Raw genomic sequence first — 57,671 nt, 5'->3', positions numbered from 1 at the left:
GTCGGGGTTCTTGTCCGCCACGAGGATGGTCATGCCGTATCCCATGCGGCGGGCGATGGCCATGCCGATCTGCCCGGCGCCGACCAGGATCATGATGTCGCGGGTGGAATGGGGTGATGCCATATGCGGTCCTTTCGCTGTGTTGTCGGATGGGATGACAGCAACGATAGGAGGGGTGAGAATGAATAACAAATACGGCTGATTAATGAAATTATATAACTATAATGCATATAGTTTCAATTGGTGTGCCTTAAATTGGCGTGAGGACGGTGAAGTGAACATGGAACTGCGGATATTGCGGAATTTCCTGACGGTGGTGGAGGAGGGCGGCGTGACCGCGGCGGCCGACGTCCTCCGCCTCAGTCAGCCGGCGTTGTCGCGGCAGATCAAGGAACTGGAGGAGGAGCTGGGCTAGTCCCTGTTCGTGAGGGGCAACAGGGCGAGGGAACTCGAACTGACGGACGCCGGACGGCTGATGTATCGCCGCGCACAGGAAATCGTCGACCTTTCGGACCGTGCCAAAGCGGAGATCCTCGCCGGTCGTGTCATAGTCGGCGATGTGCGCATCGCCGCGGCCCAGAGCGCGGTGATGCGCACATCGCCCGCGCGGCGGTGCTGATGCGTGAACGTCATCCGCGAGTCACCGTGTGCCTGCATGACGACTCCGGCGCCAACATCGTGGAACGGCTCGACAGCGGACTTGCCGATTTCGGCGTGCTTGTACAGCCGGTGGACATGGGCCGGTATGGGTCACTGCCATTGCCGGGAGGTGATCCGATGGGATTGCTCATGCGACATGACCATCCGTTCGCCTCCCGGACGGCGGTCACCGCGAAAGACCTCGAGGAGGTGCCGCTGATCATGCCGAAAGGAGTGCTCGGTCGGGGCGATCTGTCCGGTTGGCTCGGACGGTACGCCAAGCGCATCAATGTGGTCGGCACCATGAATCTGATGTACAACGCCAGCTGCTTCGTGCGGGAGGGTTTCGCATGCGCCGTGGGGCCACGGGATATGGTCGATACTTCACCGGACAGCGGGCTATGCTTCAGACCATTTGAGCCGGCAGTATCCACGCGTCTCGCGATCGCATGGAAGAACGGCCAGCCGCTGTCTCCCGCCGCAGAGGCGTTCCTTGAGGCTTTGCAGGACGCGCTGAAACCGAGACGGATGAGCTGACTATCCACGCACCCATATCATCACGGCATCGAGCCGGTTCAATGCCTTGATGGCTGATATCCCTCATCCGCCGTGCGTACGACCGGTTGTTTCTCGGCTATCTGTCATGGATGTTCACTGATGGCCCTTGCGGCGGCGAGGCGTCAGGGCCGCGGGCCCGTGCTTGCCGATCGCGAAGCACAGCGCGCGCAATCCGCCGATCCTCGGATCGGGACGTAGCCCGCGTCCGATGCGGTTCATCTGCAGCTCGAACCAGCTGATGACGAGGATGCCGCCGAACGCACGGTCGAGCGCCTTGACTCCGGTCGTCACCCACGGCAGGTCCACGCTGCCGTCCCAACGGTCACGGATGATCCGCTTCGGCAGGTCGGGCACGAGGGCCAACGGACGCGCGATGCCGATCATCTGCGTGATTCCCTCGTCGAGCGCGCGCTCCATGTCCCGCGCGTTGCGGAACCCGCCGGTCAGCGCCACCGGCACGGTGAGCTCGCCCTTGACGCGTCTGGCGAATTCGGTGAAGTACACGCCGCGCCTGCGGTCCTCGAGTGCGCCGCTGTTGGTTTGGATGACCGGCTTCTCGAGTGTGCCGCCGGAGATGTCGATCAGGTCGACGCCGCGCTTCTCGAGCTGCTTCATGACCCAGATGGATTCCTCCTCATCGAAGCCTGCGAACGACCCGCCGCGATCGTCGATCTTTGCGGCGATCGGCACGTCGCTGGAGTTGAGTTTCACCGCGACCGGGAACTTCGGCCCCACCGCCGCGCGCACCGCGTCGAACACCTCGAACAGGAAGCGTGCTCGATGCTCGATGTCGCCGCCGTATTCGTCGGTTCGCCGGTTGTCCTCGGGCGAGAGGAACTGGTTGATGAGGTAGCCGTGCGCCGCGTGGATCTCCACGCCGGTGAACCCGGCCTTCTTCGCGATCCGCGCCGTCGTGGCGAATCGGTGCACGATGTCGTGGATCTGCTCGACGGTGAGCGCGGTCGGTTCGGCGAAGAACCGTCCGTAGTCCCCTTCCAGTTTGCCGTCGCTGGGCGCGTACGGATGCTGGTTGATGGTGATGGGGGATTGGCGTCCTGGGTGGTTGATCTGCATCCAGCAATGGGCCCCGTTGCGGGTTCCTGCGGCGGCCCAACGGCGCAGCATGTTCAGATCGCGTTCGTCCTCGACCGCGACGTTGCCGGGTTCGCCGAGCTGCGTGCGGTCGACCATCACATTGCCGGTGACGAGCACGCCGGCGCCACCCTCTGCCCATGTGCGGTAGAGGCGGACGTGCCGTTCGGTTGGCGCGCAGTCGCGCCCGGCCATCGCCTTGTTCATGGCCGACTTGTAGAAGCGGTTCTTCACCGTGACCCCGCAGGGCAGAGTGAGGGGCGTTGCGATTCCCGAGATGGTCCCCGAGGTGGTTCCGGAGTTGATTTCCGGGGTGCGGTCTGCGTTCATGATGTTCCTTTCCTATGTATGAACGTCCAAGTTTTTACACTTGTCTAACTTCATCTGATCTGTACGATAATCCATTTTTGGACATTTGCAAAATTCTGGACGATAGGTTAGGGTAAAGCCGTTGGCATCACTGGCAACACGCCGGCGTCCCCATGCTGTTGCCGAATAGCCCCGAATGAACGAGCGAAAAAACGAAATGGACGTGACATGAAAAAGGATCTGAATGCAAAACTCTCCCGCGGCGCGCTGCGCACGCTCGACGCCTTCTCCGGCGCGATGATGGACCTGCTGCGCGCCAAGCCGCTCGCGTCGATCAGCGTCAACGAGCTGTGCGAACGCAGCTCGTATCCGCGCGCCACGTTCTACAACTACTTCGACGACCGCGATGATCTGCTGACCTATTGCTGGACCGCCCTGTCCGGAAAATCAAGGATCGGCGATCTCGAGGCGGCCGAGCCGGAGCGCCGTATGGACCTGGCACTCGACATGATGGCCGACATGCTCGAGGACAATGCCGTCCTGCTGAAGGAGGTACTCGAGCACAATCCGGTCGACGGGCCGATGTTCACCAGCCTGCGAGCCTTCATCACCGAACGCTCGCGAGACCTCATGTGCACGTGCGTCGACCGGGAGCGCCATGCGCTACCGGTCGAACTAATCGCCGATCACTATGCCAACACCTTGATGCTCGTGCTCGATTGGTCCTACCTGCGTGGGCATACGCTCACGCGCCCCGAACTGCACGACTACGTCCACGCTCTGCTCGCAGGCGCCACGGAGTATGGGCGGACCGTCGCGATTGCATAACGGATGTCCATAACGGATGTCCGCATCGGTCCGCACCGGCGCGGCTTATCAGGAAAACCATGTAAAATCAACTCTTGACTTTTTCGCCAATTCGGTATATGGACAGCGAAACGTGAACGATACACCGCAACGCTACGCTGTCAACAGCAATAAGCCCAAGAGTCGCGTCTCAACACGCGCCCGCTAATAATTGAGGTGATTTCGGTGACACTTAAAGCCCCGCTTGATCTCACGGTCCATGCTCCGGATGGCATGTACGACCCCTCCAACGAGCATGACGCCTGTGGTGTGGGTATGGTCACCACCCTTAACAAGCGCCCTGAGCACAAGATCGTCAAGGACGCCATTGAGGTGCTGGTCAATCTCGACCACCGCGGCGCCGTGGGCGCCGAGGAGAACACGGGCGACGGCGCCGGCATCCTCATGAGCATGCCGGACGAGTTCATGCGCGCCACCGTGCCCGCCGAACTGCCCGAAGCCGGCCACTACGCGGCGGGCATCGCGTTCCTCGACCGCGACATCGAAACCTCCGGCCAGCAGGAGCAGGCCATCGCCAGGATCGTGCGTGAGGAGGGCCTCGAGGTCCTCGCATGGCGCGTCGTGCCGACCAACCCCGACGGACTCGGCCTGCAGGCGCTCGCCGCCATGCCGAGCTTCAAGACGCTGGTCATCGCCGATCCGCAGGGCGGTCTCGCCGGCATCGAACTGGATCGCAGGACCTTCCGCATCCGCAAGCGCGTCGAGCACGAGGTGGGCGTCTACTTCGCCTCCCTGTCCGCGCGCACCATCACCTACAAGGGCATGCTGACCACCATGCAGCTGACCCACTTCTTCCCGGATCTGGTGGACGAGCGCATGAAGGCAGTCATCGCCATCGTGCACTCCCGCTTCTCCACGAATACGTTCCCGAGCTGGCCGCTCGCCCAGCCGTTCCGCCTGCTGGCGCACAACGGCGAGATCAACACCATCCAGGGCAACCGCAACTGGCTGTCCGCCCGCGAGGGACGCCTGAGCTCCGAGCTGCTCGGCGAGTTCGAGCCGCTGCTGCCGATCGCCACGCCCGGCTACTCCGACTCCGGCACCTTCGACGAATGCCTCGAGCTGCTGCACCTCGCCGGCCGCTCCCTGCCGCACGCGATCAGCATGATGCTGCCGCCGGCGTGGGAGAAGAACGACCAGCTCGACCCGGATCTCAAGGCCTTCTACGAGTACAACAACACGCTGATCGAGCCGTGGGACGGCCCGGCCGACATCGTCTTCACCGATGGCACCCAGGTCGGCGCCCTGCTCGACCGCAACGGCTTCCGCCCCGGCCGCTGGCAGCTCACCGACGACGGCTACCTCGTGCTCGCCTCCGAGGCTGGCGTCCTGCCCGAGACCGAGCAGGAGCACATCGTCTCCAAGGGCCGTCTCGAGCCCGGCAAGATGTTCCTCGTCGACACGGCCGAGGGCCGTATCATCCCGGACGAGGAGATCAAGAGGACCCTCGCCTCCCAGCACCCGTACCGCAAGTGGGTCGAGGGCAACTCCGTGGAGATGAGCGACCTGCCCGCCCGTGAGCACGTCAACCACTCCGGCCAGTCCGTCCAGCGCCGCCAGCGCGCCTTCGGCTACACCGAGGAGGATCTCAAGATCGTCCTGACGCCGATGGCCAACACCGGCAAGGAGCCGCTCGGCTCCATGGGCAACGACACCCCGCTGCCGGTGCTCTCCAAGCGCTCGCGCATGCTGTTCGACTACTTCCACCAGAAGTTCGCGCAGGTCACCAACCCGCCGCTCGACTGGGAGCGCGAGGAGGTCGTCACCTGCCTCGAATCAGCGATCGGTCCGGAGCCGAACCTGCTGTCCGACACCGAGCTGCACGCCAAGAAGATCCTCATCCCGCTGCCGGTCATCAACTCCGACGAGATGGCGCAGCTCAAGCGTCTCGACAAGGCGCGCATCCTCGGCGGCTACTACCGCCCGTACGTCGTCAAGGGTCTCTATCAGGTGGCCGGCGGCGGCGAGGCCCTGCAGCAGCGTCTCGACGAGATCTTCGCCGAGATCGACGAGGCGATCGACAACGGCAAGAACTTCATCGTGCTGTCCGACCGCGACTCCAACCACACGTGGGGCCCGATCCCGTCCCTGCTGCTCACCTCCGCCGTGCAGCACCACCTGCTGCGCCGCCACACCCGCACGCAGATCTCCATGGCCGTCGAGGCCGGTGACGTGCGCGAGATCCACCACGTCGCGCTGCTCATCGCCTACGGCGCTGCCTGCGTGAACCCGTACCTCGCGTTCGAATCGGTCGAGAACCTCTCGCGCGAAGGCTACGTGAAGGTCGATCCGGCCACCGCCGTGAAGAACCTCACCAAGGCACTGTCCACCGGCGTGCTCAAGATCATGGCCAAGATGGGTGTCTCCACGATCATGAGCTACCGCGGCTCCCAGCTGTTCGAGGCCGTGGGCCTGAGCCAGGAGGTCGTCGACGAGTACTTCACCGGCACCACCACCCGCGTGGGCGGCGTCGGCCTCGACGAGATCGCCGAGGAGGTCGCCTCCCGCCACCGCGTCGCCTACCCGAACCAGTGGACCGCCTCCCCGCACAGGAACCTGAGGACCGGCGGCATCTACAAGTGGCGTCGCACCGGCGAGGACCACCTGAACGACCCCGAGGCCATCTTCCTGCTGCAGCAGTCCACCCAGCGCGGCGACTACAACATGTTCAAGAAGTACTCGGCGCACATCAACGACACCTCCAACAGGATCATGACGCTGCGCGGCCTGATGAAGTTCAACAACAGCCGCAAGCCGATCGACATCTCCGAGGTCGAACCGGCCTCCGAGATCGTCAAGCGCTTCTCCACCGGCGCGATGAGCTACGGCTCCATCTCGCAGGAGGCGCACGAGACGCTCGCCATCGCCATGAACCAGATCGGCGCCCGCTCCAACTCCGGCGAGGGCGGTGAATCCGACGACCGCATCGAGGATCCGCGCCGCTACAGCCGCATCAAGCAGATTGCATCCGCGCGCTTCGGCGTCACCTCCGACTACCTCGTGCACGCCACCGACCTGCAGATCAAGCTCGCCCAGGGTGCCAAGCCGGGCGAGGGCGGCCACCTGCCGGGCGCCAAGGTCCCGCCGTGGATCGCCAAGGTCCGCCACGCCACCCCGGGCGTCGAGCTCATCTCCCCGCCGCCTCACCACGACATCTACTCCATCGAGGATCTCAAGCAGCTGATCTACGATGCGAAGATGGCCAACCCGAAGGCCCGCGTCCACGTCAAGCTCGTCTCCGAGTTCGGCGTCGGCACCATCGCGGCAGGCGTGGCCAAGTGCCATGCCGACGTGGTGCTGATCTCCGGCTACGACGGCGGCACCGGCGCGGCACCGCTCAACGCGATCCGCCATGCCGGCACCCCGTGGGAGATCGGCCTGTCCGAAACGCAGCAGACGCTGATCTTGAACGGCCTGCGCTCGCGCATCGTCGTCCAGTGCGACGGCGAGCTCAAGACCGGCCGCGACGTGGTCATCGCCGCGCTGCTGGGAGCCGAGGAGTTCGGCTTCGCGACGGCCGCGCTGATCGTCGAGGGATGCGTCATGATGCGCGCCTGCCAGAAGAACACCTGCCCGCAGGGCATCGCCACCCAGGATCCGGAGCTGCGCGCCCGCTTCCGCGGCAAGCCCGAAAGCGTCGTGAACTTCTTCATGTTCATCGCCGAGGAGGTGCGCGAGATCCTCGCCCAGCTCGGCTTCCGCACGCTCGAGGAGGCCGTCGGCCACGTCGAGTGCCTGGATCAAGACGAGGCGATCAAGCGCTGGAAGTCCGACGGCGTCGACCTGACCAACGTGCTCAAGCAGTCCGGCCCGGTCCCCGGCACCATCCTGCACAACACCGAGCCGCAGAACCACGAGCTGGAGAAGGCGCTCGACAACAAGCTCATCGAGCTTGCCGAGCCCGCGCTCGACCACAAGGAGCCGGTGCGCATCGAGATGCCGATCCGCAACGTCAACCGCACCGTCGGCACGATGGTCGGCTACGAGATCACCCGCCGCTACGGCGCCGAGGGTCTGCCCGACGACACCATCGACATGACCCTGCATGGCTCCGGAGGCCAGTCGATCGGCGCGTTCATCCCGCGCGGCGAGACCATCCGCGTCTACGGCGAGGTCAACGACTACGCCGGCAAGGGCCTGTCCGGCGGACGTCTCATCGTGCGTCCGGAAGACGGCATCACCTTCGACCCGCATGAGGACGTCATCGCGGGCAACGTCACCGGCTTCGGCGCCACCTCCGGCGAGATGTTCGTCGCCGGCAAGGCGGGCGAGCGATTCGCCGTGCGCAACTCCGGCGCGACCTTCGTCGTGGAGGGCGTCGGCGACCACGGCTGCGAGTACATGACCGGCGGCACGGTCGTCGTGCTCGGCCCCACCGGCCGCAACTTCGGCGCCGGCTTCTCCGGAGGCAACACGTACGTGCTCGACCTCGACATGAAACAGGTCAACCCCGAGGCCGTCGAATCCGGCGCGCTGCTCTTCGAGCCGCTCGACGCCGAGACCTCCGACCTCGTGCGCGGCCTCGTCAAGCGTCACGCCGAGGAGACCGGATCCGCGTTCGCCGCGGGCCTGCTCGAGGACTGGGACGCGACCGCGAAGCGCATCACGCACGTCGTGCCGAAGCACTTCCTCGCCATGACCAAGGCCATGGCCGAGGCCGAAGCGGAACACATCGATTTCAATACGCCCGGTGCCTGGGAGCAGGTGTACGAGCACGTTATGGAAGGAGCGCACTGAGATGGGCGACCCGAGAGGATTCCTGAAAGTCCGCACCCGTAGGGAGCTGGCGGAGCGTCCCGTCGCCGAGCGCATCAAGGACTGGTTCGACGTCCACGCCGAGTCCGGTCTGCAGCCGTGGACCACCGAACAGGCGGCCCGCTGCATGGACTGCGGCACCCCGTTCTGCATGACCGGATGCCCGCTGGGCAACCTCATCCCGGAGTTCAACGATCTGGTCCGTCAGGAGCAGTGGGAGGACGCCTACCAGCGTCTGAGCCTGACCAACAACTTCCCCGAGGTCACGGGCCGCATCTGCCCGGCCCTGTGCGAGCAGGCCTGCGTGCTGGGCATCCACCAGCCGCCGACGATGATCAAGAACGACGAGTGCACGATCATCGACCAGGCATGGGATCTCGACTACGTCAAGCCGATGCCTCCGCAGCGTCTGACCGACCAGACCGTCGCGGTCGTCGGCTCCGGCCCCGCGGGCCTCGCCGCCGCGCAGCAGCTCACGCGAGCCGGCCATACCGTCGTCGTCTACGAGAAGGACGATGCACTGGGCGGCCTCATGCGCTACGGCATCCCGAACTTCAAGCTCGAGAAGACGCTCATCGACCGCCGCATCGAGCAGATGGAGGCCGAGGGCACCCGCTTCGAGACCAACGTGGAGATCGGCAAGGACATCGCGTGGGACGACCTGCGCGACCGGTACGATGCGGTCGTCGTGGCCATCGGCTCCCGCGTGCCGCGCGACATGAAGATCCCGGGCCGCGAGCTCAAGGGCATCCACTTCGCCCTCGACTTCCTGCCCGACGCGACCCGTCGCATCTACGGCGTCAAGCCGGTCAACGACATCACCGCCAAGGACAAGCACGTCATCGTCATCGGCGGCGGCGACACCGGCTCCGACTGCCTCGGCACCTCGATCCGTCAGGGCGCGAAGGACGTCACCGTCCTGCAGATCATGCCGAAGGAACCGGCCACCCGACCCGACAACCAGCCGTGGCCGACCTTCGCCCGCACCTACCAGAAGACCACGTCGATGGCCGAAGGCGGCGAATACCTGTACTCCACCGATTCGGTGAACTTCATCGGCTCGGACGAAGAGCAGGAGCGCGTCCACGTCGAGAACTCCGCTACCGCCGAAGGCTTCATCGCCGACGAGACCGGTCACGTCACGGGCCTGAAGATCGTCTCCGTCGCCCCCGGCGAGAACGGTCCGTTCACCCGCCAGCCGGGCACCGAGCGCGTGCTGCCCGCCGACCTGGTGCTCATCTCCGTCGGCTTCCTGCACCCGGACACCACCACGATGCTCGACCAACTGCCCGTCGAACTTGACAAGCGCGGCAACATCGCCCGCAACGACAAGTTCGCCACCTCCCAGGACGGCGTCTTCGTGTGCGGCGACGCCGGCCGCGGCCAGAGCCTCGTCGTGTGGGCCATCGCGGAGGGCCGCTCCTGCGCCGCCGCCGTTGACGAGTACCTCTCCAGCGAGCACGTCAGCGAGCTTCCGGCCCCGATCACGGCCTCTCAGCGCCCGATGATGCTGCCGCGCTGAGCCGGTTTGAGGGAATATAGAACGAACATAGTGAAATCCTGCGGTACTATCTACCGCAGGATTCTTTTTTACCAAAGGAGTGGTTTGAATGCCGAATCGTGCGGAACGTCGCGCCAAGGCGAAGGCCGATCGTAGGGGAGTGCCGTCGCAGTACGACTCCACCCGCGGCCGCGGCCGGTCAGGAATGATCGATGAGTATCAGCTGCAGGAGCGTTCCCGCAGACTGCAGGAGGGCGAGTCTGTCGGTCCGTGGAAGCCGACCGGCGGCACGATCGAGACCGACGCCGAGAACGCGACGCTCACCACCAACCCCAACTACCGGGATCCGCAGGCGTTCCGCGCCCCGCATTCGACCCGCCAGTGGTTCCGCGTGGGCAGCTGGACGCTGATCACGCTCGCCGTCATCGCGTTCTTCGTGGTCATGTGGCTGCCGAGCGCCGCCCGCCCGATGTGGCTCGTCGCCACCGTCGCCGGCGTGTTCATCGTCGGCGTGGTGAGCCTGTTCTTCACCGCCGGCGACTCGAAGCACAATCCGAATCTCGATCAGAACGGTACCGCCGTCTGATCAGTCCGACCGCCGTCCGGAATCCGTTGACGGAATCGCAGGACCTGCAAATGACGCGAATATGAGAAAAGCGCACGATATGATGTCGTGCGCTTTTCTCATGTAGTTCGTCTACTTCGTGCCGCCGTTCATATAGTCGATGTCGAAGCCGGCGGCCGTATTGTACGTGATCACATGCTCGTCGATCGAGCCGTCGGACGTGCGGATGTCCACGTCCACCGTGCGGGGGAGTAGCTCGTCGCCCGTATACCGCGGGGTCGCCATGTACTCGATCGTGCCGTTCCTGTGCGAGCGGAGCCAGTCACGTGCCCGGGACTCCGTGTAGGCCATGCCGCCCGGCGTCGCGTCGTTGTCACCCACGTTCTGCGTTCGGGTGCCGGTGACCATGTTGCGCTCGGCATCCTCGCCGCCGAGGCTCTTGGCGATGAGGTGCGAACGGTTGAACAGATATCCGTGGTACTTGTCGCCGTCGGAGAAGACAATCTCGACCTTCGGATTGTGCTCCGGCCATCCGGCGATGGTGTCCGGCATGTCACGCTCCCTGTCGGAGCCGGATTGCATGAGCTGGTATGTGACGACGCCGACCGCCATGCCGGCCCGACCCAGCGAGTCAAGCTCCGAGTAGCGGATCTCGCCGGTTGAAGGCATGGTCCCGGCTGCGGAGAAATCGGCCTTGCCAGTCACCTTGTAGTAGTTGGGCGCATCCGTCTCGGACCAGGTGCCGTCACTGCCGGATGATGTCGAAGAACTCGACTGCGATGCACTCGACTGCGAACTGTTCGCATAGTTGCGCGCCTCGTCGATCAGCGACTGCGCGTCGGACGCCGAGCATCCGCCGGCCGTGATCGTCAATAGACCGGCAAGCAGTCCGGCAATGACCTTGTTGAACAATGCATGCTTGTGCGACACGATGGTATTCCTCTCTGACGTCGTGATGCATAGATTCGTCATCCTACAACCTGATTGCCAAAACCGGGTGCCTGACTCACGAGACGTTCACGATCACGTTCACGTTCACAGCCAGGAGGCGGACGGGTAAGTAGTCGAATGCAATGCGGGGATACTGTATCGCGGAATCAGGAAACGCAGGATGCAAGGTTGTGCGTTTTTCCGTATGTCGTGCCGTAGAGTGGGAACTGCTGGATTCTCTAATCGTCAAAGAGAGGTAGGAACCAATGAAGGTCGACATTCTCACCCGTGAATACCCGCCGCACGTCTACGGTGGAGCCGGCGTGCATGCCGAGGAGCTGTCCAAGGTGCTGGCCGAGCGCGTCGACGTGACCGTGCGCGCGTTCGACGGCCCACGCACCGAGGCCGATGTGCCGGCCATCCCCAACGCCGCCGAGGCGAAGGGATCGCTCAAGGTCGTCGGATACGGCACCCCCGACGAGCTGGCTGACGCGAACCCGGCGCTGAAGACCTTCGGCGTGGACCTGCAGATCGCCAACGACGTGGACGCGGACATCTCCCACGCCCACACGTGGTACGCCTGCCTAGCCGGCTACCTCGCCAAGATGCTGCACGGCACGCCGCTGGTCATCACCGCGCACAGCCTCGAACCGTTCCGTCCGTGGAAGCGCGAGCAGCTCGGCGGTGGCTACAACCTGAGCTCCTGGGCCGAGAAGGACGCCTACGAGCACGCCGACCGCGTCATCGCCGTCTCCGGCGGCATGCGCGAGGACATCCTCACCGCCTACCCGGACCTCGACCCGGACAAGGTCGTCGTCGTCCACAACGGCATCACGATGTCCGATTTCGAGACCCCCGCCGAGGATGATCCGGCGTGGGGCGTGTTCGATCGCTACCACATCGACCGCTCGAAGCCGACCCTGCTGTTCGTCGGCCGCATCACCCGTCAGAAGGGTCTGCCATATCTGCTTCAGGCCCTGCACCTGATCGACAAGGGCATTCAGGTGGTGCTGTGCGCCGGCGCGCCCGACACCCCGGAGATCGCCGAGGAGGTCAAGACCGCGTTCGCCAAGCTCGATGAGGAGCGCGGCAACATCATCTGGATCGAGGAGATGCTGTCCCGCCCGGAGCTCAACGCCCTCGAGCACGGCTGCGACGCGTTCATCTGCCCGTCCATCTACGAGCCGCTCGGCATCGTCAACCTCGAGGCCATGGCCTGCGGTCTGCCGGTCGTCGCCTCCGCCACCGGCGGTATCCCCGAAGTCGTCGTCGACGGCGAGACCGGCTACCTCGTGCCGATCGAGCAGCTGCGCGACGGCACCGGCACGCCCACGAACCCGGACAAGTTCGTCCACGACATGGCCGCCGCCATCGACAAGGTCATGGCTGATCCGGAACTCGCGAAGAAGATGGGACAGGCCGGCTACGAGCGCGCCCGCGACCACTTCAGCTGGGAGTCCATCGCCGACAAGACCGTCAAGGTCTACGAGGACGTGCTCGCCGAACAGAAGTGACGCTCGTCCGATAACTGATTGACAAATGGGCCTTCCCTTGCACGAGGGGAGGCCCATCGTCGATAATCGGCGGAAAGCGCACGAGAGAACGTGCACACATACCAATGGCAACGGAGAGGACCCATCGCATGACCGAGAACGTCAGCAACACCGCAAACACCGCAGCAGACGCCTGCGACGACAACGTCGTGCTCAGGCTCGAGGACGTCGAGTTCCGCCGCAAGCGCCGCGTGATCATCACCGACGTGAACCTAACCATCCGAGCGGGGGAGCGCTGGGTGCTGTTCGGCCCCAACGGCATCGGCAAGTCCACCGCCGTGGGCATGCTCGCCACCCGCACCTTCCCATCGGAAGGCCGCGTGTTCATCCTTGGACATCAGCTCGGCAAATACGACGTGTTCAAACTGCGTACGCGCATCGGACTGGCCTCCGCCGATCTGGGCCGTCAGTTCCCCGAATTCGAGGATCCGCTCGACGCGGTCGTCACCGGATTGTCCGCCGTGACCGGACGCTGGCGCGACACGTACACCGAGGAGGAGTACGCGCGCGCCCGCAACCTGTTGAGCGACTTCCGCGTGAGCTACCTGGAGGGCAAGGAGATGTGGCGACTGTCCGAAGGCGAACGCACCCGCGTGCTCATCGCCCGCGCGCTGATGGGCAACCCGGAGCTGCTCATCATGGACGAGCCGACCACCGGCCTCGATCTGGGAGGCCGCGAGCAGGTGATGCGCACGCTGAGCCGTATCGGACAGGAGGATTCCAACCGTGCGGTCGTGCTCGTCACGCATCGTCTTGAGGAGATCCCCGCCGGATTCGACCATATCGCCATCATGGGCCGCAAGCCGATCCCCGCCGAGGACGCCACCGAGGAGGGACTCGACTCGGCCGGCAACCCCGGCGCCGGCACCATCATCTACACCGGTCCGCTCGAGGAGGGTCTGACGAGCGAGCGCCTGTCCGCCCTGTTCGGCATGCCCATCGAGGTCGAGCATTCCCACAACCGCTGGTCCGCCTTCGCCGTGTGAGAAGATTCCGTGTGATGCGGTTCCGTGTGGAAAACCGGATCGCACGGGAGCTGCGGAGCGTGCGGAATGTGTGGGGGCAAGACGGGGGTCGGTTTCGGCGCATCGTGCCCTATTCGTTGTGCAGCATCGAGAGCATGTACATGGGAAGGTATGTGACGCCGTCCTTCTCGCTCACGTTGGTTTCGGCGAGGACATAGGCTTTGTCGATGTCGTATCCGGGCGTCGACAAAGCGTTGTCGAGAGCGGCGTGAGATCGGAATCTGGCTCCCGATTTGATTTCCAGCGCCAATATGTCGCCGTCGGCCGTTTCGACGAGGAAGTCGAGCTCCCCGATGCCCTTTTTGGTGAAGTAGTACAGGTGGTCGAACCCGTGCGCGACGAGTTCCTGTGCGGTGACGTTCTCATAGACGCCGCCCATGTTCATTGAGGCGTTGCCGTCGAGAATACCCAATGCGGATTTCTTGCCGTAGGACCCGACCAATAGGCCTACGTCCGAGTAGAACAGCTTCATCAGCCGACGTTCCGAATTGGCTCGCAGTGGGGTGATCGGAGCGGCGGCGTTGAAGACCGGTAGTGCCACGTTGGCCCCGGTGAGCCACAGGAATTCGTCTTCGATCTGGCTGAATCGCTTGACGTCGGTGATGGAACTGATCCGGAACCGGCGGTTCTGGCTTTGCAGCTCGTTGGGGATGAGCCGGTAGATCTCCTGGATGGTGAGCCGGTTCTCCTTGGGCGCGTATTGCTTGATGTCGTGCTCATAGTATGTGCGGATGTTCGATTGGATGGCCCGCACGGGGTCGATGGTGTTGTTTTCGATGAAGGAGGTCACGGCTGCCGGCATGCCGCCCACCAGCAGATAGCGGTGGAACAAGTCGGTAAGTCGACGATGGATGAAATCGGGGACTTCACTCGTGTTCGTAAAGCATTCGCGTACGACGTCGAACGCGGTTTCCACGAGTCCGTTCGCCCAGCAGAATTCCTCGAAGTCGAGCGGATACATGGCGAATTCGTCCAGATAGCCGACGGGCAGTGATCGGACGTCCTCCAGTTCCACGCCCAGCAGCGAGCCGGAGAGAATGTAGTCGTAGTCTCCCTTGTCCACGAGTCCTTTGATGAAGGTCACGATCTGGGGACATTGCTGGATCTCGTCGAGGAACACCAAGGTCTCTCCTGGAACAAGTAATCCGCTGGCCGCGACGGAGATGCGAAACAGCAGGTCGTCGGGACTTGTCGCCTGAGTGAAGGACTGTCGGGCGTTGTCGTCAAGCACGAGGTTGAATTCGACCATATGTTTGTATTCGGCGCGGCCGAACTCCTCGATGATGAAGGTCTTGCCCACCTGCCTCGCACCGGTCACCAGCAACGCTTGCTTGGTCTTATGGGTTTTCCAGAATTTGATGCGTTCGTAAGCCTTGCGTTTCAACGTCTCCACCTCCGTATATGACATTCGTCTGATTTCAGTATAGACCGTTTATTGCACTTATCTGATTCTGGAATACTTTATTTTGAGCACTTATCGCTATTTCGGTGACGCCTATATCGACACTCGTCGTGATTCGTGTGGCCGCTATATCGACATTCGTCGCGTTTGATGATCCCGTGCGACGAGATACGCGCGGCCTACCGCAAGCTGCACCTGTACGACGCGTTCAACGCCCGCGAATCAGACGTGGTGTGGTGCAACGCCACGCCCGCGGATGGCGATGATGAGGCCGCCGGACATGAGGCCGACATCACCGATGCCGGCAATGATGTTGGTGCTATTGGAACAGGCCTACACGAGTCTCATGAACGTGGCCGAACCCGGCTACAAGGACTGGGTGAGGATACGACTTGCCGTTTGATGCAAACAGCGTATATCCTTATGTATATACGTAAGGAGGTGATGGCACATGCTTGCTACGGCCACCGTCACGAAATGGGGGAACAGCGAGGGGATTCGAATCCCGCGGGAGGTCAGGGAGCTTGCCGGCATCCATGAGGGGAGCTCGGTGACCATGGAGGTGAAGGACGGTGCGATCGTCATACGCCCGGTCTCCACACCCACACGGAGGATGGGGCGATATGTCCTGCCGGATCTTGACGCCCTGTTCTCTGACTATCAGGGCCCGCAGCCTACGGAGGATGGGTTCGCCAATCCCGCAGGGCAGGAGGAGCTGTGACCGGCAACGGATACCGCAGAGGAGACATCGTCGTCGCGGATCTCGATCCGTCGGCCGGTCACGAACAGCGCAAAAGGCGGTATCTGTTGGTTGTGGGAAACGAACAGTTCAACCGTACCTGCAACCTGACTTTGGCGTGCGCCATCACGTCGGCCGACAACGGATACCCGTTGCATGTCCCGGTCCATCCGATTTCCATGGGCGAATCGATCGAGGGATTCGTTGAGGTGGAGCAGCTCAAGGCGCTGGATCTGGCAGCGAGGGGTGCCGAAGTCGTCGGATGGGTGCCGAGTGATGAAATGGATCGCATCACCGGGATGATTCTGGCCTGCTTCGCATGAGCTGAACGACCGCGTACGGTGATCACACCCGGGACCCGGCGGGCGGGTTGTCCGGTTACCTTGGTTGTCCGGTTGGATAAGGTGATGCGGGCAAGGGCGTAATTGCCGGAAAAGTGCCGGATAGTGTGTCTGATATGCCGTGTCCTCGATCCATGACCGCTCAATCGTCTCCGACACCGGATGGAAGGTCGTGCTCGGCCGTGGTTTGGACATCTATCAACCGTACAACGACAAGGACTGGCTCAATCCGTTGACCAGACTTCAACAACTGCGTCGGGTGCGCGCATGCGATATCACCTATATCAGGAACGAATCGCATGCCTCCGAAAACGGATCGAGCATGAAGGCCGCATAATTCGGTCTAACGTCGCAAGGCACACCATCCGTCGCACATATCGCACCCGCATCAATCACCCCGCCCGCCATGCGTGACGGGCGGCGGATCTTGGTGCGGGCGCGTGTATTATCGTGCGGTATGAGTGAGACTGAACCGAAGTTCCGTTACAACGCCGCACTGGCGCAGGACATCGAAAACAAATGGCAGAAGAAGTGGGATGACGAGGGCACGTTCTGGGCCGCCAACGTCTCCGGCGACCTGAAGGACGGCAAGGGCCGCAACGCCGAGGGACGCCCCTCCTACTTCGCGATGGACATGTTCCCCTACCCGTCCGGCAAGGGCCTTCACGTCGGCCACCCGCTCGGCTACCTCGCCTCCGACGTGGTCTCCCGCTACCACCGCATGAAGGGCGAGAACGTCCTGCACGCCATGGGCTACGACGCCTTCGGCCTGCCGGCCGAGCAGTACGCCGTGCAGACCGGCCAGCACCCGCGCATCACCACCGAGCAGAACATCGCCAACATGTCCCGCCAGCTGCACCGCATGGGCCTGAGCTTCGACAACCGCCGCACCTTCGCCACCATCGACCCCGGCTACGTGCGCTGGACGCAGTGGATCTTCTCTCGCATCTACGACGCCTGGTACGACGAGGACGCCACCAACCCGTCCGGCACGAAGGGCTCCGCCCGCCCGATCGCCGAGCTCGTCGCCAAGTTCGAGAACGGCGAGAAGGCCATCCCCGGCCACGAGTCCGACGGCAAGACGTGGGGTCAGCTCACCGACGCCGAACAGCAGGACATTCTGAACGACTTCCGTCTGGCCTACATCTCCAAGTCCCCGGTCAACTGGTGCCCGGGCCTGGGCACGGTGCTCGCCAACGAGGAGGTCACCGCCGAAGGCAAGTCTGAACGCGGCAACTTCCCGGTCTTCCAGCGTGAGCTGCGCCAGTGGTCGATGCGCATCACCAAGTACGGCCACCGCCTCATCGAGGACCTCGACGGCATCGACTGGCCCGAGAAGGTCAAGCTCATGCAGCGCAACTGGATCGGCGAAAGCCACGGCGCCTCCGTGCACTTCGAGGTCGACACCCCCAAGGGCGTCAAGGACATGGAGATCTACACCACCCGCCCCGACACCCTGTTCGGCACCACCTTCGCGGTCGTCTCCCCGGAGCACCACCTGCTCGAGGATGTGCCCGCCGAATGGCCGGCCGAAACCCCCGATGATTGGAAGGGCGGCTACGCCAACCCGGTCGAGGCCGTGAAGGCCTACCGTCTCGCGGCCGAATCGAAGACCGCGAAGGACCGCGTCGACGAGGCCGGTGAGAAGACTGGTCTGTTCACCGGCCTGTACGCCATCAACCCGATCACCGGCGCGAAGCTGCCGCTGTTCACCGCCGACTACGTGCTCATGGACTACGGCACCGGCGCGATCATGGCCGTGCCGGGCGGCGACCAGCGCGACTACGACTTCGCCACCAAGTTCGGCCTGCCGGTCATCTACACCGTCCAGCCGCTGCCCGAGTCGGGTGACGACCTTGCCAACTACGAGGGCAAGGCGCCGTTCGTCTCCCATGACGGCATCGTCATCAACTCCTGCGTCGAGGCCACCAAGGCCAAGGGCGACGCGCTCTCCCTCAACGGCCTGCGGGTCGATGACGCCATCGCCAAGGTCAACGAGTGGCTCGAGTCCGCCGGCGTCGGCAAGGGCACCGTCTCCTACCGTCTGCGCGACTGGCTGTTCTCCCGCCAGCGTTACTGGGGCGAGCCGTTCCCGATCGTCTACGGCGAGGACGGCACCCCGCACCTGCTGCCCGATTCGATGCTGCCGATCGGTCTGCCGGATGTGCCCGATTATCAGCCGCGCACCTTCGACCCGATGGACGCCGAATCCAACCCGGAGGCGCCGCTGAGCCGCAACGAGGACTGGGTCAAGGTCACGCTGGACCTCGGCGACGGTCCGAAGACCTACTACCGCGACACCAACACGATGCCGAACTGGGCCGGCTCCTGCTGGTACTACATGCGCTACATCGACCCGTCCGACACCGCGCACATGGTCGAGAAGGACGAGTTCGACTACTGGATGGGCCCGAACCACAACAAGTACTCCGGTGACGAAGGCGGCGTCGACCTGTACATCGGCGGCGTCGAGCACGCCGTGCTCCACCTGCTGTACTCGCGCTTCTGGCACAAGATCCTCTTCGATCTGGGCTACGTGGATTCGGCCGAGCCGTTCCACAAGCTGTTCAACCAGGGCATGATTCAGGCGTACGCCTACACCGACGACCGCGGCCAGTACGTGCCGGCCGACGAGGTCGTGGAGGGTCCGGCCGACGCCAACGGCGAGCCGACGTTCACCTGGCACGGCGAGCACGCCAACCGCGAGTTCGGCAAGATGGGCAAGAGCCTCAAGAACATCATCACCCCGGACTACATGTACGAGAACTACGGCGCGGATACGTTCCGCCTGTACGAGATGAGCATGGGCCCGCTCGACGAGTCCCGCCCGTGGAACACGCGCAACGTGGTCGGCGGCATGCGTTTCCTGCAGCGTCTGTGGCGCAACGTCATCGACGAGGAGACCGGCGAGGCCCATGTCAGCGAGGAGACGCCGGACGCCAAGACGCTCAAGCTGCTCAACAACACGATCGCCGACGTGACGGTCGAGATGGAGGGCATGCGTCCGAACACCGCCATCGCCAAGCTCATCGTGCTCAACAACCACCTGACCTCCCTTCCGGCCGTGCCGCGCGCCGCCGTCGAGCCGCTGATCCTCATGCTCGCCCCGATTGCACCGCACATCTGCGAGGAGATGTGGTCGCGTCTCGGTCATGACGAGTCCCTGTCCGCCGCCCCGTGGCCGGTGGCCGACGAGCGTTACGTCGGTCAGGACACCGTCACCGCGGTCGTGCAGATCAAGGGCAAGGTGCGTGCCAAGCTCGAGGTCTCTCCGGACATCGATCCGGCCGAGCTCCAGAAGCTTGCGCTCGAGGCCGTCGCCGACCGTCTCGGCGGCAAGGAGCCGCGCAAGGTCATCGTCAAGGCCCCGAAGATCGTGTCGATCGTCCCGGCCGAGTGACCACGAGTGATCGGTTGATTCCGATCATCGTCCGTTTCCGACGGCGAATGTGAAGAAACCGAAGGGTTCCGTCCACATTCGCCGTTCGGCTGGACTCAACGCCCATACAACCCCACCGTGGGAGGTATGGGCGTTCATTTTTCCTCCGGGCCGGATGCCGATTCCCGGCCGCATTCCCGTGATCCCCGTGATCCCCGTGATCTGCGTGGTCCGTCGTCTCGGCGTGCCCCCTCGCGTCCGACCATGGATTCCGTACCATTGCCGCCGCGTCCGGCAGTGTCTCAGTCTCATCCGCCGGCCGTGCAGCCGGTAACGACGTATACGACGTCATCTCCTCCGTCTCATTCGTCGCATCCTTCTCCCGACGACGATTCGACAATCAGGCGGTCGGAATCGCTCTCGCTCTCCCGTCTGACCGGCGTCAACGGTGCAGACACGAGCGTCGACGAATTCGAACGTCGTGCACGCCACGGCAGGCCGCGATTGCGGTTCACCGCAACCCACGCGCTGGCGGCGATCCTCATCATGACGTTCGTCACCTGCATGAGCCTGACGCTGCTCATCCAACAATCGATCAACTACGCCGCCATCGACGGCGCTCGGCACACACAGGAGCAAACCGCCGATCCGGGTGCTTCGGACGCTGATGGGGATGAGACCGATTCGAACGGACAGACCGGTTCGGACGATGCGGACAAGACGGCAGACGATGCCGAAACCAGTACCGAAGCAGGTGACGGAACCTCCGAACCGCAGTCCGCTCCGACCGCACCCGATCCCGCCGATCCCCGACTTGACCTCAACACCGCCACGCTGGAGCAACTGGACGCCATCCCCGGCATAGGGCCGGTCACGGCGCAGAAGATCCTCGACCATCGTCAACGGATCGGACGGTTCACCAGCGTCGACCAGCTCCTCGACGTCTCCGGCATCGGAGCGAAGACCCTGGAGAAGATTCGACCGAAGGTCAGGGTCTGATGAACGGGATGACGGGCGCACGCGGGTCGCGCGAGTCCCGCGTCGAATGCGGCAGCCGCGATCGGCGTCTCCTTCCCGTCGCGATCACGCTGTGGACGGCATGCCTGTCCGCAAGATTCCTGTTCGACGCTCTGGTGACATCGATCACGGGTGGCGGCACCCTTGACGGCGCGACGATCGCGATCATCGTCGCAGCGGCGGCCGACATCGGCATCGCGATCTGGCTCCTGTCCACCCGACTCGCGCGTATCGGCATCGGGCGGGAGATCGTCATGGTGTGCGTGATGACCGCGCTGCTCGGCATGATCGCGACCTGGTCCGGCATGGCGATCGCATGGCATGATCCGGCGGCGGCGAAGGCGCGGGAGACATCCGGATACATGCACATCGAGGGAACGGTCATCGAACCGGTGCAGGTCTCCTCCAATCGCGAGGCCGATTGTCAGGCGGAAATGCGATTGCAGGCCATCGACGACGGCACCATACGCGTTGGATCCTACGCGCAGGTACGTGTGTTCGCATCGGACGACGACTGCGCTCGCATCCATCGCGGCGCCGTGTATCGCGTGTCCGGCGCGTTCGGCGAGGCACGATTCGGCTCGACCCCGCTGTGGATGAGCGTGCAGGGCAAGGATGGATTGCGTCTGCTGCAGGAACAGCCATGGCCCGAACGGTGCCGCGAACATGTGCAGGAGTCGTTCTTCCGAGCGACCTCGGGCCTGTCCGAACAGGGGCGCGTGCTCGTGCCGGGGCTCACGATGGGATTCCTCGGACAGGATCATCTGCCATCCGCGTACGATGCGCGTCCGATCAACGACACCTACGCCGCCCAGCTTGAGGAACGCTTCCGCGCCGCCGGCATCATGCATCTCATGGCCGTCTCCGGCGGACACTTCGTCATCATCGCGGGACTGGTGTGTCGCGCATGCGCCCGTCTGCTTGTGCCACGGCGGATCGTGGCCATCCTGTGGGTGGTCTCCACGGCGGTGCTCGCCTCGTTGATGGCACCGGGAGACAGCGTCTCCCGTGCACTCGTCATGGGGTGGATCGGCGCCGCAGCCCTGTATCTGGGGCGCAGAACGCAGGCGTTGAGCGCCCTGTGCGTGACCGTCATCGTCATGCTGCTGGGCGATCCGAGCCTGGCATGGAGCTACGGGTTCGCGCTTTCGAGTGCGGCCGTGCTGGGCATCGTCATGATGTCCGGGCCGATTGCCGAGGTGATGGCGCTGCTGCTGCCGGATAGGCTCGCCGATGCGCTGGCGATGACGCTCGCCGCACAGACCGCCACGCTGCCGATACAGGTGATGATGGAACCGCAGCTGCCGGTATGGTCGATTCCGGCGAACCTGCTCGTCGCGCCGGTCGTCGATTTCGCCACGATCATGGGGCTTGTCGGCCTCGCCGTCGCATGGGTGAACGTCGATGCGGCGTCAATATTCGCATGGATCGCCTCGTGGGGAACCCGCGTCATGGAACGGGTGACGATGTGGCTTGGCGGCGGTGATCACGCGGTCGTGCCATGGGCCGGGGGAGTGGGCGGGGCGCTGCTGCTCGCCGGGGTCGAAGCGGCGATCATCATCGCCGTCATCGCAATAGCCCGCATGCTCGGCCCTTCACAGGCCGCCCATGCGCTTCCCGGCATACCGTTCACCGCGAACCCACGCAATCGGATCCGCATCTGGTGGGACGACACGATCCGCATGATCCGGCATCTCGACCAATACCTCGACTAGTCAGGATCGGACGGTCGAATGGCCGGACGCGTCTGCCGCCTGATCGCATGTCATCCCGCCTGCTGACGGAACTGCTTCCAGATGTCGGCGAGGTTGCGGTTGTCCGAGGTCCTGCGCCACACGGAGAGTCCGCCGGCGCTCTTCCCACCGGCGGCGGCCTTCGCGGCCGCGGTTGGCGAGGCGTGGGTGGAACCGTCGTCGAGACGGAACCTGCCGTCCTCGGTGACGGTCGCGAACCAGCGTTCGCCCTTGCGCGGACGATCCCATACGAGCTTCTCGCCGGGGATGAGCAGCCCGGCCTCCACGACCTGCTTGATCGTCACGCGACGTGAGCTGTGCACGGGACGTGCGATCCTGCCATGGCCCGCGAGCTCGTCGATGTCCTGACTCGTCAGATCGGTATGGTTCTCGTCGTATCGGATCTCCCAACGGTCCGCGATCAGACGGATCGTCTCCTCCTGACGGTGGCGCAGCATCTCCGGCGTGCACTCGTTGAAGTGCTTGAGCTGTTCGGTCAGGGGGAATCGGCGTGAATCGGCGCGCATGAGCATGCGGTCGCGGCGTCCCGCGTAGTCGGTCAGCTTATCGAGCTGGTCCTCGGATCCCTGGGCGAGCGCCATGTTGCCCAGACGGTACATCCAATAGTCGTGCGTCTCCTGCGTCCAGCCGGATGCGGCGAACGCCGACTTCGGATCGAACGCCACCGGCATGATCGGCAGGGCGCTGAGCTTGCGCGGTCGTGACAGATGCGTTTCGGCGGCCTGATCGTTGGCTCTGATCAGCAGCAGGCGGATCAGATCGTCATCGCCCTGCATCTCGCCGTGCAGACGTACCAATGCTCCGGCGCGGTCGTCGGACGAGATCGACAGGGCGCGGATCATGCGCACCGGATACCCCTTGTCGAGGTCCCGGATGGCCGCGGCCGCATGTCCGCGCCTGCGGAACGGCGCGGTTCTGTTCAGCGTGTCGACGCCGGTGATACGCTCCAATGCCGCGAGTATCTCGTTGAGTCGCTGCGAATCGTGCGCGCCGAGCGTTCTCACCGTCGTCGACGCGCGTGAGGCCCTCGTTCCGCGCGAGGTGAACGGGGAGATGTCCGGCGCGCCCAGATTGCGGAACGAGTGGACCAGCGCCCACATGGCCACCGGCTTCCATTCATGGCTGGGGTAGTCGTTGAGCGATTCGAGCCGCGCCTTGACCTCGTCGGGCAATACGGTGTCGGAGGGGCGTGTGATGACCAGCCAGGCCATCGCGTACGGCGCGAGCACCTGATCGATGAACGTCGTCATCGTGCCGTTGTCCAGATACGGCTGCATCACGTCGGTGAGGAAGTCCTCGATGAGCTTGTCGCTGTCGGGCTTGTGGGTGGCGATCAGATGCAGGTAGGAGAAGAACCGTTCGCTGGCCGGCGAATCGTCGCCGAGCGGATCCATGATGTCATCCCAACGCTGCGCGTACGCGTCGAGTTCGACCGGCTTGAGACCGGATGTGGCGCGCGCCTTGAACACGTCCGACGGGGTGAGCGGCAGGCCGCGCATGTTCATCACGTCGAAGATGCGATGCGCGCTGTCCAGATCGTCGGTGGTGACGATCACCAGCGTCACCTCGTTGACCAGATACGAGGCGAACGTCCGCCGCTCGTCCTCGCTCATGTTCGACAGCTCGTCGTAGACGCGTTTCGTGTTGCGGGTGATGTTGCGCTGCGCGGTGGTCGTCCAGTCCTCCTCGCCCAGATCGAACAGCGCCTCCAGATTGCCCTCCTGCACGTATTCGCGGAAGAACGCCGCATCCCGCTCGCGAAGCGTCAGCCGCGGCTCGTTCCTGATGCCGCGCAGTTTGTCTCCCGGCTCCACGATGAGCGCGTCCAGCAGCCGCATCCACTCGTGGTCCCGTTCCAGATCGCGCAGCGCGGCGATGATGATCGCCAATGACACCAGACGCTGCTGGCCGTCGATCACGTCGAAGCGGTTGTCCCTGCCGGAGCGGACCAGAATCAGCGATCCGAGGAAGTACGGAGTGCCGGGCGTCTTGGCGGCCCCGGCCAGATCGTCGACCAGCTGCTGGATGTTCTCCGGCTGCCAGATGTAGGGGCGTTGGAACGAGGGGATGAAGAACCGATAGTCGGGCGTGAAGACCTTCTCCAGCGGCAGTTCCTTCGCATTGATGGACATATGATCCCTGATCCCTTCCCGGCGAATGATTGTGGTTTCAAGCCTAGCAGCGTCGGAACCGGACGTCACCTCGCGCACCCGAATCGGACGTGTGCGTCGTCCCTGTCCGTCGACGGCATGTCCTGATGCTCCCCGATGCGCGTCTACGGCCGCGGCGGCAGATCCGCACGCTCCACCAGACGCGCCATCTGCACACGACCCATCGCGAGCTTGTCAGCCGCGGACGATAGGTGTGCCTTCGCCGTACGTTCCGAAATGAACATGCGCTCGGCGATCTGCGCGTTCGTCAGCCCCTCCGCGGCGAGCAGCACGGTCTCCCGTTCACGCTCGGGCAGTGAATCGAGCAGGGCGCGCGCCTCGTCCCTGCGGGAGACCGGACGCTGCGCATGCAGATCGCCGATGAGCTGGCGTTGGCTCGCCGCATTGAACTGCGGCGTCTCCTCGCACACGCCGAGCACCCGTCGGATGATCTCTCCCGGCGCATCGGTCTTCGAGACGAATCCCTCGACACCCGCCTCCACGGCACGCTCCACGGTGTTCGACGGACTGAGCGACGTGAGGATCATGACATGCGGCGGATGGGGGAGCGCACGCAGCCGCCGCGTCGTCTCGATGCCGTCCATATCGGGCATCGCGATATCCATCAGCACCACGTCCGGGTGCTCCCGTTGCGCGCGAAGCACCGCGTCCGCGCCCGACGTCGACGTGGATATGACTTTGATCCTTCCTTCGGAGTAGTCGGTGAGGATCAGGCTCATTGCCTGACAGATCATCGGATCGTCATCAACGACGCTCACCAGCACGGACATCGTCCCGTCATCACGACCGCCGCCACCATCCCGGCCATCCCGACTGTCCCGACTATTCTGGCCGTCTGGTCCATATCCATGCCGGTCCTGCCGTTCGGCCCATTCATCCCGCCGCATTCGTTCCTCATGCCTCACCATGCCATCCTAGGCATGTGCGCGTCCGCGCCACGGCAAGTGCACATCCAGATGGAATACGTGACGGTCGTCGACACCGTAGCGGCAGGCTCCTCCAACCGATATCGCCCGTGCGGTCAGCCCGGCCAGTCCGTTGCCGTGCGCCGGCGATCCGGTCGGTTCCGGCGCTGCGTCCGATGCGACGGAAGGCATCGGATTGCTTAGATGCACATGCACCCCGGCCTCCGGATTCGCCGTCACCTCCAACGACACCGGCGCCTGAAGCGCGTGCCTGCGTGCGTTCGTCAATCCCTCCTGAACCGCCCGATAGGCGACCTTTGCGACCGCGTCGTCAAGTTCGCCCAACTGACGGATGTCGATCCACGTGTCGAGTCGTTGCCCCGCGTCGCGCGTCTGCGCGATCAATGCCCCCAACGACTCGCGGGTCAGCTCGGTCTCCTCCGCGCTCGTCAGCTGCTCCCATGCGTTCTGTGGATGACGCAGCATGTCGATGATCTGATGCGCCTCATCGAGCGCCCCGGCCGCCTGACGACGAATGTCCTCGGCCTTGCGCGCGATCGATTCGGCCTGTTCGGAGGGCTCCAGACGCGCCGTTTCGGCCTGCAGCGCGCTCGCGTTCAATGCCAGCAGCGACAGGGAATGGGCGAGCGTATCGTGCGCTTCGGCGGCGATCGCGTCGGCAAGCTGCTGGTTCGTCAGATCATGCTGCAGCGTCGCCGCATGCGTGACGGCGGCGTCAGCCTTCGCCTGGGCGGTGTCGAGACTCGCCCGAGAGCGGATATGCAGTCCGATCAGGGCGGCGATCGCCGTGCCGATGAGCGCCGCTACCACGGATGTCGCGATGATCGGCCCCTCACCGGTGAGCATTTCGATCGGCACGCCGTTCGTTCCGGTGTCCGGTTTGGAGAAGAACAGATGCCAGATGGACGAGTCCGCCGGGCGCAGCGCGTCACGAAGCTGCGCCCACACGCTTACGGACGCGCCCACCGTAATGGCGCGTATCGTGCGCATGCGTGAGGATCGCCGTGCCAGCAACGAGGTCATCGCCATGAGCGCGAGCATCGAATCGTACGGAAAGACCATCACGATCACGCATGCGGCCCAGAACACCGGTTCGGGATGCCGGTCCCGCATGACGAGGACGAACGGGAGCACCAGCGTCAGCAGCGTGGACAGCATCATCCACGGATACATGGCTCCCTGGGGGTGATCCATGTACTCCGTGGCCGCATACGAGCATTGCGCGAGGCTGAACATCGCGGCCACGGGGATCATGACGAACGAGCACCATCGCCGCGTGCGCACCGGCACCTCGTCATCCGGCTCCGGACGGGGGCTGTCCTGCTTCTTCTCGATTCCCATGGATTCCACTGTATTGCCATCACGCCCCGCGGTGCCATTGGACATGCGGGCGCATCCCGCATGCCGCCGTCGCCCGAACGGGCAGACGGAAATGTCCGTTCGTACACTGACATGACTCCGGTTCGGCGAATAACGTCGAAATCACGCCGCGCAAAGTCCCATGCGCAAGAAACGAATGGAGAAAGAGGAAACCATGAGCGACAACATTCCGCTTCCGTCACAGGGCCAACCGGACTCCGGAAGGACGCCTGCTCCCCACGCCCATAGGAACCTGAGCGCATCCTCCGTCGTCGGTCTGGTGTTCGGCGTCATCGCCGTATTGCTCAGCTGGGTTCCCATCGTGAACAACTTCGCCGCCGTTCTCGGTGCGATCGGCATCGTCTTCGCCATCGTCGGCGTGGTCGCGACGCGGTCCAGAGGACGCAAGCGAGGTAGGGGACTGGCGATCGCGGCCGCGATCCTGTCCATCATCGCCATCGTCATCGTGCTGGTCACCCAGAACAGCTACGGCAAGGCGATCGACAGCGTCTCCAACGAAGTGCAGCAGAGCCAGACGGAGCTGAAAAAGGCAGACGAGGAACGCTCGATCACGATGAAGGCCACCAGCAACGGTCCCGCAAGCGTGATGTACGGAGGAATCGGGGAAAGCCACACGGAGGACTTCAACGGCACATGGGAGAAGACCATGACCGGAAAGGAGGCGGGTGAGTATCCGACGCTCAGCGTCACGTCCACCGATTACGAGACCCCGGATCCAAGCGGCATCCGACTGTCCTGCGAGATCATCGTGAACGGCAAGAGCGTCTCCAGGCATGATGGCAGCGGATCAGGTGCGAATGCGTACTGCGACATCCCCGTGGACTGGAACGCCGGTCAGTGACGGTGCCATCGGCTCCGTTGCTCGGGAATATGCGACATCGGGCATCTGCGACATCGGGAATTCATGATTTCGACTGAATGTCTGTTCGACTGAGCGTCACATATTCCCGAGATTCGTCCATTCCGCGGGAAAACGTGACGCTGAGTTCGACTGAGCGTCACATATTCCCGAGGAGTGGCTTGTTTTCGGGAAAATGTGACGCTGTCGAATCATTCACGTGGCTCAGTCACGGCCTGACGCATCCAGCAAGCGTTCAGGGAACGTTGAGGCCTCTTCCCCGACACTGCCGGGAACACTTTACGCTCGGCTAAGACGCCACTAGGAAAGTGGCTGTTTCATAAGAGTCATGAGCACTGCAATCACAACGCCAGCTGCCGCGACACCGCAGCCGAAACTTACGGACGATGCCGGCCGCATCGCATCCAACACCGAGTCGACATATGGATCGACCGGATCGACCGGAATGATAGGAACAACCGGGACGGCGTACGGGGCGCCGCGAACCGGCATCGTCGAACGTGTGGGGGAGCCGCGCCCCGTGGACGCCGACATCGTCATCCCCGTCTACAACGAGCAGGAGCAGCTCGCCGAATCCGTGCTCACCCTGATGAACCATCTGGCCTCCAGCCAGATCGAAGGGTGGGCCTACACCTGGCAGATCGTCATCGCCGACAACGCCAGCACCGACGACACATGGGCCATCGCCTCCCGCCTCGCATCCCAGTATCCGGGTCGTGTGCGAGCGGTCCGCATCGCACGCAAGGGGCGGGGGCGCGCACTCAAACTCGCCTGGGGCGAATCCCGCGCCAAGGTCGTTGCCTACATGGACGTCGACCTGTCCACCGACATCCACCAGACCGGCACGCTCGTGGGCACCCTCGTCTACGGATTCGCCGACGTCGCCTTCGGATGCAGACTCTTCGACGACTCCGAAGTCATCAGATCCGCCAAACGCGAGTTCATCTCCCGCACCTACAACGGCATGCTGCGCATGCTGCTAGGCGCCTCATTCCATGACGCGCAATGCGGATTCAAGGCCATGACCGCATCCGCCGCCAGACATCTGCTGCCCTACATCCAGGACGACGAATGGTTCTTCGACACGGAGATGCTGCTGCTGGCCCAGGCCACCGGCATGCGCATGTACGAGTTCCCCGTCCGCTGGATCGAGGATCCGGGCAGCACCGTCAACATTCCCGACACCGTGAGGAAGGATCTCAAGGGCATGTGGCGCATGAACGGCACACTGAACCGCATGCGAGTCGCCGCAACGGCCTGAACGCTCCGACGACCAACATCCATAGACCCATCGATCATCGATCACCAAACCCAAGGACAGTTCCCTATATGACCACCACAACCGCATCGGCCATCCCCTCATCGGATGGCTCCGCATCCGCACAGACGAGGAACCGCAGCCGATACCACCGTCCGGACTCCGGCGCGCCGATGCCTGCCGGACGATACGTCGACACCCGCACCAACCCCACCGTGCGATCCAACATCGCCGCGCGACGCACCACCGCCGACTGGATCGGCTTCGGCGGCATGATGGCGTTCACCGCCGTCATCATGTTCGTCAACCTCACCGCCTCCGGGTACGCCAACGAGTTCTACTCCGCAGCGGCCCAGGCCGGATCCAAGGACTGGTGGGCGTTCCTGTGGGGTTCGCTCGACTCCGGCAACGCCATCACCGTCGACAAGCCGCCGGCAGCCATCTGGCTCATGGCCCTGTCCGTGCGCGTCCTCGGCCTGAACTCCTTCGCGATACTCCTGCCCGAGGCGCTGTGCGGCATGGCCAGCGTGTGGATACTCTATGCAACCATCCGACGCACATGGGGCAACTGGGCCGGCGTCATCGCAGGACTCACGCTCGCCACCACGCCCGTCGCGGCGCTCATGTTCCGCTTCAACAACCCAGACGCGCTCCTCGTGCTGCTCATGACCGGCGCCACCGCCTCGGTCATGCGCGCCCTCGAATGCCCCGATACGCGTGCCGGCAACCGTAGCCGCACCCTGTGGATGATCCTCGCAGGCGCATGCATCGGATTCGGCTTCCTCACCAAGCAGATGCAGGTGTTCCTCGTCGTGCCCGGATTCGCGCTCGCCTTCCTCGTCGCCTCGCCCACCGGCCTCGTCCGACGCATCGTCGACGGCCTCGTCGCCGTCGTCTCCGTGGTCGTCTCCGCCGGATGGTGGGTGGCTCTGACCGTCCTCGTGCCATCCGGATCCCGCCCCTACATCGGCGGATCGCAGACCGACTCCTTCCTCGAACTCACCTTCGGCTACAACGGTCTCGGCCGCATCACCGGCGACGAGACCGGAGCCGTCGTCGGCGGGGGCGGCGGCATGGGCGGCGGCAACGGCGGCGGCATGTGGGGACAGACCGGCCTGACCCGGCTGTTCGACGGCGAGTACGGCGGACAGATCGCATGGCTCGCGCCGATCGCCTTCGCCGGCATTGCCATCGGGCTGATCGTCGCCCGCCGCAGCCGCCGCACCGACCTGCGCCGTGCCGGCACCCTCGTGTGGGGATCCTGGCTCATCGTCACATGGCTCACCTTCAGCTTCATGGCCGGCATCTTCCACCAGTACTACACCGTCGCCCTCGCACCCGCAGTGGCCGCGCTCGTCGCCATCGCCGTAAGCGGACTATGGGCCAAACGACAGTGGTTCTGGGCACGTGTCGTCGCCGCGGCCCTCGTGCTCGTCAACACGTTCTGGGCGGTCGAGCTGCTCGGCCGCTCCACCTGGCTGCCGTGGCTCAGATACCTCGTCATGGCGGCGGGACTCATCGCGACGCTCCTGCTGATCATCGTCTCGGCCGCGGCTGCGCCGACACGCGAGATGCGCTTCCTGCGCACGCCGCATGCAAGGCGGGCCATCACGATCGCAGGTGCCGGCGCCTGCGCGCTCGCGGCGGTGGCGCTCGCCGCCGGTCCTCTGGCATGGACCGCGTACACCGTCTCCACCGGACACATGGGCTCGATCGTCACCGCCGGTCCGAACGTCACCAACTCGACCGGTATGGGCGGTCCGGGCGGCGGTCAGGGCGGTCCGGGCGGTCAGGCGGGCCCGGGCGGCGGATTCGGCGGCCAGAGCGCTCCCGGCGGCATGGGCATGCCGGGACAGTCGACCGACGGCCAGTCAGCCGGATCGGACGGCCAGCAACCAGACGGCCAGCCGTCGACCAACGGCTATGACGGCCAGCGCGGCTCCGGCGGCGGTATGGGTGGAGGCCTGCTCGGCGGCGGTACCGCCAGCGAGGAGGTCGTCGCGATGCTCAAGGAGAACGCCGATCAGTATCGTTGGGCGGCGGCCACCACCGGCTCCCAGAACGCCGCCAGCTACCAGCTGGCCAGCGAACAGGCCGTCATGGCCATCGGCGGCTTCAACGGCTCCGACCCGGCACCCTCCCTCGAGCAGTTCAAGAGCTACGTCGAACAGGGACTCATCCACTACTACATCTCCGGTGGCGGCATGGGCGGCCGCCAGCTCGGCGGATCCGACGCGGCGAGCGAGATCGCCTCCTGGGTCTCCGAACACTACGAGGCGCAGACCGTGGATGGAGTCACCATCTACGACCTGACGTCATCGGCGAGCTGACGGTCATCCGCCCTACGACTAGTCATACATCTCATACGTCGGGCCCCGAATCCATACGGATCGGGGCCCGACGCCCATGTCCACATACGTCCACAGCGAACGTATTCATGGAATCGTAAGCTTCGTACCCCTAAGATGGGGACTGAACGAATACCAAAGGAGCCAACATGACATTCGGTCAGCAGCCCCAGCCAAACCCGAACTACGAGCCGCAGGGCGGCAACAATCTCAACACCGGATACGGTGCCGGCCAGCAGTATCAGCAGCAGTACCAGTATGCGAACGCGAACCAGCAGCCTCAGTACCAGCAGCCCTACGCCCAGCCCCAGTACGCCTACGCTGGGCAGGGCGGCGCGGGTGCCGCCATCGACGCGCAGGTCGCCTACTCCTACGAGGAGGCGCGTCGCGTCTCCGTCACCAAGGCCTACGGCGAGATGACCATCGGTCTGATCGTGACCGCCGTCGTCGCCGTCCTCGGACAGGCAAGCGGACTGTACTACGCGTTCCTCATGTCCACCGGCATGCTTGGCCTCATCGGTCTGTGCGTCGTGCAGGTGGCGCTCGCCGTCATACTCGGCGCGCGCATCATGAAGATGAGCGTCGGCGCCGCGCGTGCGATGTTCTATGTGTATGCGGCGCTTATGGGCTTCACCCTGAGCTCGATCTTCATGGTCTACGATCTGGGATCGATCGGCATTGCGCTGGGCATCACCGCCGCGTTCTTCTTCGCGCTGACGATGTTCAGCCTCACCACCAAGTTCGACATGCTCAAGTTCGGACCGATCCTCATGGTCGGCCTGATCGTGCTCATCATCTCCCAGTTCGTGCTCATGCTCATCCCCGGCGTCTCCGGCATGACGCAGATCATGTGCGCCTTCGGCCTGATCCTGTTCGCCGGCATGACCATGTACGATGCGCAGTCCACGCGCGCCCTGTTCGCCCAGTACGAGGCGCAGGGTCCGGAGATGATCAGGAAGATCTCCATTCTGTGCGCGCTGAACCTGTACCTCGACTTCGTGAACATGTTCCTGTACATCCTTCAGCTCTTCGGAAACAGGGACTGACGATCTTGGGGAATCACACTGATGCGACCCTGATGACAGGAACGGTCGAACAGACTCCGGCCCACTGAGCACAGGGGAACATCCGATACGCCCGACCACCATGTGGTCGGGCTTTTTCATGCCCGCAATACGCCGGCGCTACGTTGGTCCCCATGAGAAGACAGGATATCGTGGGCATGGCGTGCCTCGTGGTATGCGCGCTGATCTGGGGATTCGCATTCGTCGCGCAGGTGCAGGGCATGGATGCGGTCACCCCGTTGTTCTTCAACGCCACCAGATTCACGCTCGGCGCGCTCTCCCTGCTGCCGGTGCTGCTGATGCTGCATCGGCGCAGGAGGACGGACGGCAGGACGGCGGCACATGACGGCATCGACGGCGTCGAAGGCGTCGACACCGTCAGCAGGACGATTCTCGCCAGCCCCGTCGTCGTCGGCATGATCTGCGGTGTCGTGCTCTTCACCGCAAGCACCCTCCAGCAATACGGCATCCTCTACGGCAAATCGGCCGGACGTGCCGGGTTCATCACCGCCCTGTACATCGTGATCGTGCCGTTGCTCGCCTTCGTGTTCCTACGTCGACGCATCGGCATCCTTGTCGTCATCGCCGTGATGCTTGCGGTCATCGGCTTCTACCTGCTATGCGTGACCGACGGCTTCGGATCCCTCGGTCTGGCCGATCTGCTGCTGCTGTTCACCGCGGTGCTGTTCGCCACACACATCCTCGTCATCGATGAGCTCGGATCACATGTCGACGCGATCATGCTCTCCTTCGTGCAGTTCTCCACCACCGCGGTGCTGAGCTGGATCGGTTCGGCGATCGAAGGCTCCATCGACTGGAGTGGAGCCGTGGCGGCATGGCCTCCGATCGTCTATGCCGGAATCGGATCGGTGGGCATCGCCTACACGCTGCAGGCGATAGGCCAGCAGTGGGTGCCTCCCACCCGCGCCAGTCTGCTGATGAGCCTCGAGTCGTTCTTCTCGGTGGTGGGCGGCGCGATCTTCCTCGGCGAGGTGATGACGCCGCGCGGCTACCTCGGATGTGCGCTCATCTTCGCGGGAACCCTGCTCGCGCAGGCTCCCGCCAGAGTGCCGAAACGGCTCAGTTCGTCGTCTTCGGCGTCTCCTCGACCTGAGGCGCGCCGTTGATGTCGCGGTGGATGTTCTGCATCTGCACCTCGATGTTCTGCAGGCTGCGTGCGCAGTCGAGCAACGTCTGCGAATGCTCGCTGAGCTTGGCGTCCGGCAGGTCGGTCTTGTAGCGCAGCGCGTGTTCGAGGCTCGCCCAGTAGTCCATAGCGATGGTGCGGAACTGCACCTCCACCGGCGTGTAGTGCGCGCCCGAGGACAGGAACACCGGCACCGCGTAGATCACATGCAGCGAACGGTAGCCGTTCTGCTTCGGGTTCTTGATGTAGTCCTTGACGCGCAGCACCTGGATGTCCGACTGGGCGGACAGGTAGTTCGACACCGAATACACGTCGTCCCGGTAGTTGCAGATCACGCGGATGCCGGCCACGTCGAACAGGTTGTCCTTGATGGAGTTCACCGCCAGCGGCAGTCCCTTGCGTTCCAGCTTGCCCATGATGGAGTTCACCGACTTCAGTCGGCGTTCCATGTGGTGGATCGGGTTGTGGCTGAACCGCACCTGGAATTCGCCGTCGAGGATCTCCAGTTTCGTCGAGATCTCGTACATCGCGCCTTCGTACACCTGCATGAGGTCGATGAATTCGGTGATCTGGTCGGTGTCGAACGTGCCGTTCGCCAGACTCAGGCCCTTGAGACGTGCCTTCAGATCAGTGGTGCTCATTTTGGACTGTCGGTCAAGTATCACGGGTCATATTCTATCGTTCTCGCCGCGGCGAACCTGAATGTTGCCGGGGAATCTTCGCACGACCCGACCGTCTCGTCGATAGGATCCGTCGATGGTTCCATGCCGATACACCATGCCGGTCGAGGCATGACGCGACCGTCTCATAGAATGAGCCGCTATGAATGAAGACATGATGACCGAGGCGGAGCGCGCCTCGATTGAGGCCGGCACGGCCGAGGCCCAGGCCCTCGCCGGATCGCGCGGCAAGGGCGTGTTCCACATCGACACGCTGGGCTGCCAGATGAACGTGCATGATTCCGAACGCATCGCGGGCGTACTCGAGGCGGACGGCTACGTGCCCGCCAGCGAGGAGCAGGTACTCGACAACGATCTCGACCTGATCGTGCTCAACACCTGCGCCGTGCGTGAGAACGCCACCGAGAAGATGTACGGCACCGTGGGCCGCTACAACCGCGTCAAGCTGCATCGTCCGAACCTGCAGATCGCCGTCGGCGGATGCATGGCCCAGATCGACCGCAGGAAGATCGCCGACAAGGCGCCATGGGTCTCCGCCGTCTTCGGCACGAAGAACATCGACGTGCTGCCGAGGCTGCTCGACCAGAACCGCATCACCGGCAAGCCCCAGGTCGAGGTCGCCGACAAGCTCGACCTGATGCCCAGTCAGCTGCCTGCCGCCCGCGCCTCGCGCGTGAGCTCCTGGGTCGCGATCTCCGTGGGGTGCAACAACACCTGCACGTTCTGCATCGTGCCCACCACCCGAGGCAAGGAGAAGGACCGTCGTCCCGGCGACATCCTTGACGAGATCCGCACCTGCGTGGCCAATGGCGCGAAGGAGGTCACGCTGCTCGGACAGAACGTGAACTCCTTCGGCTACGGCATGGGCGATCGCTACGCGTTCAGCAAGCTGCTGCGCGCCTGCGGCACGATCGAAGGCCTCGAGCGCGTGCGCTTCACCTCACCGCATCCGGCCGCGTTCACCGATGACGTCATCGCCGCGATGGCCGAGACGCCGAACGTCATGCACCAGCTGCACTTCCCGCTGCAGTCCGGCTCCGACCGCATCCTGCGCGCGATGCGCCGATCCTACCGCTCCGCCAAATTCATGGACATCCTCGGTCGCATCCGCGCCGCCATGCCGGACGCGCAGATCTCCACCGACGTGATCGTCGGATTCCCTGGGGAGACGGAGGAGGACTTCCAGGCCACGCTGGACGTGGTCCGCGAGGCCCGCTTCTCCTCGGCGTTCATGTTCATCTACTCGCCCCGTCCCGGGACTCCCGCCGCCTCCATGCCGCAGATCCCGCATGATGTGGTCCAGGAGCGCTTCGATCGTCTCGTCGCCCTGCAGGAGCGGATCACCGAGGAGAACCTCGCCACGTTCGAAGGCCGTGACGTCGAGGTGATGATCACCGGCATGCAGGGCAAGAAGGACTCCGACACGCATCGCGTCACCGGACGCGAGCGGACGGGTGTGCTCGTGCACATCCGCGTGCCGGAGGGCGAGCCGACTCCGCAGATCGGTGATTTCGTCACCGCCACCGTCACCCACGCCGGACGACACAACCTCATCGCCGATCCCGATCCGAGGAAGGGACAGACCTACCATGTCCGCCACTGATCGCGAACCGCGCGTCGTCTCCATCGTCGGACCCACCGCCTCCGGCAAGACCGGGCTCGGCATCGCCATCGCCAAGCGGCTCGCCGAACAGGGGGAGCGCGCCGAGATCGTCAACGCGGACGCCTATCAGATGTATCGCGGCATGGATATCGGCACGGCCAAGCCGACCGCCGAGGAGCAGGCCGAGGTGCCGCATCATCTCATCGACATCATCGACCCTGACGAGACGATGACCGTGGCGAAGTTCCAGCAGCTCGCCCGTACCGCCATCGCCGAACTGAAGGCACGTGGCGTCCGGCCGATCCTGGTCGGCGGATCGGGTCTGTACGCCCGGGCGGCCATCGACGACATCAGCTTCCCCGGCACCGACCCGCAGGTGCGTGCGCGCCTCGAGGAACGCGAACGGCTCGAGGGAGCCGGAGCGCTGTTCGACGAGCTTCGGGACAAGGACCCCGAGGCGGCGGCGCGCATGGACCCGCGCAACCCGCGTCGCACGATCCGCGCGCTTGAGGTCATCGAGATCACCGGACGTCCGTATTCGGCGAGCCTGCCCCGATACCGCTACGTCATCCCATCCGTCCAGATCGGTCTCGATCTGGACAGGAGGGAGCTCGACCGCCGTATCGGCATCCGTACCGAGCGGATGCGCGAGCAGGGCTTCCTGGAGGAGGTGCGTCGACTTCGTCCGCATCTGGGATTCACTGCCGGAAGAGCGCTTGGATACCAGCAGATGATCGATCTGCTGGACGGCATGTGGGATGAGGATGACGACGCGTGGAACGACATCGCGCAGAAGACCCGCCGTCTGGCGCGCAAGCAGATGGGCTGGTTCGGCCGCGACCCGCGCATCCACTGGCTTCAGGCGCTGAACCCGCGTTTGGTGGACAACGCCATGGCGGTCATCGCGCACGCCGATGCCGGCGACTATGACGCCATCGACGCGCAGGCCGACGAGTACACGCAGCACCATCTGGGCGACATCGTCTGACCGGGCTGATCGCGTCCGATTGCGATCGCGTCCGTCCGATTGCGACCGGACGGACGCGATCGGACGCTCAGTGCGCGGGCCCCTGCTCGAATCCGGCGATGAGGAACACCCTCGTCGGATTCGCGGGGCGGATCATCTCGGCGAACAGACGCTCGAACACCGAAGTGTCCGCCAGATACGCCGCATGCTTGGCCTGCCTGTAGCGTTCACGCGTCACCGGGCCCCAGTCGAGGTCCCATCCGGCGTCGTGCGCAAGACGGGATCCGAACACGCGCAGCGTCATCGCGTTGCCGCCCCTGAACGGGTGCAGGTAGCCGAGCTCGTCATAGATGTGGGCGAACTTCGGTATGAACACGTCCCGGTCCAACGCCTGCAGATTATGCTGCTCGGCCAACTCGGTGGCGATGTTCAGTGCACCGGTCTCGATGAGCGAGGCGGGGAAGAACGCCTCCGGATTGCCCGCCCGCGCCTCGTCATGTGTGGCCTTGCGCGTCGTGTCCGAGGTGCGCAGCAGTCCTGCGTCGTCGAACACGCCTTCGAACAGCGCTCTGTGGATGGCGACGAGTTCGGACAGATCGCCGCTCGGTCTCCAGCCGCGTTCGGCGAGCAGCACGTTACGGGCGAACACGCCCGATGCGGGGAATCGATCGCCGTCCGCCACATCGATCAGTCTGGCCACGTCGATATGACCGGCCTCGTAGTCCGCCGCGGCGCGCCTCGTCGTCTCGCCCGGCGTCATCGCTTCCAGCGCGCAGTTCTTGAGTGCAAATGCGACTGCGCTCGCACGTTCCGCAGGAGTCATACCAATATGGTAGACCATCGCGCACGGGAAGAGTTCGCGACGATTGGGTGAAAACCGGGATTCGGATACATCCGGTTCGGTAGATTGGTAGCGTTATGGCAAAGACACGATCCAATGCAGGCAGAGGGAAGAACGGCGCGAACAGCGGTTCCGCCGAAGGATTCGACGAACCGATGTGGAAGAGGACGCTGCTCGCCGTGCCGCGTGCACTGGGGGCCGCGGTCCGTTCGGCGTCCGGGGTGGGGGAGTACGACCCCGCATACCGTCGTGACGGCCTGTGCTTCATGCTCATCGTTCTGGCGGTGCTGTTCTGCGCCTCGGAATGGTTCCGCGTATCGGGGCCGTTCGGCGTGTTCCTCCATTCGATCGCGGCAGGCGTGCTCGGCATGACGAGCGTCGTGCTGCCCGTGCTGCTGGTGTATGCCGCGATTCGTCTGATGCGCAATTCCGGCAAGGGGTCGAACAATCCGAGGGTGATGACCGGATGGGGGCTGCTGCTGTGGTCCGTATGTTCGATCATCGATATCGCGTTCTCCGCCGGCGCGAACGGATTCGACTGGCATGAACTGCAGAACGCCGGCGGTCTGATCGGCTACATACTCGGCACCCCGCTGGAGATCGGACTGTCGAAGGCGTTCGCGATCGCGGTGTTCGTCGTGATCGCCCTGTTCTCCATCATGCTGGTCGCCGGCGTGCACGTCACCGATCTGCCTGATCTGGTCAGGGGAGTGGTCGGCGAGGCGAAGAGCGGCGATGCTGGGGATGATGCCGATGACGATTCGATCCGCTTCGCCGACGGCGTGCCGACGCATGACGGCGACGACGAGGAGAACCACGCGAATCCCGGATCGCGAAAGCCGTCGTTGCTCGAGCGCCTGTTCGGTTTCCGTCGCAAGGATGACGAGGACCGCTCCCTCGACCGCTATGAGGCCGATGACCCGTTCGTGAACGCGGCCCGCCATCATGGACAGACCGCGGAGACGCCGGTGGTCGATGCCTCGTCCACGGTGCCGCTGACGCCGATCTCGGCTCCGTTCAACGCCGTCGATCAGGATGACGCCACCTTTGCGGTGCCCGTCTCCTCCACGCCCAACGGCATCGGCGTCGATCCGTGGGCTCCCGTCGCCTCACGGGCCGACGCAGCGGATGCGGCCGCGTCGGTGCCGTCGAGCTCCGCGTTCCCCGCCGTCGAACCGGCGACGGTCGCCATGGGCGCCGGATCGGGGGCATATGGCGCCGACACGGACGAGAGCCGTCTGCCGTCGGCGGCGCTCGGCACGTCGTCCGATGCGTCGTACGGCGATTCCCCGGCGGCCTCGGACGACACCTCGGATGGTCTTCCCGTCGTCGAACAGCCCTACCAGCTGCCCGACGTCAACCTGCTGGTCAAGGGCAAGCCCCATGCGGCGCGCACTCCGGCCAACGACCGCGTGATCCGCGCTCTGACCTCCACGTTCCAGCAGTTCAAGGTCGACGCGAAGGTCGTCGGCTTCCTGCGCGGCCCCTCCGTCACTCAGTACGAGGTCGAGCTCGCGCCCGGCGTCAAGGTGGAGAAGGTCACCAATCTGCAGCGCAACATCGCCTATGCGGTGGCCAGCTCCGACGTGCGCATCCTCTCCCCGATTCCCGGCAAGTCGGCCATCGGCATCGAGATCCCGAACGAGGATCGTGAGATCGTGCATCTGGGCGACGTGCTGCGCTCCCCGGGAGCGATGAACGACCCGAACCCCATGCTTACGGGTGTGGGCAAGGACGTCGAGGGCAAGTTCGTGACCGCCGATCTGACCAAGATGCCGCACCTGCTGGTCGCAGGCGCCACCGGTTCCGGCAAGTCCAGCTTCATCAACTCGATGCTCACCTCGATCATCATGCGCGCCACTCCCGATCAGGTGCGTCTGATCATGGTCGACCCCAAGCGCGTCGAACTGTCCGCATACGCGGGCATCCCGCATCTGCTGACGCCGATCATCACGGATCCGAAGAAGGCCGCGCAGGCCCTCGAATGGGTCGTCAAGGAGATGGACTCGCGCTACTCCGATCTGGAGTACTTCGGCTTCCGGCACGTCAAGGACTTCAACGAGGCGGTGCGCGCCGGCAAGGTGCACGCGCCGGCCGGTTCGGGCCGTAAGGTCGCGCCCTACCCGTACATCCTCGTCGTGGTCGATGAGATGGCCGATCTCATGATGGTCGCCAAGAACGACGTCGAAAGCTCGATCCAGCGCATCACGCAGCTGGCGCGCGCCGCCGGCGTGCATCTGGTGCTCGCCACGCAGAGGCCGTCGGTCGACGTCGTCACCGGTCTGATCAAGGCGAACATCCCCTCGCGTCTCGCATTCGCGACGTCGTCCGCCACGGACTCGAGGGTCATTCTCGATACCACCGGCGCGGAGACGCTGATCGGCCAGGGTGATGCGCTGTTCCTGCCCATGGGCGAGGCCAAGCCGCGCCGTGTGCAGGGATCGTGGGTCTCCGAATCCGAGATCCGCAAGGCGGTCGAGTTCGTACGTACCCAGCGCAAGCCCAAGTACCGTGAGGACATCGAGCAGATGGCCCAGGAGAGCGAGAAGAAGGGACTCGAGCCGGACGAGGAGATCGGTGATGATATGGACGTGCTGCTGCAGGCGGCCGAGCTCGTCGTCACCACGCAGTTCGGCTCCACATCGATGCTTCAGCGCAAGCTCAGGGTCGGCTTCGCCAAGGCGGGGCGTCTCATGGACCTGTTGGAATCGCGTGGTGTGGTCGGTCCCTCCGAGGGGTCGAAGGCGCGTCAGGTGCTTGTCCAGCCGCAGGATCTGCCGGCCGTACTCGCATTCATCAGAGGCGAGACCGGTTCGCTGCAGTCCTCCGGTCAGGCAGCAGGTCCGACCTTAGGCCCGCAGCCTCAGGAGTAGTGGCGACGACGTCCAGCCGTTTGTCGGGCCATATCCACTTCACGGTCAGACGAAAGCCAGCAACGGTGTAGACAAGTGAGGGTACTGTGAGGATCATGACTGACGAACAGACTATCGAAAACAAGAAGTCGTCGCTTTTTGATGGCTGGAACGCCCCGCCGAACCTCGTCACTTACTCGCGCATCGTGCTCGTGGTGATCTTCCTCGGGCTGTACATCGCCGCCGGCGCGTGGGGAGAGGACAACCCCACGATGCGCTGGGTTGCCGGCGTGATCTTCATCATTGCCGCGTCCACCGATAAGCTCGATGGATGGATGGCCCGCAAATACAATCAGGTCACCGAGCTGGGCAAGCTCATGGATCCGATCGCCGACAAGCTGCTCACCTGCGGTGCGCTGATCGTCGCCTCCGTGTTCGACGAGTTCCCGTGGTGGGCCACGGCGCTGTTCCTCATCCGCGAGATCGGCATCACCGTGATGCGTTTCTTCGTGATGGAACGCCCCGGCGGCAAGGTCATCGCCGCCGCATGGCCGGGCAAGCTCAAGACGCTCTTCCAGTGCATCGGCCTGTCCATGCTGCTGCTGCCGTTCTGGATCTTCGACGATGGCCAGGCCACGCCGGCATGGCTGGAGGGCTACTACTTCCTCACCTACGCGATGCTGTACGTGGCTCTGGTGCTGTGCCTCTACTCCGGTGGCGTGTACCTGTACAACACGTTCATCGGTTCGAAGAGGAAGTGACCATGCGTCCCGAGACGCTCGCCGCCGCGCTGCTGCGGTGGTGCGAACGGGAGAACCTGAGGATCGCATGCGCCGAGTCGCTCACCGGAGGTCTTCTGGCCGACGCCTTCGTGCGTGTGCCGGGGGCCTCCAGGGTCTTTCTGGGCTCCGCCGTCACCTACGACATCAGAGCCAAGGATCGGATTCTCCATGTGGATCGAGAGCTGCTCGAGCGGGAGGGGGCCGTGCATCCCGAAGTCGCCCGCCAGATGGCTGCGGCGACCGCTCGTCTGTATGCGCAGCCCGAATACGACGATCGCATCATGGGACTGTCGACGACCGGCGTGGCCGGTCCCGGTCCCGATGGCGACAAGCCGGCCGGACTTGTATACGTCGGCGTCTCCTTCCCGGCGGCCTTGGATCTGCCTGATCTGCTGCATCCGATGGAGTCGCTGCGTGGCGGATGCGGGGTGAGCGAGAGCCGTGACGGCCGTCTCACCGTCGCCGTCGAGCTTCGGCTTGACGGCAGCCGCGAACAGGTGCGGACACGTACCGTCGACAGCGTCCTGCGAATCGTGAGCGTACTCACAGGCATTTCACAGGAATAAAACCGGCCTCTTTCGCTGTTGGTCGTAGTAGAAGGCAATCGTACCTGCATGACATACACGAAAGGGATGGGGATTATGGAGACGATGACCCGCACTGAGGAACAGACGCAGATCAAGGCCGCGACGATGGTGCGTCCCGGCACCGCCCGCATGCGCGAGCTGACCCCGGCCCAGCGCCGTGCCGTCATGTTCGCCCAGCAGCAGGTGCTCATGGCGCGCGCCGCCAAGAAGGCGAAGGACGATGCCGCGGAGGCCCGCCGCCGCATGTGGGACGAGGCGGAGAGCGCCGAGCGTGCGCCTCGTACGGCCACGACGGCCGTTGCCGCCAGGGAGCAGACCCGGGAGACCGGCGAGATCACCCTGCGTGAGGCCATCGGCCGGGTGTTGCGCGATCTTCGTTCGCGCGATCACAAGACCCTTCGCGAGGTCAGCGAGAAGGCCGGCGTCTCGCTCGGCTATCTGTCGGAGGTGGAGCGTGGTCAGAAGGAGGCCAGCTCCGAGCTGCTCAGCTCCATCGCCGAGGCGTTGGGCGTGTCCACCGCGCAGCTGCTGCGCATGGTCGCCGACAGGCTCGACATGGTTGAGGCGTAACGGGTAATGGTCGGTGCCGGGTCCATGCGGATCCGGTCGTGATCCGTGTCATAGGGCGGCGGAATCCGAACAATGGATTCCGCCGCCCTCTTTCGTTTGTCGGCTGCTGGGATGAACCGCATCGGCTAGACTGTGATGTTCGTGAGGGAACGTGAATTCTGGCAGCTGCTCGAAGAGGTGTTCGGTCGAAGCTACGGCAGGGCATTGTCGCAGGACCAGCAGCTGACCGAGTTGGACAACATGACGGTCGTCGAGGCTCTGGCTGCGGGGGAGGAGCCGCGCGTCGTATGGAACGTGCTGTGCGATCAGATGGGGATCCCCGACGCCGAGCGGTGGGGGCGAGACCACAACGCGCCGCCGATGCCCGCACGCTGACCTTCCTATCGGCTTCCCGGTCGGTATCTGACTGGCGTGTCGGTTCCTATATTCGAACAAATGTTCGTCTTATGCGCTATAGTTATCCACGCCGACCATCGTGCGAGGGGTTTCAACCACAGGAGGCGGTGCGCCTTGCACCGCAGTGAACGCGTTCCGTAGCGTGAGGGGCGACCATCCGCATAACCATCAAGGAGAAATAGCATGGCACAGAAAGCAACCACCTCCGTGGACAAGCCCAAGGAGCAGCCGGCATCGGATGCGAAGCACGAGATCGATCCGCGTCGCAAGGCCGCCCTCGACAACGCTCTGGCGCAGGTCGAGAAGAACTTCGGCAAGGGTTCGGCGATGAGGCTGGGCGACAGACCGGAGCAGAACGTGGAGGTCATCCCCACCGGTTCGCTCGCGCTCGACATGGCGCTCGGCATCGGCGGTCTGCCCAAGGGGCGCATCGTCGAGATCTACGGACCCGAATCGTCCGGCAAGACCACGCTGGCGCTGCACGTGGTCGCCAACGCGCAGAAGGCCGGCGGCGTCGCCGCGTTCATCGACGCCGAACACGCCCTCGACCCCGTCTACGCACGCAAGCTCGGCGTCGACACCGATTCCCTGATCGTCTCCCAGCCCGACAACGGCGAGCAGGCGCTGGAGATCGCCGATATGCTCATCCGTTCCGGAGCGCTCGACGTCATCGTCGTCGACTCCGTCGCGGCTCTCGTGCCGAAGGCCGAGATCGAAGGTGACATGGGAGACAGCCACGTCGGTCTGCAGGCCCGACTCATGAGCCAGGCGCTGCGCAAGATGACCGGCGCGCTCGCCCAGGCGGGCACCACCGCCATCTTCATCAACCAGCTGCGAGAGAAGATCGGCGTGTTCTTCGGCAGCCCGGAGACCACCACCGGCGGCAAGGCGCTCAAGTTCTACTCCTCGGTGCGCCTCGACATCCGCCGCATCCAGACCATCAAGAACGGCGAGGAGGCCGTCGGCAACCGCACGCGCGTCAAGGTCGTCAAGAACAAGATGGCCCCGCCCTTCAAGTCCGCGGAGTTCGACATGCTCTACGGCGAGGGCATCTCCCGTGAGGGCTCCGTGATCGACATGGCCATCCAGGTTGGCGTCGTCAAGAAGTCCGGCTCCTGGTTCACCTACGGAGAGGACCAGCTGGGTCAGGGCAGGGAGAAGGTGCGTCAGTTCCTCAAGGACAACCCGGCCGTCACCGAGGAGATCGAGAACAAGGTCAAGGAGAAGTTCGGCCTCATCAAACCGACCGACCAGTTCGCCGAGGACGACGCCACCAAGCAAGCATCCGAGGCGGACACCAATACCGAGGACGTGTCCGTGACATCGGCCAACGCCGGTGCCGGAGCCAAGTCCGCGACTGCGTCCAAGTCGGGCAAATCCGCAGCCGCGGCTTCCGCCTCCTCATCCGCCTCCGCGACGGCGAAGTCCGGGACCAAGGCCTGACGATGATCAGTGCCGAGGAGTTCCTCCGGCGTCATCCGGTCGCGCCGGAGGGGGACGCGGGGCACCCCGTTCGTTCCGCCCGCGAGGATGGCATCCGTGTGGATGACGCGCTCACGGGCGGCGCTCACGGGCCGTCGTTCTGCGATGGTGCCGGGAACGCCATCGACGAGAACGCCATCGACGAGAACGCGCCGGATGACGACGGCGATTCCCGTGCCGCTCGCCCCTCGAGGTTCTCCCGCTGGGGAAAGGGCAACGGTGAGGTGGAGGACCCGTCCGATGCGGACGCCTGTCGTGAGGCGGCCCTGCGCCTGCTGGACGCGGCGGCGCGCTCGTCCGGCATGCTGCGTGGCCGTCTGCTCGATAAGGGGTACGCCGCCGGTGTCGTCGACGAGGTCATCGACCGACTGACCGAACTCCATCTGCTTGACGACCGCGACTACGCCGAATCGGTGGTCCGCTACTGCGCCGGCCGCATGATGGGCAGACGGGGAACCGTCATGGAGCTCACACGCAAGGGCGTCGACCGTGCACTGGCCACCAGCGTGGCCGACGAGGCCGAAAGTGAGGGCGTGTTCGAGGAGGCCGCATGGGAGCTGGGGCGTCAGGTGGCGCGCAGAACCCGGGGCCTTGAAAGACAGGTGCGCCAGCGTCGTCTATGGTCGGCCGGCGGACGCAAGGGGCATGACCCGGAGACGCTGCGTCGCGTGGCGCACGAGCTGCTGGACTAGCCCACGCGGCCAATATCCGCAGGCTATGTATAATGGTCCGCTTGTGAGACCTCTTGATGGCCGCGGTCGCGGACTTCATTGCGAGTGACTGAGGAACTTCCGGGCTCCACAGAGCACGATGGCGGATAACGTCCGCCCAGGGTGACCTGAGAGATAGCGCAGCAGAGAACAGACCGCCCGTCCACGACGGGTAAGGGTGAAACGGCGGTGTAAGAGACCACCGGGCCGCTGGTAACAGCGAGTCGCATGGCAAGCCTCATCGGGAGCAAGGCCAAGCAGATGGCGGTAAGGGCTGCTCGCCCGTGCCATCGGGTAGGCTGCTAGAGCCTGGCGGCGACGTCAGGTCGAGATGGATGGCCATCCGTTCCCGCGTTCGCGCGGGGACGACAGAACCCGGGGTATAAGGGGTCTCACCTTTATTCTTCCCTTTCCTGATTCCCGCCTTTCTCGGGAATTGCGGCTTCTGCTTGTCCATGCGGTTTCCGAGCTGGAACGAGCATGGCATCAAGGCAAACGCACAGCATATGTACCGGATTATTTCGTCGTGAAGTCGGGAAAGAAACATATCGCTCCCCGCGAGTTCTCCCGTCGTTTACGCGAGGTTCGTCTACAATGAGTCATACCCGGTCGGTGAAGACGCCGAGCGGAACGCAAATAGCGGGAGACCGCTTGAGTTAAGGGAGGTCCACATGGAAATCGTCGTTACCGGACGTCACACGCAGATCAAGCAGAGGTTCCGTGATGTCGTAGAGAACAAGATGAATCGTGTGACCGCTATCGCCCCCGATGCGCAGCGTGCGCAGGTCGTGGTCACCCACGAGGGCAACCCGCGTCAGGCGGATATCGCCAAGCGCGTGGAAATCACCATCATCGCCGGCAGCACCGTGGTGCGTGCCGAGGCCTCGAGCGCCGATGAGTACAGCGCGCTCGACATGGCGCTCGACAAGCTGACCCTGCGTCTGCGCCGCACCCGCGATCGTCGTAAGGATCATCGTCGCGGCTACACCAACCCCGCTCCGGTGGATCTGGGCGTGGTCGAGCCGGAGAGTGTGGAGGAGAACGAGCCGGAGGAGCCGAACAACAGCCCCGCCGCCGCAGTCGCCTCCGATCTCGGCCCGGGTGAGTCGGTGGAGGTTCAGGTCGGTGACACGCCGATCGTCATCCGCCGCAAGCTGCACATCGCCGAGCCGATGAGCATCGACGAGGCCCTGTACGAGATGGAGCTGATCGGACACGACTTCTTCCTGTTCGTCAACAAGGAGACCGGTCGTCCGTCCGTTGTCTACCACCGTCACGGTTGGAGCTACGGCGTGTTCGAGATCGACACCCCGGAGAACGTCGCCAAGCAGTGAAGGGACGGCCGGTCCACGAGGTGATGTGGGCCGATGATTCGGATCGATGAGGTCCCCGCAACCGGTTCAATCGGTTGCGGGGACCTCATCGTATTTTCACCTGCGCGACCGAATATGGGAATATGCCCACGTTATCGGCAATGTCGCGTATGATGGTCGGCAGTGTGTCCGCCGCACGCCTTTTCGAAATCCACGTGGACAACGGGGATGGCGGGGCGGGCTGCGGAACGAAGGAACGACACAGGAGCGAATAGTGGTAGATATCGTTGATAAGGCCCTGCGCATGGGCGAAGGCCGCCAGATCAAGAAGCTCGAGGGCGTGGCCAAGGCCGTGAACGCGCTCGAGGATGAGATCTCGGCGCTCTCCGACGAGGAGCTCAAGGCCCAGACGCCCAAGTTCAAGCAGCAGCTCGACAACGGCAAGAAGCTCGACGACATCATGCCTGAGGCGTTCGCCACCGTGCGCGAGGTCTCCAAGCGCACCCTCGGCCAGCGTCATTTCGACGTACAGCTCATGGGCGGTGCCGCCCTGCATTGGGGCAACATCGCCGAGATGAAGACCGGTGAGGGCAAGACCCTGGTCGCCACCCTGCCGGCGTACCTGAACGCGCTTGAGGGCAAGGGCGTCCACGTCGTCACCGTCAACGACTACCTCGCCAGCTACCAGAGCGAGCTGATGGGCCGCATCTACCGCTTCCTCGGCATGAACGTCGGCTGCATCCTCACCGAGCAGAAGCCGCCGGAGCGCCGCAAGCAGTACAACGCCGACATCACCTACGGCACCAACAACGAGTTCGGCTTCGACTACCTGCGCGACAACATGGCGTGGGAGAAGAACGAGCTGGTGCAGCGCGGCCACCACTTCGCCATCGTCGACGAGGTCGACTCCATCCTCATCGACGAGGCCCGTACCCCGTTGATCATCTCCGGCCCTGCCGAGGGCGACGTGACCCGCTGGTACCGCACCTTCGCCAAGCTGGTCCTGAAGCTCACCCGCGACGAGGACTACGAGGTCGACGAGAAGAAGAAGGTCGTCGGCATCAAGGACCCGGGCATCACCAAGGTCGAGGACTTCCTCGGCATCGACAACCTGTACGAGCCGGCCAACACCGCCCTGATCGGCTACCTCAACAACGCCATCAAGGCCAAGGAGCTGTTCCTGCGCGACCGCGACTACGTCGTCACCCACGGCGAGGTCCTCATCGTCGACGAGCACACCGGCCGTGTGCTGCCGGGCCGCCGCTACAACGAAGGCCTGCACCAGGCCATCGAGGCCAAGGAGGGCGTGGAGGTCAAGGCCGAGAACCAGACCTTCGCCACCATCACCCTGCAGAACTACTTCCGCATGTACGACAAGCTCTCCGGCATGACCGGTACCGCCGAGACCGAGGCGGCCGAGTTCATGAGCACGTACAAGCTGGGCGTGCTGCCGATCCCGACCAACCGCCCGATGATCCGCAAGGATCAGGACGACTTCATCTTCCGCACCAAGAAGGAGAAGCTCGCTGCCGTCATCAAGGACGTCGCCGCACGCCACGCCAAGGGCCAGCCGGTCCTGCTCGGCACCGCGTCCGTCGAGAGTTCCGAGGTCGTCTCCACGCTGCTCGACGTCGCCAACATCCCCCATCAGGTCCTCAATGCCAAGCAGCACGATAAGGAGGCCGCGATCGTCGCGGTCGCCGGCCGCAAGGGCGCCGTTACCGTGGCCACCAACATGGCCGGTCGTGGTACCGACATCATGCTCGGCGGCAACGTCGAGTTCCTCGCCGACGCCAAGCTCAAGTCCGAGGGCTACTCGCCGGAGGACACCCCGGAGGAGTACGAGAAGCGCTGGCCGGGCACCCTGAACGAGGTCAAGGCCCAGGTCAAGGACGAGCACGAGGAGGTCAAGGAGCTCGGCGGTCTGTACGTGCTGGGCACCGAACGCCACGAGTCCCGTCGAATCGACAACCAGCTGCGCGGTCGTTCCGGCCGTCAGGGCGATCCGGGCGAGTCCCGCTTCTACCTGTCCCTCGAGGATGATCTGATGCGTCTGTTCAACACGCAGCTCGTCGCCCGCGTGATGGCCAAGGGCCTGCCCGAGGGCGAGCCGATCCACTCCAAGAGCGTCTCCAAGGGCGTGCGCACCGCGCAGAAGGCGCGCGAGTCGCAGAACTTCGAGATCCGTAAGAACGTCCTCAAGTACGACGATGTGATGAACAAGCAGCGCACCGTCATCTACGCCGAGCGTCAGGCGGTGCTCAAGGGCGAGGACATCCACGAGGACATCGAGCGCTTCATCTCCGACACCGTGGAGAGCTACGTCAAGGGCGCCAACAACGGCTCCGACAAGCCGAAGGACTGGGATTGGGAGGGCCTGTTCAAGGCGCTCAACACCGTCCTGCCGACCGACGTGACCGTCGAGGAGGCCGAGAAGGCCGCCGAAGGCAAGAAGGGCGAGAAGGCCGTCGAGGCCGTGCGCGACGTGATCGTCGCCGACGCCAAGGCCAAGTACGCCGAATTCGAGGACAAGCTCGGCGTCGACGGCCTGCGCCAGCTCGAGCGCCGCGTCGTGCTCGCTGTGCTCGACCGCAAGTGGCGCGAGCACCTCTACGAGATGGACTACCTCAAGGACGGCATCGGCCTGCGCGGCATGGGCCAGCGCGACCCGCTGGTCGAATACCAGCGCGAGGGCTACCAGATGTACAACTCCATGATCGACGCGATCAAGGAGGAGACCGTCCAGCTGCTGTTCCACGTCGACATCCAGCAGATCGCCAGGACCGAGGACGCCGAGGAGCAGGCCGAGCAGGCCGCATCCGCCGATGCGGCCCAGGCCACCGGCCCGGATGAGAACGGCGAGACCGCAGCCGAGACCGCCGAAGGCGAGACCGAGGCCGAGGAGGAGAGCGCCGAGGAGAAGCAGGCGATCGCCGAGGCCGCGAAGGCCTCCGAGGCCGGCGAGGCCACGTCCGCCATCTCCGGCCCGGCCCCGATCAGCCACGCTGAAGGCAAGGTCCCAGCCAACAAGCGTCCGAAGAACGAGGAGCTCAAGACCCCGTGGGCCGACGGCCGCACGTTCCCCGGCACCGGCAAGAACGCGCTGTGCCCGTGCGGTTCCGGCCGTAAGTACAAGATGTGCCACGGCCAGAACGAGCAGTGAGCTGACCGCTCCTGCACGTATGAAGCAAGCCCCGCTGGTTCACGTGATGATGAACCGGCGGGGCTTTCCTGTATCCGTTCAGTGTGTTCCTGCTGTTTCCGTTGTTTCCCCAAGCAGCTGCAAATTCTCCCGGTAGACCTCGGGCCCCGAATGCGAGATCAGGTTCGAGGTCATGCCGACCATGAGTTCGATGGACTCCCGCCTACCCCGACGGAACCAGTCCTTGAGCATGTTCACGACCCCTCCGGCGATGTAGCCGAACTGGTAGTCGCTGATCGTCTTCGCCATTGTCGGGTCAACCGTCATCTGATCAGTCGTCGTCTCATCAGTGCCCGACGCGTCGTCCGTGGCGGCCGCGCCGTCGTTCCCGATGGCGCGGCCGCCGGTTATCCCCAGAATGATCTGCGGTGCGACCGTCTCGGTGCAGACCTTGGAGATCGCATCGATGATGTCCGCGTACAGATTGCCGCCGGACGGCGTCGACAGCAGCGAGAGGAGCTGCTCCCGCCCGTCCAGCGACATGTAGACCTCGCGAATGAACGGACGGTAGTCGCCGTTGCACATCTCCTGAGTGTGCCGGTACGTCATGCCCGTGTACATCTCGATCAGGTCGAGTCTGAGCTGGTCGAACATGTCGTATACATCGTGGTAGTGCGCGTAGAACGTGACGCGGTTGACGTCGGCCAGTTCCGTCAGTTCGGTGACCGTGATCCGGTTCAGGGGCTTGTCGGCCAGCAGTCGGAGCAACGCCTCTTGGAGAAGAAGGCGCGTACGCCGTGTTCGACGATCCATTTTAACGTCATTTTTAGTGGTCATTGTCGTTTTTCCTACAGGTGTCGGTCATATTCGTAGCTTATCAATCGGAAGATGCCCAAGGTGATGGTTGCAGGGCAATCCAACTTCTCCAATAATGATACCCCGTAAAGCAACAGGTGTAGTAAAACACACGACTGTAAGAAAACTGTCAGGGGGTATCCGGTGCAACGGATCATCAACGGCTTTCTCAGGCATCGCATCATCGTGGTAATCGCCTTCGCGATGCTGACGATCCTCGGGGCCATCGCCTATCCGCAGGTCAAGGTCAACTATTCGTTCGCCGATTACCTGCCGAAGGACGCGCCGTCCGTCATTGCGCTCGACGACATGAAGGCGTCCTTTGACGCGGGCGTGCCGAACGCGCGTCTGTATGCCGAGGGTATCAGCGCGGTGCAGGCGGAACGGCTCGCCGATGATCTGGCCGATGTCGATGGCGTCGATGAGGTCATGTGGCTCGGCTCGGTCGTCGACACCAAGGCGCCGGCGAAGATCCAGGATGCAGACACCGTCTCTTCGTGGAAAACGGACAAGGGGTATCTCTACCAGTTGACCATCGACTCGTCCAAGTTGGTCGACGCGGTGCCCGAGGCCAGAGCCATGGCGGAGCAGGCGCATGCGACGCGCGTGACGATGGCCGGCGACGGCGTCACCACGGCCGAGGCGCAGGGATCCACCGCCACGGAGATCATACTGATCATGGTCATCGCCGTGGCCATCGTCGTCGGCATCCTGCTCATCACCTCGCACTCGTGGTTCGAACCGGTGATCTTCCTCATCGTCATCGGCGTCGCGATCGTAATGAACATGGGGTCGAACATCATACTCGGCGAGATCAGCTTCGTCAGCCAGATCTGCGGAGCTATTCTCCAGCTCGCCGTCTCGATGGACTACGCGATCGTGCTGCTGCACACGTTCCGCAGAGTGGAGAAGGAGATGCCCGGCGCCACGCCGGTCAAGGCGATGACCGAGACCGTGATCCGCAGTTTCACGGTGATCCTGAGCTCGGCGGCCGTCACCTTCTTCGGATTCCTCTCGCTGACGGTCATGCGCTTCGGCATCGGCGTGAACATGGGCATCGTGCTCTCCAAGGGCATCGTATTCAGCTTCCTGTCGATCATGCTGCTCATGCCCTGCCTGATACTCATATGCCTCAAACCGTTGAACGCACTGGAACACCGGTATCTCATGCCCTCGTTCTCCCGGTTCGCGCGAGTCTCGATGCGCATCGCCCTGCCGGCGGCGCTGGCGATCCTCATCGCCGCCGTTCCCGCCTACGTGGCGCAGGAGCGCAATGACTTCATCTACGGCTCAGCCGATTTCATGCAACCAGGCAGCCGGCTCAAATCCGACGCCGACCACATCAACGACGCCTTCGGCCGATCCGAGACATGGGTCATCATGGTCCCCGAAGGACGATGGTCGGATGAACAGGCCGTCATCGACGACGTCGAACAGCTTCCTCATGTCACCGACGTCACCTCGTACATCACCATGGCAGGCAGGGCGATGCCGACCGCCATCGTCCCCGGCGATCAGCTGGACCAGCTCATCTCGCACGGATGGTCGCGTCTCGTCGTATCGATGGACGTGCAGACCGAATCGAAGGACGCCTACGCGCTCGTGCCCGAGGTGCGCGACACCGTCGCCCGCCATTACGGCGACGACTACCGGCTGGTCGGCACGACGGTGAGCACCTACGACCTGAGGGACGTGGTGCGCGCCGACACCGGCAAGGTGCGTCTGTTCTCCATCGGCAGCATCGCGCTCGTGCTGCTCATCGTATTCCGGTCGATCGCGATCCCGGTCGTCGTGCTGCTCGCCATCGAAATCTCGATCTGGCTCAATCTCGCCGTGCCCTACGTGACCGGCGACACCCTCAACTACATCGGATACCTCGTCATCGAGGCGGTGCAGCTGGGAGCGGCCGTCGACTACGGCATCATCTATACGCGAGAATATCTGGACCAGCGACGACGGCATGGGGCACGTGAGGCGACACGCCTGTCCATCCAGCACTCCGCGATCACGATCCTCACCTCGGCCACGATCCTCATCAGCGCCGGATTCGCCGTGTGGCGCATCGCCTCCAACGGCGTGATCAGCGAGATCGGCCTGCTCATCTCCCGCGGCGCCCTCATCTCGATGCTGCTCATGTTCCTGCTGCTGCCATGGCTGTTCCGCGTATCCGACGGTCTGATACGACGCTCTTCGATCGGACTGACCTTCCGTGACGACACGCAATCCGACACGCGATACAACCACCCCAATGACCAATCCGCCACCCAATTGACGACCGATACCGCCACCCACCCCACGAAGGAGATCACACGATGACCACGACCGACAACACCCCGAACCCCATCGCAGGCCGTCAACGTACGACGGTCAGAAGAATCCTCGCGCCCACCATCGCCGCATTCCTCGCGACCGTGCTTCTCACGGTTCCGGTGCTGACCCCGGCGAATGCCGCGGACACGCCCCAAGCATCCGTACACACCACGGCAGTGGCGACTTCGACGGACAATGGGGGCAATAGCGCAGAGAAAAACGGCAAGGACGAGACCGTCTACATCAAAACCAAGGCGAACGGCTCCGTCTCCGGCATCTACGTGGTCAACACCTTCGATGCCGGGCAGCCACGCACCGTCCAGGACCCGGGCTCATACACCAAGGTCACGAACCTCACCACCGACGCGAAACTCGCAGAGAAGAACGGCAAGGTGAACGTCACCACCCTCAAGAACAAACCGTTCTACTATCAGGGTGATCTCAAGGCCGACACCGCACTGCCCTGGAACGTCAGCGTCGACTACACGCTGGATGGCAGAGCCGTCGACGTCAAGGAGCTGGACGGGGCTGACGGCGAACTCGCCATGACCCTGCGCATCGCTCCCAACGAATCCGCCGACAAGGCGACCCGCGAATTCGCCGACGCCTACGTGATCCAGGCGCAGGGCACGTTCCCGCAGGAGGCGCTCGACATCACCGACGCCGGTGACGCCACCCTCGCCCAATCCGGCGGCAACACCGTTGTCTCCGGCATGGTCCTGCCCGGGGAAACCGGAACGTTCACCATCCGCGGCCGGGCCAAGGACTTCACAAGCTCCGGATGGCAGATCACCGCGATGAGCCTCGACATGGCTCTGGATGTGCGTGATCAGGACACCTCCCAGCTCACCGAGCAGACCGGCAAACTCGGCGACGCCACCGCACAGCTGGCGGACGGCACGACATCCCTCGCCCAAGGTAACCGTGAACTGAGCCGGGGAATCGGTTCGCTCGCCACCGGAACCACCGAACTCAACCGCGGCGCGCAATCCCTCGCCAGCGGAACGGAAACGCTCTCCCAGGGAGCCGGAGCGCTAGCGCAGGGCAACCGACAGCTGGCCGACGGACTGACGCAGCTATACGACGCCAGCGGACGCATGAGCGCGGGCGTCAAGGGACTGCCCGAACAGATCACGGCCCTCTCGCAGGGCGTCACCACGCTCAAACAGGGGTCGGACGCCCTGAAGCAGGGGGATGGGCAGTACCGTCAGGCACTCGCCGGCGGGCAACAGGCGATCCTCGCACAGGTTGGCGGCGACATCGATGCGGCCGAAACGGCGTCGCGACAGGCGTATGCCCAGGCGTTGGCCGCCGTGAAGCGGAGCCCCGGCGACGCTCAGACCATCGCGGCGCTCGACAAGGCCGTGACCGCCATGGCGCAGGTGGAGAACGCCAAGGGGCAGTATCAGGCGCTCGGACAGGCGCTTGACGGTTACGCGGACATCTCCTCCGGCGTCGGCCAACTGAGCGGGGGAGTGGATCAGCTCGACGCGAAGGTGAACGGTTCGGCCAACGGATCGTCAGCCGACTCCGCGGCCACGCAGGCGTCCCTTGCGCAACTGGCCGAGGGATTGGCGTCGATGCACACCGCCGTCGGACAGCTCAATGCGGGGGCGCAATCCGCCGCCTCCGGTGCCGAGGATCTGGCGAAGGGACTGTCGGCCGCGCGTGACGGCGCCAACAGCCTCGCCGCTGGAGCCGCTGCGGCGGACTCGGGCGCGCGCAGCCTCGCCTCGGGGGCCGTCTCAGCCGCCGACGGCGCAGACCGGCTTGATGACGGCGCCCGTGAGCTCGCCGACTCCGTCAAGGGCATGGATGACAAGGTGCTCGACGAACTGCAGAAGACCATCGACGAGAAACTCGGCAAGGGTTTCAAGGCGCATTCGTTCGTCGCCCCCGCCAACACCGCCGTGGACCGCGTCCAGTTCACCTATGTCCTTCCCGGCATCGGCAAGTAGCGGTCGCGGCATCTCACTTCACCCGGAAGCCGTGGGATTGGGCGTAGCCGATGATGCCGCGTTGCCATTCGGCGAGCTGCGACCAGTACGCGAATGCAACCGACCGTCGTCCGTCCGATTCCGTCGCAGGAGGAATCGGACGGACGACGGTCGGCATTGTGCTCAGGGTGCGGACTCCGTCAACCAGTGCATCGCGTCGTCATAGGTCATGAGCAGTCGTTTGCGATAGTCGTCGATGAGAGTTGCGCCTACCGTGTTCGCATAGCTGTCGTCCGTTGTCTGTTGTTCGGCGACGGCCTGTTCGAATGCGTCGGGCATGCGTCGGGTGAGTGTCGCGAATCTATGGAGAACATCCTCGGCCGGCAGGCCCATGCGTGCGGCGAATCGCTCCAGATGTTTGCGGCGGAGCTGAAGGAGATTCCGCCTGCCGCCGATGTTCATCGCAAGCGTCGTGCTTGCGCTTATGGATCCACGGCCAAGATACGGGTAGATCGAGGCGAGATCATATAAGGGCGCCATTCTCACGGAATCGCCTTTGAGCAGCAGCGAGTAGTTTTTCGCGTGACTGTCCGTGGCTCCGAGCAGATAGCTGACGAGGATTCCGTCGGCGAACGCCCGTATGTTCGCTTCTCCCTCCCCGTTTAGTCCGTGGCGGCGGATCATCGCCGCGTATCGTTCCGAGGTCGGACCGTTGTGTTCCTCGTATTTCAACGATGATGGTATGCCCATCGCCTGGGTGAGATCCTCCTGATGCAGCGCGATGACGTCGCCATTGTCGTTGGTGATTCGATCGTATCGTTCGATGATGATGGCGGGCACCCCCTCGAACAGACGGAACGTGGTGTTCGCCACACGCAGTCCCATATGGGTCGCGATCCGCATGGTGAGGTGTTCGTCGAATGCCTGATCGGGTAGCGTGGGGATTCCCGGCTTGAGGATATGGGTGGTGCGGGCTGTACCTTCGGCCGTATACCACCGGCCGTCATGGAGACGGAGGGCGATCTTGCCTTGTTGCCCTGCGACGGACCAGTGTTCCTTCGCCCCGGCCGGTTGAATTCCCGTTGGGGCCGCTGCGCGCAGTCGTGCGGCTATCGCGGAGTCATCGATGGGAAGAAGGTGTTGGTTCTCGGCGGGCAGGTCGGAAGAGGAGGACAGTCGCAGAGCCCCTGTGGCGTCGAATCCTATCGCCTGCAGGAGATCGAAGGCGTCGGTTGTGCTCGCGTGATGCATGCGTTGCGATTCCCTGCGGGCCTGTTGGGATTCGGGAACCAGTGCGTCAAGGAAATTCGCCGCTACGGCTCCTGTGTGGGTTTCCTGCGCGAGCGGCATCGAGAGCGAGATGGGTGTGGGGTTATCGGACCATCGGTAATCGTCGAGGTAGCGGAAGGCGATGGTCCCGTTCGTGCTTCGGGTGAATTCCCCGACAGGGGTTTCTCCGAGGAACGCATAGAGTTTCTGCTCCGTCATATGGTCACCATTCGTAGGGAGGCATCGGAGATTGTGGTGTCTTCTGCACGTTGAGTGAAAGGCCGAGGAGCGCGAGCGCATTGAGTATGGTGGCGAATCCGGGGTTCGGCACGCGGCCCTGCTCGAATTCGATCAACCATCGGCGCGATACGCCCAGCTGTTCGGCCATCTGCGACTGGCTGATGCCTTTGCTGCGGCGTTCGCTGCGGATGAGGCGGGCGAAGCCCTCCGTGTTCCCGATAAGCATGTGAAAAATATATCACCTCATCACCTGATGTGCAAAATAATTCACCTACTGTGGCTATGTGCGGAATAGTGCACATGCCGTTCATTTCACGGTGAAACCCTGCGAGGCGGCGTAGAGCCTCAAGCGACGCTCCCACTCGTCCAGACGGTCGTCGCTGCGGCCGCCGGGGCGAAGGGCGGGCGCGACCAGACGGGTGAACTCCGCATCCAGTTGGCTGAAGAACAGCAGGTTGTCCCAATCGAGGTTCACACGCGCCGCGGACTTGGCGTACACGTCGTAGATCGACTGGTTGAAATACGGGTCCATGGTGCCGCGGCGGGTCAGGTCCTCCACATAGCCGGCCGCCGCGGATACGCCGCCCGGCGCGCGAAGCTCGATCGACGTGGGGTCGAGCTGGAACCAGCGGATGAACGTCAATGCCGCACGCTGGCGCACCGGCGGCAGGCCCGCGCTGATCGCCAACGTCGAACCGCCGATCTCCGCCGTCATTGTCTGACTCGGATCGACGAAGCCGGGCGGCAACGCCACCTTCCACAGTCCCTTGTCCGCGGGATACGAGGCGGCGAGGATCTTGCCGAGCCAGTTCGCGTACGTCACCGTCAGGTACTTGCCCGAAGCGGGCAACATATACCGGTTGTCCCACAACGGTTCGGCGCACAACACCCCATCGTCGAGGCACTGCTGGAGGAACCCGGCCACGAAACGCACCCGGTCGTCGGTCATCTGGAACCGGATCGTCGAATCGCCCTCGACGACCCACGGTTTCGCACCCGCCATACGGAAGAACGACAGATAGTGCTGCACGTCGGTCGTGTCGAGGATACCTAGGTATCGTCCCGGATTGCGGGTGTGGAGCCGTACGCCCTCCTCGTAGAACTCGTCCCATGTGGCGGGCGCCTGCAGCCCGTACCGTTCCATCAGGTCGTGCCGGTAGAACATCACGGTCTGCGACTGATCGCCCGGAATGCCATACAGCTTGCCCGCGTAATGCGCCGACTGCCATGCCGCCCTGTCCACCAGAGGACCGATCTCGCGTTCGATGCGCTCGCCGGAGATGTCCTGCAGGGCACCGGATGCGGCCAGCTGTGGCAAGGCCGTACGTTCGATGTTGACGATGTCCGGTACGGGCCGGTGGTTGATGATGCGTTCCCAGTACAGGGCGAGCGTGTTCTCCTGCGTACGCCCCTCGATCGGGTCGATGACGATGCGCGGATGCGTGCGCATGAACTCGTTCAGGCGTGGCATGGTCTCGTTGAACGCGTTGGATAGCATCGTCAGCACGATCATGTCGCTCGAGCGTGTGAGTTCCGCGTATGGTCCGAGTTTCATC

General features: G+C 64.0%; 47 protein-coding genes and 1 other RNA gene (2 of these 48 cut by a window edge). 34 read left to right on the top strand and 14 right to left on the bottom strand.

The window, feature by feature from the left end:
• Nucleotides 1–123, bottom strand: partial view of an SDR family oxidoreductase gene (locus EMB92_RS02055; RefSeq protein ID WP_150393611.1) — the beginning only. Its footprint begins 726 nt before the window's first position; 123 of the gene's 849 nt are visible here — the first part of the coding sequence; its start codon is at nt 121–123; the stop codon falls past the left edge of the window.
• A 157-nt stretch (nt 124–280) separates the two neighbouring features.
• On the opposite strand from EMB92_RS02055, the gene EMB92_RS11615 reads away from it, so the two are divergent.
• From EMB92_RS11615 to EMB92_RS11605, 3 genes are read left to right on the top strand one after another with little or no spacing between them, the layout of a single operon-like run.
• Nucleotides 281–415 carry a LysR family transcriptional regulator gene (locus EMB92_RS11615; RefSeq protein ID WP_223847572.1) on the top strand — a complete coding sequence of 45 codons (135 nt, stop codon included), beginning with the start codon at nt 281–283 and terminating at the stop codon, nt 413–415.
• A 9-nt stretch (nt 416–424) separates the two neighbouring features.
• Entirely contained in the window at nt 425–619 is a 195-nt protein-coding gene (locus EMB92_RS11610; RefSeq protein ID WP_223847517.1) for a hypothetical protein, read from the top strand.
• The gene (locus EMB92_RS11605) at nt 619–1,176 is read left to right on the top strand and encodes a LysR family transcriptional regulator substrate-binding protein (protein WP_263390616.1); all 558 of its coding nucleotides are present in this window, start codon (nt 619–621) and stop codon (nt 1,174–1,176) included. The genes EMB92_RS11610 and EMB92_RS11605 overlap by 1 nt, the downstream gene beginning before the upstream one ends.
• Before the next feature lie 114 nt (nt 1,177–1,290).
• Here EMB92_RS11605 and EMB92_RS02045 read toward each other — a convergent pair whose 3' ends face one another.
• Nucleotides 1,291–2,619: an NADH:flavin oxidoreductase/NADH oxidase family protein gene (locus EMB92_RS02045; RefSeq protein WP_150393610.1), complete on the bottom strand. Its 1,329-nt coding sequence runs from the start codon at nt 2,617–2,619 to the stop codon at nt 1,291–1,293.
• A 207-nt stretch (nt 2,620–2,826) separates the two neighbouring features.
• Here EMB92_RS02045 and EMB92_RS02040 point away from each other — a divergent pair, with 207 nt between their 5' ends.
• The 4 genes from EMB92_RS02040 to EMB92_RS02020 all read left to right on the top strand — a co-directional run bounded on the left by EMB92_RS02040 (nt 2,827) and on the right by EMB92_RS02020 (nt 10,307).
• Nucleotides 2,827–3,426 carry a TetR/AcrR family transcriptional regulator gene (locus EMB92_RS02040; protein ID WP_150393609.1) on the top strand — a complete coding sequence of 200 codons (600 nt, stop codon included), beginning with the start codon at nt 2,827–2,829 and terminating at the stop codon, nt 3,424–3,426.
• 204 nt (nt 3,427–3,630) lie between these two features.
• The gene (gltB, locus tag EMB92_RS02030) at nt 3,631–8,202 is read left to right on the top strand and encodes a glutamate synthase large subunit (protein WP_150393608.1); all 4,572 of its coding nucleotides are present in this window, start codon (nt 3,631–3,633) and stop codon (nt 8,200–8,202) included.
• Nucleotide 8,203: 1 nt separating this feature from the next.
• Nucleotides 8,204–9,742, top strand: coding sequence for a glutamate synthase subunit beta (locus EMB92_RS02025; protein WP_150393607.1), 1,539 nt, complete (start codon nt 8,204–8,206; stop codon nt 9,740–9,742).
• Between the two features lie 88 nt (nt 9,743–9,830).
• Nucleotides 9,831–10,307 carry a photosystem II reaction center protein J gene (locus tag EMB92_RS02020; RefSeq protein ID WP_150393606.1) on the top strand — a complete coding sequence of 159 codons (477 nt, stop codon included), beginning with the start codon at nt 9,831–9,833 and terminating at the stop codon, nt 10,305–10,307.
• Between the two features lie 111 nt (nt 10,308–10,418).
• On the opposite strand, the gene EMB92_RS02015 is transcribed toward EMB92_RS02020, so the two are convergent.
• Nucleotides 10,419–11,216 carry a DNA/RNA non-specific endonuclease gene (locus EMB92_RS02015; protein ID WP_190973521.1) on the bottom strand — a complete coding sequence of 266 codons (798 nt, stop codon included), beginning with the start codon at nt 11,214–11,216 and terminating at the stop codon, nt 10,419–10,421.
• Nucleotides 11,217–11,482: 266 nt separating this feature from the next.
• Between EMB92_RS02015 and glgA the strand changes: the two genes are divergently transcribed.
• Nucleotides 11,483–12,730 (top strand): glycogen synthase, encoded by a 1,248-nt coding sequence (gene glgA, locus EMB92_RS02010; RefSeq protein ID WP_150393604.1) that lies wholly within the window; start codon nt 11,483–11,485, stop codon nt 12,728–12,730.
• 128 nt (nt 12,731–12,858) lie between these two features.
• A complete protein-coding gene (locus tag EMB92_RS02005; protein ID WP_150393603.1) occupies nt 12,859–13,755 on the top strand; it encodes an ABC transporter ATP-binding protein in 897 nt (298 codons plus the stop codon).
• A gap of 109 nt (nt 13,756–13,864) precedes the next feature.
• Here the strand turns inward: EMB92_RS02005 and EMB92_RS02000 are convergent, their stop codons facing one another.
• Entirely contained in the window at nt 13,865–15,178 is a 1,314-nt protein-coding gene (locus EMB92_RS02000) for an ATP-binding protein (RefSeq protein WP_223847515.1), read from the bottom strand.
• A gap of 469 nt (nt 15,179–15,647) precedes the next feature.
• On the opposite strand from EMB92_RS02000, the gene EMB92_RS01995 reads away from it, so the two are divergent.
• The 6 genes from EMB92_RS01995 (at nt 15,648) to EMB92_RS01970 (ending at nt 22,387) form a co-directional block, all read left to right on the top strand.
• A complete protein-coding gene (locus EMB92_RS01995) occupies nt 15,648–15,917 on the top strand; it encodes an AbrB/MazE/SpoVT family DNA-binding domain-containing protein (protein WP_043163799.1) in 270 nt (89 codons plus the stop codon).
• Complete coding sequence (locus tag EMB92_RS01990; protein ID WP_150393601.1) at nt 15,914–16,258, top strand: type II toxin-antitoxin system PemK/MazF family toxin; 345 nt, start codon at nt 15,914–15,916, stop codon at nt 16,256–16,258. The genes EMB92_RS01995 and EMB92_RS01990 overlap by 4 nt, the downstream gene beginning before the upstream one ends.
• Nucleotides 16,259–16,397: 139 nt before the next feature.
• Nucleotides 16,398–16,613, top strand: coding sequence for an MIT C-terminal domain-containing protein (locus tag EMB92_RS01985; RefSeq protein ID WP_150393600.1), 216 nt, complete (start codon nt 16,398–16,400; stop codon nt 16,611–16,613).
• Nucleotides 16,614–16,733: 120 nt separating this feature from the next.
• The gene (gene leuS / locus EMB92_RS01980) at nt 16,734–19,676 is read left to right on the top strand and encodes a leucine--tRNA ligase (RefSeq protein ID WP_150393599.1); all 2,943 of its coding nucleotides are present in this window, start codon (nt 16,734–16,736) and stop codon (nt 19,674–19,676) included.
• Nucleotides 19,677–19,976: 300 nt separating this feature from the next.
• Nucleotides 19,977–20,654 (top strand): ComEA family DNA-binding protein, encoded by a 678-nt coding sequence (locus EMB92_RS01975; protein ID WP_190973520.1) that lies wholly within the window; start codon nt 19,977–19,979, stop codon nt 20,652–20,654.
• Nucleotides 20,654–22,387, top strand: a complete 1,734-nt coding sequence (locus EMB92_RS01970; protein ID WP_223847514.1) for a ComEC/Rec2 family competence protein — start codon at nt 20,654–20,656, stop codon at nt 22,385–22,387. Before EMB92_RS01975 ends, EMB92_RS01970 begins: the two co-directional genes overlap by 1 nt.
• Before the next feature lie 50 nt (nt 22,388–22,437).
• Here EMB92_RS01970 and EMB92_RS01965 read toward each other — a convergent pair whose 3' ends face one another.
• The 3 genes from EMB92_RS01965 to EMB92_RS01955 all read right to left on the bottom strand — a co-directional run bounded on the left by EMB92_RS01965 (nt 22,438) and on the right by EMB92_RS01955 (nt 26,777).
• Nucleotides 22,438–24,558, bottom strand: coding sequence for a GmrSD restriction endonuclease domain-containing protein (locus tag EMB92_RS01965; protein ID WP_150393597.1), 2,121 nt, complete (start codon nt 24,556–24,558; stop codon nt 22,438–22,440).
• 143 nt (nt 24,559–24,701) lie between these two features.
• On the bottom strand, nt 24,702–25,367 hold the full coding sequence (locus tag EMB92_RS01960; RefSeq protein WP_150393596.1) for a response regulator transcription factor: 666 nt from the start codon (nt 25,365–25,367) through the stop codon (nt 24,702–24,704).
• A 144-nt stretch (nt 25,368–25,511) separates the two neighbouring features.
• Nucleotides 25,512–26,777, bottom strand: a complete 1,266-nt coding sequence (locus EMB92_RS01955) for a sensor histidine kinase (RefSeq protein WP_150393917.1) — start codon at nt 26,775–26,777, stop codon at nt 25,512–25,514.
• A gap of 280 nt (nt 26,778–27,057) precedes the next feature.
• Between EMB92_RS01955 and EMB92_RS01950 the strand changes: the two genes are divergently transcribed.
• The 5 genes from EMB92_RS01950 (at nt 27,058) to EMB92_RS01930 (ending at nt 33,559) form a co-directional block, all read left to right on the top strand.
• Complete coding sequence (locus EMB92_RS01950) at nt 27,058–27,744, top strand: hypothetical protein (protein WP_150393595.1); 687 nt, start codon at nt 27,058–27,060, stop codon at nt 27,742–27,744.
• 346 nt (nt 27,745–28,090) lie between these two features.
• Nucleotides 28,091–29,023, top strand: coding sequence for a dolichyl-phosphate beta-glucosyltransferase (locus EMB92_RS01945; RefSeq protein WP_223847513.1), 933 nt, complete (start codon nt 28,091–28,093; stop codon nt 29,021–29,023).
• A gap of 68 nt (nt 29,024–29,091) precedes the next feature.
• Nucleotides 29,092–31,350 (top strand): ArnT family glycosyltransferase, encoded by a 2,259-nt coding sequence (locus EMB92_RS01940; RefSeq protein WP_223847512.1) that lies wholly within the window; start codon nt 29,092–29,094, stop codon nt 31,348–31,350.
• Nucleotides 31,351–31,517: 167 nt separating this feature from the next.
• Nucleotides 31,518–32,414: a Bax inhibitor-1/YccA family protein gene (locus tag EMB92_RS01935; RefSeq protein WP_043163812.1), complete on the top strand. Its 897-nt coding sequence runs from the start codon at nt 31,518–31,520 to the stop codon at nt 32,412–32,414.
• A 176-nt stretch (nt 32,415–32,590) separates the two neighbouring features.
• Complete coding sequence (locus EMB92_RS01930) at nt 32,591–33,559, top strand: DMT family transporter (RefSeq protein WP_190973554.1); 969 nt, start codon at nt 32,591–32,593, stop codon at nt 33,557–33,559.
• On the opposite strand, the gene EMB92_RS01925 is transcribed toward EMB92_RS01930, so the two are convergent.
• Nucleotides 33,513–34,220: a GTP pyrophosphokinase gene (locus EMB92_RS01925; RefSeq protein WP_150393593.1), complete on the bottom strand. Its 708-nt coding sequence runs from the start codon at nt 34,218–34,220 to the stop codon at nt 33,513–33,515. The genes EMB92_RS01930 and EMB92_RS01925 overlap by 47 nt on opposite strands.
• Before the next feature lie 181 nt (nt 34,221–34,401).
• Between EMB92_RS01925 and miaB the strand changes: the two genes are divergently transcribed.
• Together miaB and miaA are read left to right on the top strand one after the other, a co-directional pair.
• Nucleotides 34,402–35,862, top strand: coding sequence for a tRNA (N6-isopentenyl adenosine(37)-C2)-methylthiotransferase MiaB (gene miaB, locus EMB92_RS01920; protein ID WP_181281135.1), 1,461 nt, complete (start codon nt 34,402–34,404; stop codon nt 35,860–35,862).
• Nucleotides 35,849–36,850, top strand: a complete 1,002-nt coding sequence (miaA, locus tag EMB92_RS01915) for a tRNA (adenosine(37)-N6)-dimethylallyltransferase MiaA (protein ID WP_150393592.1) — start codon at nt 35,849–35,851, stop codon at nt 36,848–36,850. The genes miaB and miaA overlap by 14 nt, the downstream gene beginning before the upstream one ends.
• 67 nt (nt 36,851–36,917) lie before the next feature.
• Here miaA and EMB92_RS01910 read toward each other — a convergent pair whose 3' ends face one another.
• Complete coding sequence (locus EMB92_RS01910) at nt 36,918–37,589, bottom strand: Fic/DOC family protein (protein ID WP_181281144.1); 672 nt, start codon at nt 37,587–37,589, stop codon at nt 36,918–36,920.
• A gap of 158 nt (nt 37,590–37,747) precedes the next feature.
• On the opposite strand from EMB92_RS01910, the gene EMB92_RS01905 reads away from it, so the two are divergent.
• The 10 genes from EMB92_RS01905 to secA all read left to right on the top strand — a co-directional run bounded on the left by EMB92_RS01905 (nt 37,748) and on the right by secA (nt 49,525).
• Nucleotides 37,748–40,543 carry an FtsK/SpoIIIE family DNA translocase gene (locus EMB92_RS01905; RefSeq protein ID WP_107043551.1) on the top strand — a complete coding sequence of 932 codons (2,796 nt, stop codon included), beginning with the start codon at nt 37,748–37,750 and terminating at the stop codon, nt 40,541–40,543.
• A gap of 95 nt (nt 40,544–40,638) precedes the next feature.
• Nucleotides 40,639–41,283, top strand: a complete 645-nt coding sequence (gene pgsA / locus EMB92_RS01900) for a CDP-diacylglycerol--glycerol-3-phosphate 3-phosphatidyltransferase (RefSeq protein ID WP_107043550.1) — start codon at nt 40,639–40,641, stop codon at nt 41,281–41,283.
• 2 nt (nt 41,284–41,285) lie between these two features.
• Nucleotides 41,286–41,870 (top strand): CinA family protein, encoded by a 585-nt coding sequence (locus tag EMB92_RS01895; protein ID WP_150393591.1) that lies wholly within the window; start codon nt 41,286–41,288, stop codon nt 41,868–41,870.
• A gap of 75 nt (nt 41,871–41,945) precedes the next feature.
• The gene (locus tag EMB92_RS01890) at nt 41,946–42,461 is read left to right on the top strand and encodes a helix-turn-helix domain-containing protein (RefSeq protein ID WP_150393590.1); all 516 of its coding nucleotides are present in this window, start codon (nt 41,946–41,948) and stop codon (nt 42,459–42,461) included.
• 141 nt (nt 42,462–42,602) lie between these two features.
• Nucleotides 42,603–42,836: a DUF3046 domain-containing protein gene (locus tag EMB92_RS01885; protein WP_223847511.1), complete on the top strand. Its 234-nt coding sequence runs from the start codon at nt 42,603–42,605 to the stop codon at nt 42,834–42,836.
• A 204-nt stretch (nt 42,837–43,040) separates the two neighbouring features.
• Nucleotides 43,041–44,300, top strand: a complete 1,260-nt coding sequence (gene recA / locus EMB92_RS01880) for a recombinase RecA (RefSeq protein WP_150393588.1) — start codon at nt 43,041–43,043, stop codon at nt 44,298–44,300.
• 2 nt (nt 44,301–44,302) lie between these two features.
• Nucleotides 44,303–45,031 (top strand): regulatory protein RecX, encoded by a 729-nt coding sequence (locus EMB92_RS01875; RefSeq protein ID WP_150393587.1) that lies wholly within the window; start codon nt 44,303–44,305, stop codon nt 45,029–45,031.
• A 44-nt stretch (nt 45,032–45,075) separates the two neighbouring features.
• Nucleotides 45,076–45,448: RNase P RNA component class A (rnpB, locus tag EMB92_RS01870), an RNA gene on the top strand.
• 272 nt (nt 45,449–45,720) lie between these two features.
• Nucleotides 45,721–46,383 (top strand): ribosome hibernation-promoting factor, HPF/YfiA family, encoded by a 663-nt coding sequence (gene hpf / locus EMB92_RS01865; protein ID WP_150393586.1) that lies wholly within the window; start codon nt 45,721–45,723, stop codon nt 46,381–46,383.
• Between the two features lie 253 nt (nt 46,384–46,636).
• Complete coding sequence (gene secA, locus EMB92_RS01860; RefSeq protein ID WP_150393585.1) at nt 46,637–49,525, top strand: preprotein translocase subunit SecA; 2,889 nt, start codon at nt 46,637–46,639, stop codon at nt 49,523–49,525.
• A 78-nt stretch (nt 49,526–49,603) separates the two neighbouring features.
• Here secA and EMB92_RS01855 read toward each other — a convergent pair whose 3' ends face one another.
• Complete coding sequence (locus EMB92_RS01855; protein ID WP_150393584.1) at nt 49,604–50,272, bottom strand: TetR-like C-terminal domain-containing protein; 669 nt, start codon at nt 50,270–50,272, stop codon at nt 49,604–49,606.
• Nucleotides 50,273–50,503: 231 nt separating this feature from the next.
• Here EMB92_RS01855 and EMB92_RS01850 point away from each other — a divergent pair, with 231 nt between their 5' ends.
• Together EMB92_RS01850 and EMB92_RS01845 are read left to right on the top strand one after the other, a co-directional pair.
• Nucleotides 50,504–52,675 (top strand): efflux RND transporter permease subunit, encoded by a 2,172-nt coding sequence (locus tag EMB92_RS01850; RefSeq protein WP_150393583.1) that lies wholly within the window; start codon nt 50,504–50,506, stop codon nt 52,673–52,675.
• Nucleotides 52,672–54,627: a phage tail protein gene (locus tag EMB92_RS01845; RefSeq protein ID WP_150393582.1), complete on the top strand. Its 1,956-nt coding sequence runs from the start codon at nt 52,672–52,674 to the stop codon at nt 54,625–54,627. The genes EMB92_RS01850 and EMB92_RS01845 overlap by 4 nt, the downstream gene beginning before the upstream one ends.
• A gap of 13 nt (nt 54,628–54,640) precedes the next feature.
• On the opposite strand, the gene EMB92_RS11450 is transcribed toward EMB92_RS01845, so the two are convergent.
• The 4 genes from EMB92_RS11450 to EMB92_RS01830 form a co-directional block, all read right to left on the bottom strand.
• Nucleotides 54,641–54,784 (bottom strand): hypothetical protein, encoded by a 144-nt coding sequence (locus EMB92_RS11450; protein WP_190973519.1) that lies wholly within the window; start codon nt 54,782–54,784, stop codon nt 54,641–54,643.
• Nucleotides 54,785–54,789: 5 nt separating this feature from the next.
• A complete protein-coding gene (locus tag EMB92_RS01840; RefSeq protein WP_150393581.1) occupies nt 54,790–56,094 on the bottom strand; it encodes a type II toxin-antitoxin system HipA family toxin in 1,305 nt (434 codons plus the stop codon).
• Between the two features lie 4 nt (nt 56,095–56,098).
• Nucleotides 56,099–56,341, bottom strand: coding sequence for a helix-turn-helix domain-containing protein (locus tag EMB92_RS01835; RefSeq protein ID WP_107043538.1), 243 nt, complete (start codon nt 56,339–56,341; stop codon nt 56,099–56,101).
• 81 nt (nt 56,342–56,422) lie between these two features.
• Nucleotides 56,423–57,671, bottom strand: partial view of an extracellular solute-binding protein gene (locus EMB92_RS01830; protein ID WP_263390620.1) — the 3' portion only. It continues 707 nt past the right edge of the window; the window shows 1,249 of its 1,956 coding nt (coding positions 708–1,956); its start codon lies beyond the right edge, outside the window; its stop codon occupies nt 56,423–56,425.

Source organism: Bifidobacterium callitrichos (genome assembly GCF_008698085.1).
Taxonomy (GTDB): domain Bacteria; phylum Actinomycetota; class Actinomycetes; order Actinomycetales; family Bifidobacteriaceae; genus Bifidobacterium; species Bifidobacterium callitrichos.
This window is presented reverse-complemented; position numbering and strand designations above follow the sequence as displayed.

Coding starts and splice junctions, on each gene's coding strand:
- EMB92_RS11615 (WP_223847572.1), top strand. CDS start 281: ATGGAACTGCGGATATTGCGGAATTTCCTGACGGTGGTGGAGGAGGGC.
- EMB92_RS11605 (WP_263390616.1), top strand. CDS start 619: ATGCGTGAACGTCATCCGCGAGTCACCGTGTGCCTGCATGACGACTCC.
- EMB92_RS02045 (WP_150393610.1), bottom strand. CDS start 2,619: ATGAACGCAGACCGCACCCCGGAAATCAACTCCGGAACCACCTCGGGG.
- EMB92_RS02040 (WP_150393609.1), top strand. CDS start 2,827: ATGAAAAAGGATCTGAATGCAAAACTCTCCCGCGGCGCGCTGCGCACG.
- EMB92_RS02025 (WP_150393607.1), top strand. CDS start 8,204: ATGGGCGACCCGAGAGGATTCCTGAAAGTCCGCACCCGTAGGGAGCTG.
- EMB92_RS02020 (WP_150393606.1), top strand. CDS start 9,831: ATGCCGAATCGTGCGGAACGTCGCGCCAAGGCGAAGGCCGATCGTAGG.
- glgA (WP_150393604.1), top strand. CDS start 11,483: ATGAAGGTCGACATTCTCACCCGTGAATACCCGCCGCACGTCTACGGT.
- EMB92_RS02005 (WP_150393603.1), top strand. CDS start 12,859: ATGACCGAGAACGTCAGCAACACCGCAAACACCGCAGCAGACGCCTGC.
- EMB92_RS01995 (WP_043163799.1), top strand. CDS start 15,648: ATGCTTGCTACGGCCACCGTCACGAAATGGGGGAACAGCGAGGGGATT.
- leuS (WP_150393599.1), top strand. CDS start 16,734: ATGAGTGAGACTGAACCGAAGTTCCGTTACAACGCCGCACTGGCGCAG.
- EMB92_RS01970 (WP_223847514.1), top strand. CDS start 20,654: ATGAACGGGATGACGGGCGCACGCGGGTCGCGCGAGTCCCGCGTCGAA.
- EMB92_RS01965 (WP_150393597.1), bottom strand. CDS start 24,558: ATGTCCATCAATGCGAAGGAACTGCCGCTGGAGAAGGTCTTCACGCCC.
- EMB92_RS01960 (WP_150393596.1), bottom strand. CDS start 25,367: ATGTCCGTGCTGGTGAGCGTCGTTGATGACGATCCGATGATCTGTCAG.
- EMB92_RS01955 (WP_150393917.1), bottom strand. CDS start 26,777: ATGATCCCCGTGGCCGCGATGTTCAGCCTCGCGCAATGCTCGTATGCG.
- EMB92_RS01950 (WP_150393595.1), top strand. CDS start 27,058: ATGAGCGACAACATTCCGCTTCCGTCACAGGGCCAACCGGACTCCGGA.
- EMB92_RS01945 (WP_223847513.1), top strand. CDS start 28,091: ATGAGCACTGCAATCACAACGCCAGCTGCCGCGACACCGCAGCCGAAA.
- EMB92_RS01940 (WP_223847512.1), top strand. CDS start 29,092: ATGACCACCACAACCGCATCGGCCATCCCCTCATCGGATGGCTCCGCA.
- EMB92_RS01935 (WP_043163812.1), top strand. CDS start 31,518: ATGACATTCGGTCAGCAGCCCCAGCCAAACCCGAACTACGAGCCGCAG.
- EMB92_RS01930 (WP_190973554.1), top strand. CDS start 32,591: ATGGCGTGCCTCGTGGTATGCGCGCTGATCTGGGGATTCGCATTCGTC.
- EMB92_RS01925 (WP_150393593.1), bottom strand. CDS start 34,220: ATGAGCACCACTGATCTGAAGGCACGTCTCAAGGGCCTGAGTCTGGCG.
- miaB (WP_181281135.1), top strand. CDS start 34,402: ATGAATGAAGACATGATGACCGAGGCGGAGCGCGCCTCGATTGAGGCC.
- miaA (WP_150393592.1), top strand. CDS start 35,849: ATGTCCGCCACTGATCGCGAACCGCGCGTCGTCTCCATCGTCGGACCC.
- EMB92_RS01910 (WP_181281144.1), bottom strand. CDS start 37,589: ATGACGCCGGGCGAGACGACGAGGCGCGCCGCGGCGGACTACGAGGCC.
- EMB92_RS01905 (WP_107043551.1), top strand. CDS start 37,748: ATGGCAAAGACACGATCCAATGCAGGCAGAGGGAAGAACGGCGCGAAC.
- pgsA (WP_107043550.1), top strand. CDS start 40,639: ATGACTGACGAACAGACTATCGAAAACAAGAAGTCGTCGCTTTTTGAT.
- EMB92_RS01895 (WP_150393591.1), top strand. CDS start 41,286: ATGCGTCCCGAGACGCTCGCCGCCGCGCTGCTGCGGTGGTGCGAACGG.
- EMB92_RS01890 (WP_150393590.1), top strand. CDS start 41,946: ATGGAGACGATGACCCGCACTGAGGAACAGACGCAGATCAAGGCCGCG.
- recA (WP_150393588.1), top strand. CDS start 43,041: ATGGCACAGAAAGCAACCACCTCCGTGGACAAGCCCAAGGAGCAGCCG.
- EMB92_RS01875 (WP_150393587.1), top strand. CDS start 44,303: ATGATCAGTGCCGAGGAGTTCCTCCGGCGTCATCCGGTCGCGCCGGAG.
- hpf (WP_150393586.1), top strand. CDS start 45,721: ATGGAAATCGTCGTTACCGGACGTCACACGCAGATCAAGCAGAGGTTC.
- EMB92_RS01845 (WP_150393582.1), top strand. CDS start 52,672: ATGACCACGACCGACAACACCCCGAACCCCATCGCAGGCCGTCAACGT.
- EMB92_RS11450 (WP_190973519.1), bottom strand. CDS start 54,784: ATGCCGACCGTCGTCCGTCCGATTCCTCCTGCGACGGAATCGGACGGA.
- EMB92_RS01840 (WP_150393581.1), bottom strand. CDS start 56,094: ATGACGGAGCAGAAACTCTATGCGTTCCTCGGAGAAACCCCTGTCGGG.
- EMB92_RS01835 (WP_107043538.1), bottom strand. CDS start 56,341: ATGCTTATCGGGAACACGGAGGGCTTCGCCCGCCTCATCCGCAGCGAA.